Here is a 56,829-nt window from a genome sequence, read left to right as displayed (position 1 = left end):
CGTGGCTAAATGAGACTCCATCGTTATTACGATTCATCATATGTATAGCGCACGACATATTTATTTGTCTTTAATTTTCGTATCTCAACAAACGGTCCTACTTCATACCCGTTATGCCAATTGTCTTCTAACTTTGCTTTCAGGCAGCCTGCCTGGAACTTTGAGCGGAATGTCTGCTTCCAATAAATCCAGCGTGGTTTTCCTGCCATCAACCTGTCTCGACTCCTTTTCGTATCATTTTTTCTTATCTTATCTTACTCTCCTCCTTACTCGCAAGTGGTCGCTACGGTTGCCATGAATCCAAAAACCAAACTTTATATGAGGAGCACGCATGATAGCCACAAAGATGGAAGAACTGTCGGAGTCTTGCTTCTGTATAGCCGCTAGTAGCCATTATGCCGTGCAGCTAACTTTCGAAAACGCCAAATCTATACTTTCTTTCTAACCAAGAAAAGCGCAACGTCGAACTGACCCACGTCGTGTGGGCCTGAGGAGGTATAGCAGCCAGGAGAAGGGTTGAAGCGACCTCGAGCCGATGGCGCCTGAAGCTAGACATCACTCCATGAATACTTTCTTGTCTTTCCATACAAAAGACCCCTCTGACAAGGAGCCTTTCTGTCGTCCTATATCCCATGTGTGCCAATCAGCCAATGAGTTCTTCGTCTTCTCGTTCTTTTATTTTTGATTTATCCCGATGCTCTTCCCGATCTCTGAGACGGTGAGCAAGACGGGCCGAGGCACTAGACGCGATACTTGCTACGAGATCGTCTAAGAAGGTGTGTACTTCCTTTTTGTTTGTATCAAGCTCCTTGATGACTCCGTGCTTTTCTTTATCTAAATAACCGAATGTGGTAACGGCAATACTTCCGAAGCCGAACACGGAGCCCAATGCAATCGTTTCGTCCACCCCGAATAATCCTTCATCACTTTCTACGAGGGACTGTAACGGTTCGGACAATTGTTTTTTCTCAGCGAGTACGTCTAACTCGATTCCAACGAGCACCGCATGCTGAATTTCCCGCTTGCACAGGACCGCATCCGCGCTTTCATAACAATCATCCATGCTTAAATTAGAGACATATGGTGCTTGCATGTCATAGACAATTTGAGCGATGTCTTTTACTTCCACGCCGCGTTTTTTCAAAGCTTTACGCGCTGCTTCTTCCACCACATCACTAGGTACAGGTTTTTCCATGACGAACTCCTCCTCTTCTTATATTCTATCATATGCAAGGATATTTCGTTTCATTTCTGTCCTATTATTTGGAATGTTGTAAGAATGAAAAGAATGATTGGTTCATGACATTCATTCTGAATAGATGATCACGAGCTGGTCTCCTTATGGTAAAATATCGGTATCCTAGTTGCGAGATCCTTCCTATATCCTATGGAGAAAGGGTGTTCTCAGTGAAAGTAAGAGAAGTACGAAATGAGCCGGAACAGAAGGAAGCATTTCAAGTGAGACAACAGGTATTCGTCGAAGAACAGAACGTTCCACCGGGATTAGAAATTGACGAGCTGGAACAAGAAGCGTTCCATTTCGTCTTATATGACGAGGATCAAGCCGTTGGTGCTGCCCGTTTGCGTCTTGTCGATGACTACGGAAAAGCGGAACGTGTCTGTGTTCTTCCATCTCACCGCCAATCGGGCGCGGGACGTCTCTTAATGGAAGCGCTGGAACAAAAAGCTTTAGAAAAAGGGGCTTCCGCCATGAAACTTAACGCCCAGCACACAGCCGTTCCTTTTTACAAGAAATTGAAGTATGAAGTAACATCGGATGAATTCATGGATGCCGGTATTCCTCATTTTGAAATGAAAAAAGCGCTCCCTGTCAAAGGCGGACTTTAACAAAAGCCGCCGGGGGCGCTGATTTTCGTTCCCTCTCTGACATTCGTCCTCTCGTCCCTACGTCCATGCGTCAAACTGGCGACCTTTCCCATACAGTCGTTGCTCGATCTTTCTTCTTTTCTTCATCAGCGCTGTTTCTTCTTCCCGTTTGTATGGGTTCTTTCCTCCCCGGTTCATCCGTTGAATCACAGATTGTTGTATTCGTTCTACCCGCTCGATCGCAGGTCCTTTTTCAAGCATTCGTTCCCCATACTTTAAAGCTGTCTCATTCACGTGCGGAGGAATATATCCCATCTCTCTCACCTCACCTGTTCATTACTACCCTTTTTTTCTATGTTTTAATCCTCCTTTCTTTTCTCTAAATAGCACATTCGCCCAATTCTCTTTTTTTCCCGGTATAGGTAACACCTTTTTAGGTTTCTGTATATATGATGATAAGGAACAGATCACAAAGGAGTGAAAGATATGGGTTGCAAAAAACATGGTTGCGATACAGGGAGCTGCGTGTGCGATGCACTGGCTAACATCAAAAAAGCCCAAGATAAAGTAGAAAGAAGAGATGACGGCTGCAGCAACAGCTGTTACTCGGACCTTCTAAGTCCAAGAGGAAGAGACAATCGCCGCGATGCACGCGACACTGTACCTTTCTTGCTGCAAGGCAAAGACGGGAAATACTTCTATGCTACAGGCGGCATTGGCACAAGAGATTGCTTTCAAACCGTGTTCTTCCGGGTAGAGAGTATTGATGAAGATAAATGCTGTGCCACACTGTCTTTGTTAGAGCCGGATATGGATATCGAATTTGATAAATGTTGCGTAGATCCTACTTCATTATGTGATGTGGATGAAGTGGAGCGTACTCGCGAATGCATTGAGGTTGATCTCAATTGCTTCTGCGCCGTACAATGCTTAGATCCGGACCTTGTTGGAGATATCGATAAAAAACGTCATCATCATCACCATCACGGAAAATAATAGGAAGCCTTAGCCGATGGAGTGCTATCCATCGGCTTGTATGCTTCCTTTTGTTCTATATAAAATTATATTCTCTATTTTGATACATAACTCCTTCTATTTATAAACTAATTATTCTAATATTCAAAATCTCTTTCAATTTTATACTCACTGGTTCGACTTGGTGATCTTCTTGAATGGTAATCGTTTCATTCGTCGTTTCTAGAATGCTTCCTTCCACGAACTCTTCTTCTGTTTCACAGGTAATAACAGGGTGTATATAATGGGGAACATCTTCCAAATAATCGAGTGTATCTAAGACATCTTGCTTTATGTCATGCTGTTCTCTTTTCGTCTCATGTGTCGCTTCTGGTTCTTCTTTTCCTACAGTCTCTGTTTGGGAATCCTTCTCGAGTTCCACTGTTTTTTCCCGTATTTTTCTCCTATCTCTTTCGCGCTTTTTTTTCCGTTTGTTTTCTGTGTCGCTTGTTTTTTTCTTCACTGACACGGTCTGTCCTGTTTGCGGCGGACGTTTCCACTCCGGCTGTTCGATGTAAAATAACGGCTGGCCGTCCTCCATGTACTCTTTCTCCACCGTCCCACCTCCCAGAAACAATCTTTTCTCCTTCCACTATATGCAACATTCCATGGTTCATTCCTTTCACTTTCTAGTCAATTTCACGGAAGATTTGCATATATTTTAGTAAAGAGGAAAGTGCCTGCCTATGAGCGACAAACACGGAGAGCTTTCAGGAAAGACTTCTGTTGCTAAGGTTGGTTTCTATAACTCTATCTTAAACACATCTACTTTTGTAACCACTCATATCAGTGTAAACAGGCAGGAGGGACTCGGATGCTTTGGTTTTTGTTTGCAGGTAATTTTGGACTTATTATCATGTTGTACCTTTATTTAGCTGAGAAATCATTACGGCACAGCCCGTCGTTTATTATCTTGAATATTGCGGGGACTCCGCCTATTTTCTTCGCTCTCTGCAGTGGGTTTTTATTGACATCTATGTATCCTGGCTTTCTGTTAGAGACAAGCATGGCAGCCGGAGTACTTGGTATGGGGGCGGGACTTTTATTTGGAAGTCTTTTTCATTTCCACGCAGCTATGGCAGGAGCTGCTTATGGTTTAATCGCTGGAATGCTTTCTCCTGTCCTTGGTGAGCTTGCAGGTCGCTCTCCTATGTTTTTAGTGTTTTGCCAGCTGCTCTTTTTTATCGTTCTGTTTTTCCTTCGTTTCCATCCTCGACTCTATTGAACCTCCACCACCGGAAGGACGCGACCTTCGGGTATTTGGCCTAATCTTTTCTAGATAAATCACCGTTTTATTGGTTTCCCATAAGCTGTATAAGGGCTTATGCCTTATGACTCAAATACATTTTCAATGGACGGTGATTTATTTGTATTTCCATGACCAATACCCTCATCCTCCTCACGATGAGAGACAACAACCATCTGTTCAATATATACCCCCGACTGTGATCGAACGTTATGTAAATCAATGGATCCGCACCAGTATTCCAGGATATGGCCAGGTTATTGCGTATGTGCTGGATTATAATAATCGGACCGGCATGGTATCGATGTTTATGTATGCTCCTCCACGTTACCGCCGGCAGTATATACAAGTTCATTACAGTGACTTAGTAGGCATCCAGCCTTACTTTGGACCAACCCCGCCACGCCCTGGCGGAGGGCAGCCACAGCCGCCAAGACCGCCTCGTCCGCCGCGGCCACGCCCGCGTCCTCCGTATTATTACGGGCCTGGTAGCGACTATGGCCCGGGTGGTCCGGGTGGGCCTGGAGGACCGAGTGGCGGAGGCGGGGTTCTTCCGTGGCTTATGCACCATCTGTTTTAAATAAAAAAAGCGCAAGTACCCTGGCTTGCACAGGACGTGCTGACATCTGCGTTGGCTTACGCAGGAGGCGTTGACTTTTGCGTTTGCTAGTACACGATGTACTGACTTCTGCGATAAGAAAAAGAGACCGCATGATCATGTAACGAGTTCACTTGTTAGATGCAAACTGATGAATCACAAGGGTAAAAGCTGGCTAAATCACAAAAATATCATATGCAATTCTCAGTATGATTCAAACAAAAAGAGCTTGGAATCTTTATTTTCCAAGCTCTTTTTTATTCTTCAATAATCGTACCTGCTAGCTGGATTTCAGTTAGGGCATGGAAGTGACTGTCAAATATATCAAACCCGTTACTATAAGCAAAAACACCATAAAGGAACTTGAAAGCAATATAAGCTTTTTTATAACTTTTGGCTCACTTATTTGTCTAAAACCGACAAACCCTAATAAAATTGAAATCAACCAAATACTCATACCCCATAATGAAAATAAATACGGTGAATTTATAATCCAAAATACTGTAACAAGTAAATAAAAAAAACATCAAAGCCCAAGCAACTAATTCCTTCATATCTCTTCCCCTTAGCAAGACTTCTCCAATTAACGCCACCGTTAGTTGAATAACAATCAATTTCTTGTATAACAACAGTAAAACGCATGCGAATTTCAATGTGAAATCCCATACGTTTTGTTTGGTGAATGGCTTGTTTGCATCCTGGAGTGATCCCCTTAATGATCATGCAGCCTTTTTTTCACGGAAACCCGTCTCTATCTCTCCTTATCCGTCCATCCTGCCGTCGGTACTATATTTTCTCATTTGGTACAGCTTGATAGTGTAGGCAACGTAAGGCATACCGGTAAACACAAGAACCGGAATGAGTATCACACCTAGTGTGACTGAAATGTTAGCGAAAATCATTGAACTGCTTCGAAAAAGCATATCACACAGAAATAAGAGAATGGTCAAAATAAAAGCAGGATAAGCGATCGTTCCCATTTTTTTCTTTTCCGTTTCATACTTTTTTATATGGCTTGCATGATCAGTATAAAGAGGTATCGTTCCCTCCGGTGCAGTAAAGAAATGAATTTCTCCTAAAGATGCGACATGTGACCAGCCTGCCTCTTCAAAGTACGTGAAATACTCCTCTTCTGGATGTACTTGATAATCAATCGCATACTGAATATGCTGCTTCTCTCCTCTTCGCAGCTTATAACCAAACGCACCTATTTTTTCGAGGAGCCATCCTTTCTTTGCCAGTTTTGCAAGTTTTCTCATTTCGAAATCTTCCGCAAAAGCCAATCCCCAGCTACCAACATACTTTGTTTCTTTCATTCTGCCTCTTCTCCCTTTTCTTGTAATACTTGTTTTGCGTGGTTGATCATGTTTTCACGTCGCTTCATATCACTTTTTAACAGGTCCAGCCCTTTGGACGTAGTGATGTAGGTCTTTCTCTTCCCTTTCTCTTCATGATAGAGTTCGATGAGCCCCGCGGAAAGCAACTTTTTTATTGTCGTGTACATGGATGCCGGACCAATCGCAACGTCTCCGTCTGTGAAATCCTGAATATTTTTCATAATAAGATAGCCGTGTCTTGCCTCTAACAGGGAAAGCAAAATATAAAACGTTGTATCTGTCAATTCTCCTGTCTCTAATGAATCATTCCTCGCCATTTTAATCTCCCTTATTTTCATTGTATCAATTAATGATATATCGTTATATGTAATATATCATTAAACGATATAAAAAGAAACAATAAAAAAGTACTAAGTAACGAATGGGGCATGTTCCTTGCGTTCCGTTCGGTGTATAGTGATAAAAGAAAAGGAGGTGAACACTTTGACGTTCGCTATCATTCAACTGTTTCTCCTTCAAATTATATTGCCTGCTTTTTTATTATTTTTTCTATGGAAAGGTACCTTTCATAGTAAGCTGCAATGGTTGATAGAAGTACTTGCGGTATCCATGTATATGATATGGACGGTCCTGACAGGAAGGTGGGATTGGCTAGGATATTATCTCCGTTTTCTGTGGGTGGTTCTACCGATTCTCTTCTTTTATCTATCTTGGAAAAAGACACAGTCCCTTCCTTATTTCACGCCATTGACAAAAGAACAAAAATGGTCATTTGCCATTCATTTGTTTATTTTACTTATCTTTGGTTCTTATAATGTGATGGCATTCAGCAGTTACACAACAGAAGATACAGCCATCGAGCTGTCTTTTCCTTTGCAGGATGGAAAGTATTATGTAGGTCATGGTGGAAATCATGTCCAAATGAACTATCATAACAGCTATGAACCCCAACAGTATGCGCTCGATATCACCAAATTAAACGACCTCGGTTTGCGGACAGCAGGTCTCTATCCTAAAGAATTAGAATCGTATGCCATATACGAGGACACCCTGTATAGCCCATGTGACGGTAAAATTATCGAAGCTCGAGACGGATTGCCTGATCAGACTCCTCCTCATTCTGATCCAGACCACCCGAAAGGAAATTATGCGGCCTTACGCTGTGAGGGGACCGATGCTACCGTTTATATCGCTCACATGCAAAACGGCTCCGTTGCAATGGAAAAAGAAAGTCACGTGACACAAGGGGAGCCGATCGGGCGTGTCGGTAACTCAGGTAATACGAGTGAACCCCACCTTCATATACATGCGGAACTCGATGGGACAGGAGTTCCTATACATTTCGATGGCAAGTTTCTTGTTCGCAATTCCATCGTTTCTCGGTAAACAAAGAAAAAGAGGACCCGGGCAAGCCGCCATCCTCTTTGTTCATCCTCTTTTTCTGGCTTTTTACATATTTCTTCTGTACTGGCCTCCTACTTCATAAAGAGAGGTAGTGATTTGACCGAGAGACGCCTTTTTCACAGTTTCCATCAATGCTTCAAAGATATTGCCACCATTAAGAGCCACTTGTTGTAATCGTTTTAATGCAGCAGAACTTTCATTTTCATGCTGTTTTTGAAAGGGGCGCAGTTGTTCAATTTGAGTATCTTTTTCTTCTTTTGAAGATCGTGCGAGTTCCATGTTTTGGCTTTCAGCTTCTTCGGCATTCGGATTCATAAACGTATTTACTCCGACAATCGGCAGTGCTCCGGAATGTTTTTTCTGCTCGTAATACAGTGATTCTTCCTGAATTTTTCCGCGCTGATACTGGGTTTCCATCGCTCCAAGTACGCCGCCGCGGTCGTGAAGGCGCATCAGTTCTTTCAATACTGCCTCTTCTACCAAATCAGTCAGTTCTTCGATGATAAAGGCACCTTGAAGAGGGTTTTCGTTTTTGGTTAATCCGTATTCTTTATCAATAATCATTTGAATCGCCATCGCTCGTCGTACCGATTGTTCCGTTGGAGTCGTATACGCTTCATCGTACGCATTGGTGTGCAGGGAATTGCAATGATCATACATCGCGATCAATGCTTGCAGCGTCGTACGAATGTCATTAAAATCCATTTCCTGTGCATGAAGAGAGCGTCCCGACGTTTGAATATGGTATTTCAGCTTTTGGCTTCTTTCGTTTCCACCGTATTTATTTTTGATAACGATCGCCCATATTCTGCGCGCTACGCGGCCCATCACCGCATATTCAGGGTCGAGCCCGTTACTGAAAAAGAAAGATAAATTCGGAGCAAAGTCATCGATACTCATGCCGCGGCTCAAGTAATATTCCACGTACGTGAATCCATTCGCCAGTGTGAAAGCAAGCTGGGTGATCGGGTTGGCTCCTGCTTCTGCCATATGATAACCGCTTATGCTCACAGAGTAATAGTTACGAATGTGATGATCAATAAAATACTGTTGAATATCCCCCATCATTCGAAGTGCAAATTCCGTGGAGAAAATGCATGTATTTTGACCCTGGTCTTCTTTTAAAATATCTGCTTGCACCGTGCCTCTTACAGTTTGCATCGTTTGTTCTTTAAGTTGATTGTACTCTTCACGTGTCGGATCTTTTTTTCTTTCTTCTTTCCATTTTTTCACTTGTTGGTCAATCGCTGTATTCAAAAACATAGCAAGTATGATAGGCGCTGGACCATTAATCGTCATCGAAACACTGGTGGATGGGTCACACAGGTCAAAGCCGCTAAACAATTTTTTCATATCATCTAACGTACAAACGTTGACACCGCTATTGCCAATTTTTCCGTAAATATCGGGGCGTTCCTCCGGATCATGGCCATAAAGAGTAACACTGTCAAAAGCCGTCGATAATCGTTTGGCTGTTGTGCCTTCACATAAATAATGAAACCGTTTATTCGTCCGATCTGGCGTTCCTTCCCCCGCAAATTGACGGGTGGGATCTTCATTTTTTCGCTTCAATGGGAATACTCCTGCCGTATACGGAAAATATCCCGGAAGATTTTCTTTCATCCGCCAGCGCAAAATGTCTCCTGGATCCTTGTAGGTTGGAAGACTAATACGGGGAATTAACGTTCCAGACAGTGATTCTGTGTACAGTTCCATTTCTTTTTCTTTATTACGTATGCGGACGGTTAACGTTTTTTCTTGATAGGACTGTTTTAGCTCTCGCCATTCCTCTACTAATTTGTTCGCTAGGGGATCGATGTCTTGGTTTACATCGGCGATTTTTTTATCCAAAAACGTAACAAAGCTTTCTTCCTTATTTGTTTCATGTTTCTCTATCTGGATCAAGTCTTTCGTACACTCAAGCGCATAACGTTTTCTTACCCGTTCTACTTGTTCCTCTATCATGTGATGATAGTCTCGGACAGTGTGAACGATTTCTCCGAGATAAGACGTCCGTTCTGGCGGAAGGACGACATGCCTCTTGGTAGAAGAAACAAGATTGGTATCGGTCGACCAGTTTCCTCCCACTTTCTCTTCCAGCTTTTTCATCATGGCGGCAAACAGTTCGTTCGTCCCTTCATCATTAAATTGACTAGCGATTGTCCCGAAGACAGGTAACGATTCAACAGGCACATCAAATAACTGACGGGCACGCTGTACTTGTTTCCTCACATCCCGTAACGCATCCTCCGATCCCCGTCTCTCAAACTTATTAATGACGATAATATCAGCGACGTCAATCATCTCAATTTTTTCAAGCTGCATCGGCGTCCCATATTCACTTGTCATCACATACATGGATAGATCAGACACATCAGTGATTTCCGTGTCGCCTTGCCCTATCCCGCTCGTTTCGACAATAACTAAATCGTATCCCGCTTCCTTTACGATCTGGATGGCTTCTTTTATCGCGGTACTTAATTCTGATTTTGAGTGCCGGGTTGCCAAACTTCTCATATACACCCGTGGGCTATTCACCGCATTCATTCGTATGCGATCACCTAGCAAAGCTCCACCTGTCCTCTTCTTAGAAGGATCAATCGATAAAATGGCAATCGAACGATCTTGAAAGTGGTTCAAGTAACGTCGTACAAGCTCGTCGGTTAGTGAGCTTTTTCCTGCCCCTCCTGTGCCTGTAATTCCTAATACGGGAGTTTTCTGTGCTGTGGAAGACATCGCATGTACAGATGATTTCCCTTGCCTCTCCTCTGCTTTTGTAATGGAGGCGGCCACTGCTCCCCATTGCTCTTCGAGACGTTCTCCTTTCGCCAATATCTTTGTCGGTGCCGGAAAATCCGTCTCCTGGATCATATAATCAATCATGCCTTGTAATCCGAGCTTCCTGCCATCCTCTGGAGAAAACACTCGATTGATCCCATAGGCCATCAATTCTTCCCTTTCCCTCGAGGTGATCACGCCCCCTCCTCCCGCGAAGATTTGTATATGGCTGGCTTCTTTCCTCTGCAGCAAATCATACATATACTTTAAGAACTCCACGTGTCCGCCTTGATACGTACTAATCGCAATACCTTGAACATGCTCCTGAATCGCCGCGTTCACTACTTCCTCCACGGAACGGTTGTGACCAAGGTGGATCACTTCTACCCCGGAAGCTTGGAGAAGCCGTCTTATAATGTTAATGGAAGCGTCGTGTCCGTCAAACAGGGCAGCAGCGGTAATAAACCGAATAGGATGGTTTGCCCTTTTCCCTTTTGAAACCATCTCCCTCCCCCTTTCCTCTAAAGATGCATCGCATAGAGACCGTGTTTTAGAATATTCACCGGGACTCCCTCTTTATGTATGCCCTGCCTCCAAAGTTTTGTTCCTTCCTGGCGTCGAGATAGGATCTTGCCAATAAAAAGAGAGAGCAACCTCTCATGGCAGCTCTCTTTCCGTCTTTTTTTATTTTACGGACCCTGGATGCTTCGCTTGGTAGGTGACTCGTTGTTCTTGAGGATGGGCCGCGCGTTGCTTAGGACCCCTTCTCTCCAATCTTTTTCCAAACTGATTGGCAAGAAATGAACCGAACGATAGATTAATAATCGTGTTTATAATAGGAGGGGCCGCTCCGAGTTCTCCGATAAATTCAAAGGCTAATATAGCTGCTAACGCTGTATTACATAACCCTACATGGAACATGGTTGCTTTCGCGTCTTCTGCTTGGACTCCAATTTTATTCGCAATCACATAAGCGAGTCCCATTGGTAAGGTTACCTGTATAAAAATCACAGCGATTAATAACGGGAGCACTTCGATCCGTGAAGCAATCGCTTCTGATCCTTCCCCAACGATAATATGTACAATGAATAACAAAGAGAGTGAAGATCCTAATTTCGTTAAGCCCCTCGAGTATTGAACCGCCTGTGGATATATTCGCTGCACTAGAATTCCAACAGAAAGGGGAAGAATGACGATAAAAATAAACGACTGTAACAAGTCGATAAATGTGATTGTTACTGGATTTCCAGGTATATTCATCATGGCTAGAAGCGTAACGATTGGACTAATGCCAGTATCTATTAATGAACCGATAATGACGAGAGCTGTATTTCCCCCGGCTAAAAATGTGTAAAGTGTCGCAGCTGTCGCGCTCGGAACCGTACCGGATAAAATAAGGCCGGCCGCTATATCTGGTTCCTGTGAGAAAAAGAGATATGCTAACCCCAGGGACACAAACACAGTGATGGTCCACTTTAAAAAAGTCGCTAATACCAATACTCTTTTCTTTTTTCCAATTCCTCGAATAGCCTCCAGATTCATCGAAAGCCCTGTAAAAAAGATAACGACCCCTAATAAAAAACTAGGAAGCCATGAAACCGTTTGTATGTATACGGGGGAGAGATATGTCACTATCGCTGTAATGATAATAAGAGTCGGCAGATGTTTCGAAAGCCTTTCGATGTACTTCATTTCTACATGCCTCCCTCCCTTCTCTCATTATTATAACAAATAAGATGGTAATTTTTGATTTCGACTTTTAGTACATTTCCAAATATTAACTTGAACGGTTTCTTCAGAAATATGCCCCACAGTGACTATTTGAAATTAATTAATCAACTGTTATTTTAATAAATTCCCGGAAAATATTTATTTTTTAAAGAAAGAGTGAAACAGACAGAGGATTTCTCCTCTGTCTGTTCTATGGCTCATGCATTGTTGTTTAGGAATTTCATGGGGTCAGAAGAATTTTATACAACTTATCATCGTTTCCCTGCGGAGTTCCACGTCCATCCGTATTGTTACTGATGAAAAATAGATTGTTCTCTTCAATTAATACATCTCGAATTCTGCCATATTCCGTAATTACTTCTTTTTGTTTACCTGTTTCAAGATCGAATGCTAACACAGCAGTTCCTCTTAAAGCTGCTGTATATAATTGGTTGCCATTATTGTCTATACCCGAAGGTGCCCACGTGTTATTCTCTCCAGAAGTGAATAACGGAGAAACCATGTCTTCTCGTTCTTCCCTGCCTTCAATAACAGGCCATCCGTAGTTTTTACCAGCCTCTATCTTGTTAATCTCATCATTGGCATCGTTGCCATGTTCACTTGCATACATCGTGCCATCAGGCGTCCAGGTCATTCCTTGGGGATTACGGTGCCCATAACTGTATACATATGAATGAGAATAAGGGTTGTCCTCAGGTATTGAGCCATTTAGATTCATTCTCAATATTTTCCCTCCTAATGAGTCAAGGTCCTGAGCATTATCTGATTGATGAGCATCTCCTGTAGTGGCATACAGTTTCTCATCCGGTCCAATTTCAAGCCTGCCACCGTGATGAACGGCACCGCTGGGGATATGATCGAGTAGCAAACTTTCTTCTTTCCATATGTTATTTTCCAGACGAAGGGTCACGATCCGGTTAAACTGTCCGGTATTATCTTTATAGGTGTAGTAGGCATAAGCCGTTTTGGATTCAGAAAAATCAGGAGCAAGTTCAAAACCTAACAACCCTGCCTCTGCAGCTGTAGAGAGTTCTTTATCAAACATCACCTGCTGCCGTACCATCTCTCCATTATTTATTTTGACGATATTTCCCGGCCTTTCCGTTACAAAGAATGTATTTTCAAACTTCTCTATCGACCAAGGTACCTTCAGATTATCCGCAATCACTTCAGGTTCTTCCATTGGCATGGTCGTCGCTGCTTCTGGTTCACTTTCCTGCTTATTAGATGTATTTTCACCACTACTCTTATGCTGTTCATCGTTAGAACACCCCATAAGTAGACTAAGTAGAAGCAATGTATACAGCGTTTCTATTAAAACGACTTTCACTATGTCACCACCTCTAATACTTCCGCTAATTTATTTATTTCATAAGTGGGCTCTATTCCAGTATTATTTTCCTTTCGAGAAGGATTAAACCAGCAAGTATCTATTCCGTAATCATGTCCTCCCTTCATGTCAGAAGTTAAAGAATCACCAAGGATGAGCACTTCTTTCTTGTCGTCATTCGAAAGTCTAAGTTTCTTAAAGACATAGTCAAATATGCTTGCATCCGGTTTCTGGGCGCCAGCTTCTTCTGAGGTAATGATACACTCAAACATGTTTTGCAGAGGCGAGCGTTGGATCCGAGACAACTGCACGTCCTTAAATCCATTTGTAATTACAGCAAGACGATACTGACTTAGGTGTTGACACGCTTCTACTGCTCCTTCTACAAGATGGGCTTCTTTAGCTAAACAACTGAGATACGTTTGGTTAAATGGTTCAGCATCCAATTTCAACTCATGTTTGAGAAACAGTCTTCGAAACCGTTCGATACCTAGTTCACCAACCGACCAGTTCCCTTCTTCAAGTTCCCTCCACAGTCTTGAACTGATTTCCCGATAACTTTGATGATAAAGCTGCAATGCATCTGTGACTTCCATATCCAAAAAAGCTTGGTCAAATGCACTTTTTTCACACATGCTGAAATCGAATAACGTATCATCTACATCGAATAAAATCACTTTGTATGTCATGTCAAGAATACCTCCGTGTTTCTATAATTAAGTTGGTTTTGACAGTTTGAATTGTGGTGGTTCTTTGCCCTCACAGATACAAATATACTTGTTTCATATTGTAACAACTACAAAAACAGAGCGCTCTCCTCTTCAAGGAAAACGCTCTTCAAATCGGCACAGGGTGTTATGATTTATCTTAATCATCGTCTGGCTTTATTAGTATTTCTACCCGGCGATTCTTCTCACGATTTTCTTCATTGTCATTTGGAACAAGCGGCTGTTCTTCTCCAAAGCCTTTGGTCGTAAAATGAAACGGCTCCAGATCTCCCTGTTCGAGGAAAAAATTCTTCACAGCTTGAGCTCGTTCCTCTGATAATTTCTTATTGTAAGAAGCAGCACCCTGGTTATCGGTATGCCCGTGTATTTTCACATCAGCCATTTCATACTCTGTTAATTCTCCACTGATTTCTTCAAGCAAATTCACTGCATCTTCCCGCAGCGTGGACTTGTCGAAATCGAATAAGAGATGATCTGGCACTTCCATTGTAATTTCATCGTCTTCCACCGAGACGGTCACTTCCGGGGCACTGACTTCCGGAGCACTGACTTCTGGAGCGGACACATTCGGTGCGGACACATCGGGGGCCGATACTTCAAACGAGGAAGTTCCGGTTGAAGACTCCTCCTCATCGTTCTCTTGTTGCTCTTCCTCGTTCTCCTTTGGTTCCTCCTCTATTTCTTCTGCTTCACTGCTCTCCGGTATCTCCTCTTCTACAGGTGCAGCTTCTTCTGGCTCGGAGCAAGCAGTTAAAGCAAATATGACTGCAATAGACAACAGCCTCCCTTTCATGGACATGCTCGGACCCCCTTGTTCTCATGATTTCTATCCATCGGTCTTCTCTGTTTAGAGTAACGAACTGACGACAGGCCACCCATTTTTCCAATCGACGAGCAGCATTACGAAGATCGATACGAAAAAGGCATTTCGTACATGGACCCCTTTCGCTTGTTTATCCTTGCTTTGAATCCGAAAGAAATTCGTCATCGCCGCAATGAGCAGTACAAACATGAGGACTTTGAGAGGAATATTGATCCAAGGAATGGTAAGATATTGATCAGCCGCCGCAGGGCTTATCCCAACAAAGACAAAGGAGGCAATACCTATTCCAAAGAGTAATACTACACTTATATTCAATAACCGAACTACCATCTCAATGACCTTCCTCCTTCTTATGATGATCGATCGCTCGTGTTCTGGTCGATGTTGTTTTGAAGCTGATCGGTATCTAAATGATCGACGTTGCTTAAATTCCCGTCGAATAAGCGACTCCAGCTGTTAGAAATCAGCTCTCCCAGTTTATTAAACCCCTGAATAAACGTCCCTTTTGTAAAATGCGTAAAAGCGGTTTGTCTTACACCGTTTATGAAATCGAGAAAGTGATTCATGGCCGTTCTCTGGTTCGTATTGAGCGTTCTTCCTATCGTATGGTTCGCAAAAGAAATCATTTGAGCTCCTAATGGAAAAAAGACAGACGTGATGAGAGCTCCCGTGAAAAAGGATGACATGGAAAAACCGTTTCCACTTGCCCAGTCACCTAATGCAAAAATGCCCCCTCCGATTCCTGACGCAGATAATACTCGTTTCCATTTGTCTGCGCTAGACAAGGCAGCAAACCCGCTTCCGAATGGTGCTAATAAGCCACCGGCTAACGCACCGGTTGCAATATCGACAAGTGCTGTTCTCAGGTCAAACGCAGACGGATTTTCCATCAACGTAAACCAATGTTGGAGAAAGGCGGGCGTTCCCCCAATCAAAAAACCCATTTTATTCGCAGCCATAAACCCGGAGACGCTTGCCCAGCCAGCGGATAGCTTTGGAATCAACCAACTGGAAAAACGACCAAAAGCAATATATCCTTTTGCTCCTAGCATGAGTCCGGTGCGAGTACTTAATAAAAACCCTGCTATCTTACCTGATAGGGGAATAAAAACGGTGCCTAGTACAATTCCTCCGGCTACAAATGGGTTAAAGTTTTCTCCGCCGGCGATGGCGCCATAAATAGCAGCTCCCAAAGCGCCTAGTCCGGCTAAGACGGTAGCTGTAAGGAGTGTCCCGATAGCAATGACGCCTAACGCTGCCAGCAAGTAGGCACCTGCAATGATGGCTGCGGCGACCGCTAATCCAACCGCTAACCCTTTTAACAATCCTTGTGCCCAATCAGGCATCGCGTTCCAAGCATCTGTGAGACCACTCGCCAGAAGATCGCCGAGAATGGCTCCCCAGCCAACTGGTGTCATGACAAATATACCGGCTGCCAGTGTTTTTAGAAAGTCTCCTAAAGACTCAGGGTTTGTTAGTCCTTTTATCACGTTTTCCGCATGATTGCTGTATTCTTTTATTTTCTCGCCAAGATTCGGGGCAAACTCTGCAATCGCATCCCCTAGTGATTCACCAGCATCTCCAATAAATTCAGCAACGGTATGTCCCGCCTCTTGCACCACTTCTTTTCCCCAATTCCAAAGGCTTTCCCAAAAGCCGGGAGAGTCTCCATCAGACCCTCCGCCTGGAATATCTCCTCCACCGGGAAAGCTGCCAGAAGAACCAGTATCCCTGCCTTGGCTTTCTGTTTGGGTTAACTGTGGCTGCTCCTCCCCATAGTCGAAATCGACATCAGCAGCAAACCCGTCATTCAGAGGGGAAGATAGAGGAAAGACCATCATCAGGACTAGGAAGATGGTGATCATTTTATGTAAGCTTTTCAATACCGTTCCTCCTCTCTATTAATGGCATGCTCCTGGTACAAATGAAACGCCTTCTGGGAGAGGTATACTGGCTGACGCATCGGTGTGCATATCTCGTTGACCCTGGCCAAATGCCTCATCGGGTACCGTTATAAATGACGTTTCCGTTTTTACCGAAGCAAAGATTTCGAAGGATCCGTCATACGGAAACTCCAAATCTGTTATGTCCTCTGCTCCATTTTTTTGAGCAAAATAATTGGCTTTTTCCTCGATTCGAGACCAATCCCTTCTCATCGAGTCACAAATAAAACCTGTAATCTGCGCATCGGAAAAAAAGAAAAGGAGTGCTTCATTTGTCAACGGAGTGGACGCATCAATGATTCGATCGAGGACGACTTGAGGTGCATCGGTAAGATCAGGGTTATCTTCTAAGTCTTCTTCCGAAATATCATCGTCGTTCCCCACGTTCTGAGCACTCACCTCTCCCTCTTCTTCGTCTTCATCTCCCTCATCCTCTTCTAATGCGTCCCGAATCCCTGACGCGAAAGGGGCAAATGCCTGTTCCAGTCGATATGCTAATTCCTCTTCGTAAATATCTTTTGCTTCCAAGGCAGCGGCTATGGCTGCGGCATCAGTTGCCTTTTGACTGGCATTTTTATAGGCATACGTCGAAAAGACATCAAAAAACACGAAAGCGAGAAAAATAAAACAAAATACGACGATAAGAGAAATCATCATCGCGTTTCCTCGCTCATTGGCCGCATGAGATAACGATCCTTTAAGGATTTTCTTCATATTCGTAAGGCATCGTGGCAGTCCCGGTAATTTCATAATCTAACTCACCTACAAATGGTACATTAATTGTTTTTAGTGCAACTTCAATATCCACATGAACTTCCTCGCCATAGGAACCAGAAGATACACTAGGAGATATCCCTAACACATCCAACCCTCTCGCTGATTGCTGGACACTCGAAGCAATAGCTTCGGTATCGCCAATTCCAGACACCGAAGCTACTCTTGCTCCATCCCGTGCTGCCCCTTCTGCTACGACAAACGTATAAGCAGCCAGCGCCATTTGCCAAACAAATAAGAAAGCAAAAATGATTAAAGGGAAAATGGCTACGAATTCAATCAGCTGCGACCCGCGTTCATTTTTTACATATTTTAATAGGTGATTCATTCATTGTCGCCTCCGATTCGCTCTGAACCGCGTCTTAGTTTCCTCCGGAACCAATTCCGTTGATAAACTCCGCTATTTTGGAAGTAATCGCTGATGCGATCGTACTGCCGTCGGATTCTCCTAAAGCAGTAACAACAATACCGACCAAAGCGACACCTAACAGCCCTAACATAATCCATTCCATGGAAACAGAGCCTTTTTCATTATCTAAATACTTTCTTACCAATTCTCTTGCTTCTACATATGTTTTTAACATATTTCTTCACTCCTCTTTTTACTGTTTATCTTAGGAAAATATCAAGGCCAAATGCTTCTGGGTTGTACATGAAATTCAAGAAAAGTAAGCCAAGTACGAGAATGAACACCGAAGGTACAATGGTCATCGTTGTAATCACGGTTACTTTTGGACTGGCTTTTGCTGCTTTTTCTTTGGCACGAAAACCTCTTGTACTCCGTAAATCATCCGCCTGTACTCGGAATGTGCGGGATACCGGAACTCCCAACTCACCCCCCTGGATTAATGATTGAATGAGCATTTCCAGCTCAGGGGCATCGTTTCGATACAGCAAGTTTTCATACGCTGTCATACGAGGTACCCCTAAATTAATTTCTCGCCCGAGTCGTTCGATTTCCTCTCCGAGCGGTCCTCCCATTTGTTTGGCTACTTGTCCCATTGCACCGTCAAGTGAAGCACCGGCACGTAATGAAATGCTCACCACATCCAGAAAATCTGGAATTTCTAAACTGATCGTCTCTTGTCTTTCTTTTGCTTTCATACGAAGCCATACATCAGGAGCAAAGAAAGCAGCAACAGGCAGCAAAATCAGCATATACAATGCGAATGGCAATCCAAGAATAAAATAAATCCAGCCGAACACATATGCGGAAATCCCTAATATGTATCGCATTCCATAGAAATCTTGAAGTCGCAGTTGAAAAGGATTTCCCGCTTTCGCCAAGAGCCGTTCATAATGATCATGCTTGCCAAACAAAGGATACTTTTTCGCGGTAGGGCTTAAATAGACGGCCCCTTTAATAATCGGGACCATTAGTCTCTCATTCCATGGCTTCTTATTTTTCTTTTTCTTCTCCTTTGTCCCGATATACCCATAGAGCTGTTGCTTTCTGGCCACAGCCATCCAAATATAAATAAAAGCAATAAGCAGGAATAGCAATACTCCTGCGATAAGGAAAATAGCTACACTTAACATCACATCATTCATTTGACTACACCCTTATATCCGTGACCTTTTTAATGGCATAAGAACTAATCGCCAGCACGACGGCAAACACAAGTAATAACAGAAGACCCAGCGGTGTAAAGAGAGGGTTTAAAAAGCCTGGGATAAACAGATTAAGCATGATTGCCGTGGCAATCGGCAAAATCGGCAGGATAAATGCCACATATTTCGACTCAGCTGTGACAGCGCTCATCTCTTTATGAACTCTGCCTCTTTCTTCTAAGGTCTGGGCCATCATCTCCATCACTTCTGCCAAATTCCCCCCGATACGTCGTTGGATGAGTACTGTGTTCATCATTACTTTTACTTCACGGCTGTCAACTTGCTCGATAAATCGATGAATCACACGTTCAAAGCTATCTCCCATGCTTAACTGTCTCGACATTTTCGCAAATTCAGGGCCGGCAGGAGCTTTCAACTCTTTTCCTGCCATCGCAATGCCTTGCTGCATCGTGAGTCCGGCTTTCACTGTATTACTGAGCATCCGGCAAATATCCGGTAATTGTTGATTAAATGCTTCGGAGCGCTTTTCGCGTTTCGTCTTTATATAGATGCTTGATCCTGCTTTCACGATGAGAAAGGAGATGACAAAATCGATTGGAAACATCAATTCCAAAATAGCGCGGCTAATGACCCAAAGAACAACAAATAGCACGATACACACTGCTGCATATTCGGAAGGTTTAACAGGGACTGCTGCCTGCTTTAGCTTCTTTTCCAATTCTTTGGCCATCACGGATTCATCGAAACGGTCTCCGAGCACAAATAGAAAACTTCTACGTTTCTCTTCGTCGTTAGCGTCAAACCAGGATTGTATTCTTTTTCTCGACTTCCCGGCTTTGTACACTTTTGCCATATAATAGAGAAAGAACATAAATGATAAAATAGCGGCCCCCATCACGATGTAGAGAAGCATCATACCAGCTCTCCTTCCCTAAAAAAGAGGTCCGGTAAGGCTTGACCGTATGCTCGAAGTCGCTCGGAAATGTTCGGCACATAACCGGTAGCCTCAAAGTAACCGGACACTTCACCGTGATCGGTAAGCCCTTCTTGACGGAAACGGAAAATATCCTCCATTCGAATATCTCCATTTTCTTCAGACACTTCCGAAATGGCTACTATCCGGCGTTTTCCGTCCATGAGTCTTTCTGTCTGAACGATGATATCGAGTGCACCTACAAAGTAGTCACGAATAATATCAACGGTTAAAGGAAGACCGGACATGATGACCATGGCTTCTAGACGTCCAAGCGCATCCTTCGGTGAATTTGCGTGAACAGTCGTTAACGAACCTTCATGGCCTGTGTTCATCGCCTGCAGCATATCCAATGCTTCTGATCCTCTCACCTCACCGACAATCACACGGTCTGGGCGCATCCTCAGGGCATTTTTCACCAAGTGATTGATCGTAATCGCCCCTTCTCCTTCCATGTTCGCCGGTCTTGCTTCCATACGGACGAGATTGTCGTAACTAAACCGCAGTTCCGCCATATCCTCAATCGTCACAATACGCTCCCCTTGTGGGATTGAAGCAGACAATACGTTTAGGAGCGTCGTTTTTCCGCTGCCTGTTCCTCCGGATACAAGAATGTTTGTTTTCGCCTTCACTAACGCTTGTAAAAATTCGCCCATTGTCTCTGTAAGTGTTCCGAATTGAATCAAGTCATATAACGAAAAGGGATCTTTATTAAATTTACGAATCGAGATAATAGGGCCGTCAATACTAACCGGAGGGATGGCTGCGTTGACCCGGCTCCCATCCGGTAAGCGGGCGTCTACCATGGGTGAGCTTTCATCAATTCGCCGCCCAATCGGTGCGATAATGCGGTCGATGATATGGCGAATATGCTCCTCATCTTTGAAACGGACAGAAGTCTTTTCTAATTTCCCGTGACGTTCGATGTAGATATCATCCGGACTATTTACCATAATTTCTGTAATATCGTCTCTTTCTAAAAGAGATTCCAATGGCCCGAAACCGACCGAATCATGAATGAGCTGTTGAATAATTTCGTTCATATCCCTACTTGGAATGATGACTTTTTCCTCGTCGATCATTTGCGATATGAGACGTTGAATAGTCTCTTTTTTCTCATAGGGAGGGAGTGTAATGATTTCTTCTAAGTTTGCCTCTTTGATCAGCCTGTCTTTGTAGTGCCTGACCCAGCGGTCGAGATCGGTGTCTCGGATCGTTTCTTTGTCTCTTCCTGTCCAGGAGGTCGAAGAAGATGGTTGTTGAATTTTTTCCAGCCAAGACACAACAATCACTTCCCTTTCTTCTTCTTCACAAGATTCTTTTGAACAAACCGGTTTATATCCACTGTTTGCTTCGTAAGGCTGACCTTTCCTTTTTTCGTATAAAAAGGGAGTCCCATATTGATCAGCGGCTGCACCCCGAGAAAGTCTTCTCTCACTTTTCCGGCAGGCTCCATACTAACAATGTTTTTTATGTCTTTTTCGGAGATCTCACTTTTCGGTTGCACGCGATTTAATATTAATTGAAACTTCTCATTGGACGTCAATTGGAGACGATCAAGCAATGTTTTTGTTTGCTTTAACACACGAATCGCCATCGTATCGAGTGTCAGCGGGTAATAGATGGTCGTTGCCTCTTGAAGTGCGGTATATGTAATGGATTGAAAAGCAGAAGGCACATCCACGATGACATAGTCATAATGCTCTTTGCATATCTGTATCACTTTTTTCACGAGCTCTTCTGTGACTTCCTCGGCCCTTTCCGGATGGGAAGGCCCTGTCAACACATCGAGTTCTATCTGTTCTTGTTGAGTTGTTACATTCTGAATGTGATGCATCGACAATTCATTTAAGACGGGAAGCAGATCGCAATAATTTCGAATTGGCTCTAATGCCATTAACCCTTCCACGCCGCCGAACTGGGCATTTAAATCAATATACATTACCCTTTTGTCGTACTGCGTTTTCAGACATTGAGCCAGCATGGCTGACAGCAGCGTTTTCCCACTTCCTCCTTTTGGGCTGTAAAATACGAGGACGTTTCCACCCTGAAGAGAGTCTGGGGAAATGGTCGCCGCTTGTTCCATTTTCTTCAATCCGTATTCGATTAATTCATCGATTCTCTCCCATTCATCCGGGATGAGAATCACATCGTCGATCCCTTGTTTCATCCAGTTTCTCACGTTCTCAAATGAACCATCTTGAAGAAGACCGATACAGACGGAGGCTCGTTGTAACGTATCCGGGCCTAACTGATCATACACGTCCTCCCCAATAAATAAAAAATGGTACAACGCAGATTCATCGGGAAGTGCCTCTACTACTTCCACTTCCATGTCGTTATGTATTAAACGCTCTCGCACCTCTTCTTGTATGTGTTGATGAGTTGTCAGGACTGCGGCTTTATATGTACTCACGATTCTGTCTTCCTTTCTATCTACTGCTCGCTATCGGCTTCTTCGTCATTCTCCTTCTTTTCTTTTTCTTCTTTCGGGGCTTCTTCCTTCTCTGGCTTGCTTTCTTCCTCTGTCTCCTCTTCTTCTAATTTTTTAGGAGCTTGAGGGGCCTGGCTGCCTTCAGATTGCACTTGATTCACTAGCAATACGCGAATTTGGTCGGCTGTATTCTGGTAGTGAATGAGATCTTCCGCGTCTTCAATCGGCAAAGATACATTGAGGCTCGCAGGGATATCTTCTTCTTCCTCAGGCTCAGCTCTCTGCACCACATCAACGGACTTAAACAACCGCCTGGTCCGTGTATCAGAGCTCGATGATGAATACGTCACAACAATATCTACTTGATCACCTTCTGCAATGGCTTGATCCATGACGACGTTATCGGTAGCATTCAGCCAAACGACTCGATGATCTTGGGGGATTTCCAAACTGGACCGCACGATATTTTTTGTTAACAAGTCGCCCTTTTTCACAGGAACAATACTTATCGATCCTTCAAGTTCCGAAGCCTCTCTCACATATGAAGAAATACTGCTTGATGCAGGTACTTCTTCCCAGGAAACCATATCTTCCTTTAACTCGGTGTAGGTTGGGATATCTTCATCCGCGACCGCCACCTTGATCGTCTCTCCGATAGAAGCCTGCGCATTTCTGATTTCATTTAAAATGAGAGCGGTGGCGAGCACAGCAAAAATAAATGCGGCAGCAAGAAAAATCATTGCTTTTCTTTTAGCATCTAGCATGTTCGTCATCTCCAATTGTGGTTGATTGTTCTTCGACAGGAGGTTCAAATACATGAACGTAAGGGACATTTACTGGAAACGCCTCTTCTCTTAAGTCGCATACCTTCCCAGGAGAATTCGGTAATTCTGTTCCTTTCGTCACGACCCAAGTCTCCTTGCCAGCGAGCTTCTCACTCAATTCTTTCCATATCTCATCTAGCGCCGCTTTTTTCTGAGATTCCAATTTCCCATAAGGGTTGATTCGAACTTGCGTATAGGTGTGCTTCTTTTTTCTTCGATACACGCGATGGGCGATCCGGCGCTTGAAAATGGACTTCACGTTTGTCGTTACTACCCACCCCGAAGCACCGGCGACCCACGACTTAATATGTTTTCTAAGCTGTTGATAGGTTAGCACGGGAGACGAAGATGTTCCCTCTCTCTTCAACAACTGTGTCACAATAAAAAATGTTTCTGCACGATTAATCGCAGCGGGAAGCGGGTATAGTCGTTTATCGGGAAGAAACATATTTTGTAATCTGCGAATCATCGGGTGATCGGTATACATAGGATCATAGAAATAGATAATCGGGTCTGCTGCCTTATGACGAGAAAACAGGTCAGAAAAAAATTCTATTTCATCCTCCAGCGTGTAAGTCGAAAGATGGAGATTTTTTGATCGCAAGGAAGAAGATTCAGATTCAATATATTCTTGATAGGTGTGATCCTTCTTTTTCGTTTTTGCTGGTTTGATAACAGGGAGAGTCTGTTCCCCAAACGGAAAAGAAGAAGAGTGAAACCCTATGGTCTCATCTAATACAACAAGCATGGTCCTCCTCCTTCATTCGATGGGCATAAAGGTTGCCCCTTATGTCTTACATAGTACGTTTTATCACAGCCTATTCCTTTCCACAAGCTTACATAGAATGGTAGATGGCTGGTTAATCAGGGCAAGATGATCGCTTTAATGAGTTTGTCCTACGAAAAACAAACCACTTTTTGTTATTTTATGTCATGGAAGAAAAATGGAAGGGAACCTTCGTCCTGATTTGTTCGCCCCCCTTTTCTACCCTTTTGATCATTTTTACGACTCGTTACGTGAATGAAAATGACAGTTATCCTTCATAAAACGATTCCATATTTCACTTCCATCTCCACTCTCTTCAATCTTTCGTCCTATCTTTTTACACATCATCTTTTTTCCGTCAATCTATCGTTGCACTACTCACTTCATACTTTTATTAAGCCTGCATAGAGAGGGCCTCTATTATTCACGTTGACCCAGACGACTTACGAAAGATGTTCCTTTGAGTTTCCAAACATGAACATACACAACAGGGCATGGTATAATAAGAGTAAAAAAGAATACAATAGGAGTCAGCCATGAAAGAACCCAACAAGGAAGTCTCTGCCTATTTCTTAGCCAAATTGTCTGAGGAAGATATAAAGATATTAGAAGATATGTTAGCCGCTCATTATGAACGTGGATTTCAAGAGGGATACAAATTAGGGAAAATGGAATCGGGGCAAAAAAATTAAGCTTCTAAAGCACCAACTGCCTAAACTTTCATAGATAGTTTTTCATTCCTAGTTACGTCCGTGATATAGACAACTTACTTACCGAGCAAAACAAAACACCTTCCCATCATCACCGATCGTGACAATGAGAGGGTGTTAGTTGTTGGCTTGAGCCTCTTCCTGTTCGATATTCCAATCCAATTGTAAAATCTCTTTAAGCGTATTGAATTGTTCTTCCCCTATTTTTTCGGCTAGTTTGTTCTCTAATTGAGCTTTGAGCGCCTCATTTTTTTCATAGCATGCGTTCCCTAGCGCTGTTAGCTGAACACACTTCTCTTTTTTGTTATGGGCTGCATTGTGAACTTCTACTAATTCTTTGTCTGCTAATTTTTTAATAAATTTATGGATCGCTTGGCGGGAAATATTTACGCTTTTGGTGATAGAAGATATCGATGGCTGTTTGTTATATATTCTTGCCAGGATGTACCACTCGGAGCTCGATATATATATGTCGCTGTTATCGTTCCACGAACTTTCAGTAATTCTGCGGAGCATATGATGACGCTCACTTAACATATCAATCAGATCCATCTCATGTATTTCTGAACGCGAGTCCAACGGATTTCCCCCTCTCCGAAACATCGCTCCATACTATACAAAATCCTTTTTTGACTGTCAACTTAGATGAAATATAGAGCACAAAAAGGGGGATAACAAAGATCGCTCAAAGAACGAAAAGGTAATGGGAGACTCTGTTCCTATTCGTTTGACGTTCGTTCGAAATATAGCAAAGCGACATGCTGATTCGTATCCAGCCACACCTTGTCTCTCGTAAAACCGCACTTCGCTGCCAAGACGGTGAAGTCATGGACTGTGAATTTATACGAGTTTTCAGTGTGAATGCTTTCTCCTTCTTTGAACGGAATGCTTGCAGGTCCGACTTGCACCGTTTGTTCGACTTGGCTGATTAAGTGCATTTCTATTCGTTTTTCGATAGGCTGGTAAAAGGCGTAATGTTCAAACGAAGCGAGATCGAAGTCAGCATCCATTTCTCGATTAATTCGCTCCAAAATATTTTTATTGAAGGCTGCCGTATAGCCTTGTGTGTCATTGTAAGCAGCATGGAGAATATCCGGATTTTTGACTAAGTCAATTCCGATCAACAACCCATCGCCTTTTTCTAACATGGCAGCTGTTCGTTTTAAAAACAACTCCCCTTCCATCGGCTCAAAATTCCCAAATGAAGAACCTGGAAAAAACACTACCTTCTTTTCATGTCCTGCTGATTCAGGAAGGGAAATCGGGGTTGTGAAATCCGCACACATTCCCTCGATCGTTAACGTTGGATAATCTTGCTTTAGCTCTTTAATCGATTGAGACAAATACGGTGCTGAAATATCAATAGGAACATAGCTGTGCAGATTATACGCTTCATCCAACACATATTTAGTTTTCATACCGCTTCCGCTCCCAAATTCAATGAAACGGCAGTGTTCTCCTAATTTCTCCGCAATATCGCCTCCGTGATGTTGTAAGATTTCTAATTCAGCAGAAGTTAAATAATAGTCATCTGTTTCCGTAATTTGATCGAACAAATAAGCTCCCTGAGCGTCGTAAAAATGCTTTGGGGACAACCTTTTTTTTCGCTCCTGTAAGCCAGTAATCACTTCTTCTTGAAAGGTTGCAGCTGCTGATTGTATATTTTCTACGCTCGCTTCTTTTGTCATGATTGTTCCACTCCCTCTGCCAATCGAAATCCACTAAACTGCCAGCGCTTTTCCGGATGGAAAAAGTTACGATACGTCAGGCGAATGTGATCTGCCGCGCTTACACACGAACCGCCGCGCAGCACTAATTGATTAGACATAAACTTCGCATTGTATTCACCAAGTGAGCCTTCGAGCGGTCGGTGGCCGGGATAGGAAGCATAGGGACTCCCTGTCCACTCCCACACATCCCCAAACGCTTGGGAAAATCGCGTGTCTCGCGGAGGGGCTGCGACTGGATGAAATATTCGCTCTTCTGCGAAATTTCCAGTGACCGCTTCGGTTTTCATGGCGTGCTCCCACTCAGCTTCCGTTGGCAGACGTTTCCCCGCCCATCTGGCAAAGGCATCTGCTTCGTAAAAGCTAACATGACAAACCGGCTCGTCCCATGCTATCTCCCTTTTTCCGGACAAGGTAAAGCTATACCAGGTCTCGTTTTCTTTTTCCCAATATAAGGGGGCATGCCACGATGCTTCTTTCACCACGCTCCAACCATCGGACAGCCAATACTCCGGCTTTTCATACCCCCCGTCTTCTATAAATTCGAGAAATTCACCGTTTGTGACGGGATGGGAAGCTAGACAGTAAGGCTCAAGCCACACTTTATGAACAGGCCTTTCATTATCAAAAGAAAATCCCTTTTCATCATGTCCTATCTCCACCAAACCTCCCTCGATTTCATGGAAATCGGTTTTCGGTTGAAGCAAAGCCTTCTCCTCTTTCCTTTGTTGGTCGTACACAGGCTGTAATGGGTTGATGGAAAAATTATATTTGATATCGGTCAACAGCAATTCCTGATGCTGGCGTTCATGATGGAGGCCTAACTCCACCAGTTCTCCTATGTGTCTTAGCTCCTCACCCTCAGCTGTTTCCAATAGCTCTATCATCTGGCGATCGACATGCTCCCTGTATGTTTGGATGTCTAACACGGTAGGCCGAGATAAGAGGCCACGCTGAGGACGCGGGTAAAAAGAACCTACTGTTTCATAATAAGAGTTAAATAAATAATGATAATCTGGGTGAAAGTCTTCATACTTGTCTTTGTACTTTTTCAAGATAAATGTTTCAAAAAACCAAGTCGTATGCGCCATATGCCACTTAGGAGGACTAACATCCGGCGAAGCTTGTACGACGTAATCTTCTGTACATAAAGGCTCCACCAATTCCATCGTAAACTCTCTCACCTTTTGAAAGTGTGACAACGTATGGTTCGTGACAGTCATTGACACCCTCCTCTTCGTTTTCTTCCTATAAATATACTTTCCTTTATCCTAAGACATGATTGGATAAACCTAATTCCTATTCACAAAAAGATACGCATCAGCGGCGTCCTTGGCGTTTTCTATGTCTAAAAAAAGTTGATGGCTGCAAGCCACCAACTCGTGTTCGTTAGTATCCTTCATCTTCAGCGGCGAGAGCGTCTGCTTTCGTTTGGTGTACTGTCCCAAATGGATGCTCGGGTGGAGCATAAATCGTGTACAGTTTAATCGGTTTGTCTCCTGTGTTTGTTAAGTTATGCCATTTACCAGCCGGTACCATAATGGCGTTATCGTCGGACACTCTTCTCCTGAAGTCCAGCTGATCTTCCGAGTCCCCCATTTGGACGAGGCCCGTTCCTTCTTCAATACGCAAAAATTGATCGACGTTTGGGTGTACCTCCAGTCCGATGTCATCTCCTACATCGATGCTCATGAGAGTCACTTGCAAATGTTCTCCCGTCCAAATAGCCGTACGGAATGTGTTATTTTGTTTTGAGGCATCCTCTATATTTACCACATAAGGCTGACCGCCCTCATCTTTTCCATGCATATTCTCCTGACCATACGAGGTTAAGGAGCTAAATCGCTGCGCGTGCGTTGCTTCACTCGTTCCTGCTTTCCACAACAGATCCCGAACCGGATGCTCAGGTGTAAGTAAATACTGTTGTTGATACGCCTCATAGCTTCTCATCGCAGCGTCATACGCTTTTCGAAGTCCTTCCTCATACGTATCAAAGGAAATAGGATCAACTTCATACGAAGGCTCCCTCCCTGTCCATGATCTGTAAACGTTCGCTAGTTCCTGTAAATGATGCTTTTCTTCTTCGATCATGGAAAGAATCATTGTTTTATGATCTTCGTTCGGAGCAGACTCCGCTAAACGGCTATACAAGTCGATAGCTTCTGCCTCTCCTTTGATTTTGTCAGAAATGGTGTGAATGATAGAGGTCCCGATGGCTTGAGGATGTCTCGCCATCGAATGAGGGGACACCGGGGAAGGAACATAGTATGGATAGTGATACATAGGAGGAACATAATACATATAACATCATCCTTTCAATCATGATGATTCCATCCTATGTAAGTTAGGCAGATCACGTACATCCTATTTCTTCTCACCCCTCTTGTATAGTCATTGTTACGAACAAAAAAAGACCCAGCTTTTCACTGGGCCTTCCCGTTCTCCATCGGTGTTACCGCAATTGCATATCAGTAATGCACGTACGATCTCCTTCAGACGTGGAAATTTTAGACTCTGCAGATTTTCCGTCATGCGTAATAGTTACATGATAAGAATCATCCCGCGGCAGCCACAGATCCACAAATCCATTGTCAAACGATGTCATCGTTTCATTTATAACTACGTTGCCGCTCGTATCCTCCACATAGACCTGAAACTCTTCCTTTATCATCTCTCCTTGACAACCTGTCAAGCTGTGAATTTGTCAGGTGTGTGTTTCTTTCTCATAAGGAGCAATCGAAACAAAAAATTCGTCTTCCGGTAAGTCATACGTTGCCTCCCCTTCACTCGACTGTATGATAAGTTCGTGGGAGGTAATAGAAGCGGACGCAGTTTGTGCCTCCCCCGTACTATAGTCATTAACGATGTTTTTTATGTCATCTGCTAATTCTTCGCCTGCTTGTCCGTCGTCATTCGAACAAGCGGCCAAACTAGCAAACACCAAACCAATAAGGAGGGCTGCTAATCTTTTTTTCATTGCACTCACCTCATCACATAAGGTTTCACTTCCCTTATTATAACGGAGGAAGGAAACGTAAAGACACCTGCTTTATGAAAATGAGGTGACGGTTGTTATATTAATCAAGGTTCCTTAGAGCGTGAAACAATTAAGCCGGTGGTCATGCTTAACTGGTTCTTTTAGATGCCCTATCGAAAATTTACGTTCCACAATACGTAACATACGGGATGTTTGAAGGCTTGGGAAGTTGGGTGTACTCTTCTTGTTCTGAAGAGTAGGCGTAAGGGTCAGACAATACAGTCATCAACTGTTTGAAAACCGAGTAATCCCCTTCCTCAACAGCAGCCTCCAAGGCTTCTTCTACTCGATGGTTCCGTGGAATCACAGAAGGATTGGACGTTCTCATCGTTTCATACACATCGGAGGAAGTTCGGTTCTCTTTTTCTACTCTTTCTTGCCATGTCTTGTACCACGCCTTGAATTCTTCGGTATGATGCATGGCTGTATCTTCTGGCTGTCCTAACGTCAGCGCCCGGAATGTGTTCGTAAAGTCGGCTTTGTGTTCTTTCATTAACTCAAGAAGACGGACAATGAGGTCTTTGTCTTGCTCCTGTTCTTGCTGGAGCCCCAGTTTACGACGCATTCCCTCTAACCAATACTGGTGATAAAAGTCCGCATATTTGGAAAGTACTTCTTTTGCGGTTTCAATTGCTTGATCTTGGTCCTCATGAATAAGAGGAAGCAAGGTTTCTGCAAAACGAGCTAAATTCCACTGCCCGATTGCCGGCTGATTTTGGTAAGCGTAGCGGCCTTGTTTGTCAATCGAACTGAAGACGGTAGCTGGATCATACTCATCCATAAAAGCGCAAGGGCCATAATCAATGGTTTCTCCGCTAATGGTCATATTGTCTGTGTTCATCACCCCATGAATAAACCCGATACACTGCCACTTTGCAATCAGACTTGCCTGTTGATCGGCCACTTTTTCAAGCAACGATAAATAGCGGTTTTCCTTCTCCTTTAGTTCGGCATAATGACGGTCGATCGCGTAATCAGCAAGGGTTCGTACGTCTTCTGCCTCTCCCCAGCGGGCCGCATATTCAAATGTCCCGAACCGCAAATGACTAGCAGCTACTCTTGTTAGCACAGCACCAGATAGCATGTCTTCCCGTATGACTGTATCACCCGTTGTAGCAACGGACAAGCTGCGGGTAGTCGGCACTCCGAGATGATACATCGCTTCACTAATTAGATACTCCCGAATCATCGGTCCTAATGCTGCCCGACCATCTCCTCCTCTTGAGAATGGTGTTCGGCCTGAACCTTTAAGTTGGATGTCATAGCGTTCGTTCGAGGGAGTGACTTGTTCACCGAGCAGCACCGCCCGGCCATCCCCCAGCATGGTAAAATGCCCAAATTGATGACCCGCATAAGCTTGTGCGATCGGCTCCCCTCCTTCTGGCACGTGATTTCCTGCCAACACTTCTATACCTGCTTGGCTTTTGAGGTGGCTCGGATCAAGCCCAAGTGTTTGAGCCAACTCTTCGTTAAAAATAACCACTTCCGGTGAGCGAACAGACACTGGCTTTACTTTTCTATAAAACAACTCAGGCAAACGGGCATAGCTATTATCTAAATTCCAGGTTCTTTCTTTATTCGTTGTCATAAAATCTCCTTTTCTTCGATTTCTTCTCTTCTCCCACTTATTGTTCTACAATACGTGAAAATAATAATGGTTCTTTCGATTTTACGCCAACTAACCTAAGAAATACAAATATTCCCACCGGAAAATGAAAAAAGCAGCACGGGACAGAATATATCTGCTGCCATGCTGCCTTCTTATACATTGTTGTAAGGAAATAACTAAAGTTCTATTCCATATTAGCTATAATCTTTTACCATACGGACGAGCATATGAGATAACATGTGACGCTCGTCTTTTTCACCATTTTTCCATAGTTCACGGAGGAGCTGCTCTTCACGGTTCTTTGGTTCTTCGTGTTTCGCAAGATAATCTGCTACTTTTTCTGCGCTTTTCGCAATGGCTTCTTCACTCATACCTGCTTTTTCCGCTTTTGACACTTTGCTTCCTAAATAGCTGGCGAACCGGTTGAAGTTATCCATAATTTCTTCTTTCTTTTCTTCTCTCATATCTGCAGCTTGTTGTTCCATCTTGTTGAGTTCACTCATTCTAACATCCTCCTTTTGGTGAATCTATGGAGGTGTTTCCCGACTCGTGGAATATAAAACCATCGATTGTATAAAACTTAAAGGCCTGTAATATTAAACCCGCTGTCGACGTGAATAAGTTCTCCGGTAATTCCTCGGGACAAATCACTCATGAGGAAGAGAGCCGTATCTCCTACCTCTTCCTGATTCGTTAATCGACGTAACGGCGCCTTGGCTTCGATTTCTTTCAACACATCATTAAACCCGCCGATCCCTTTTGCGGAAAGTGTACGAATCGGTCCTGCTGAAATTGCGTTGACACGAATGTTATCTTTTCCTAAATCATTGGCTAGATAGCGGACACTGGCATCTAATGAAGCTTTTGCAACTCCCATGACGTTATAGTTTTTCACGACACGCTCTCCCCCAAGGTAGGTCATCGTTACGATCGATCCCCCTTCTTTCATTAAGTCGAGATCACGGACCACTTTCGCTACCGCTGTTAAGGAGTATGAGCTAATATTTTGAGCCAGTAAGAACCCGTCGCGAGATACGTTTAAATATTCTCCTTCGAGCTCTTCTTTGTTAGCAAACGCAATACAATGGGCCAAGCCATGAATCGCCCCTACTTCTTCTTTAATTTGTCCGAACGCTTCTTTAATCGCTTGATCATCTGTTATGTCACAAGGAAGGATGAGCGAATCCTCTCTGTCAAGCGTCTCCGCAAGCTGGCGGACATTTTTTTCCAATCTTTCGCCGGCATAAGTAAATACCAGTCGTGCCCCTGCTTTAGAAAGACTTTGAGCGATGCCCCAAGCGATGCTTCGTTTATTTGCGACTCCCATTACCACGTATGTACGACCTTCTAGTGAAAGATTCATTTTCAATCGCTCCTTTTCATTCATTCGTTCTACTTTTACATATGTTTTTGCTTCCATTGACTTTTCGTCTGCTTTTTTGGAAAGACGAATACCTTCACAATCGGCGAATGCTCCTGCAGGCATAAATCCGGCAACCATTCATTTTCACCGCCATTCAGCCTTCAGAGGATATTGTCGCCATTTTCTCATTATATCATGAATTCACGTCATCCCCCGCCATTCGGGAGAATGATGTTTAAAATCAAGAAAGGGAGAGAAAGTAATAAGTATAACATACACTTACAGAAGCAGCTGCGACAACTGCTACCGAGAAAATGTTTCGCCATATAGCGGACGGAAGCGGTCTCGCGTGCATGTCGCTTGAAGCTTTCCTTTCGAAAATAGCAACAAGCTGTTTTTGCCGACCTTCTAAGGAAAGGGGGAATTCTCTTGACTGCTCTTGATTTTATCGGTGATGTGCACGGATGTACGAGCGAGCTGCATGACTTGTTACAGTCATTAGGCTACTCGTGGAAGCATGATACTTACATTCATCGCGAAGGAAGAAAGCCGGTGTTTATTGGTGATATTACGGACCGCGGTCCTCAATCCATTGCCGCGATTGAGCTCGTTTCTCACATGGTAGGAAATAACTATGCCTACTACGTTCCGGGCAATCACTGTGACAAACTGTATCGTTTCTTTCTTGGCAGAAACGTAAAAATCGCACATGGATTGGAAACGACAGTGGCTGAGTTAGAGGGGTTATCCAACCGGGACTACAAGCGAATTCGAAAATCATTTATGGATTTGTTCGAAGCGGCTCCTTTATATCTAGCGCTTGATAACAACCGAGTGATAGCCGCCCATGCCGGAATTCGCGAAGACCTTATTGGGCACAGCGGGAAGAAAGTACGTACGTTTGTTTTATACGGTGACATTACGGGAGAGCAAAACTCGGACGGCACCCCTGTTAGAAGAGATTGGGCCGTTCATTACCAGGGAACACCTTTGATCGTCTATGGGCATACTCCCGTTCTCGAACCACGTAAAATAGGAAACACCGTAAATATTGATACCGGTTGTGTCTTCGGTGGGAAACTAACGGCTCTTCGCTACCCGGAAATGACATATAGCCAAGTCCCTTCCACTTTAGCTTTCTTCCCTGAGAAATTTCGTTCGTTTGAATAGAAGGCTTAGTCAGAAGGAGAGGAATTCATGAAGGCACACCACATATACCGACCACTCATACTCAGCATCTTATTATGTATTACTGCAAGCTGCAGCAATGACGTTTCTTTATCATTGGATGAAGAAGACAGCTATGTTCTTGTTGATTATGAAAGAGAGTTTTTAACGGTACATGCTACCCTTCGTAACGACGGGAGCCAAGACGCTAATGGTTTATATGCCGAATTCTCCGTGGACGATGAAAAAGCGGCAGAGGTTCTTGGTTTTGATCACTTACTATTTAACGAAAAAGCAGACGGGATGCCAGAGCGCTTTACTGTTTCAGAGAACAGTGGTTTTTTTATAAGCGAAGGCTTTGTATTACATGAAACTATCCCACCTGAACATTTTAACAGTACGATTACCGTGCAAATCTCCAACGACGAAGAAACATTGTTAGAGGCTTCCTTAGACAACTTGATCATCGAAGAAGTTAGGAATGACTCATGACCTTCATCCTCTTCTCATATCTACCGGGAGCTCTGCTTGAACGGTATGCCACGTTTCCGTCACCGGATGGCAAAATTGTAACTCATACGCGTGCAGAGCTTGACGGCTCATCTCCGCACTATTTCCTCCATACAAGTCATCTCCTAACAAAGGATGACCACAGTACGCGCTGTGTACGCGTATTTGATGGGTCCTCCCCGTCAACAGCTCAAATTGAACATATGAATAACCTTCCTGTTCTTCAAGAACTTGATACTCCGTAAGCGCATACTTTCCCTTCAGATCTACCTGATGTTCAATCAAGCTGTCAGGCTTTCTCCCAATTGGCGCTTCGATTCTTCCTCTCTTCTTCTCCCATATCCCTTCTGTGATGCCAATGTAGCGTTTATGTCCCCGGCCTTCTTGGAAAAATTGCGACAGCCGTTGATGGGCGTATGCATGTTTTGCGATTGTCACAAGGCCGCTTGTTTGTTTATCTAAACGTGACACAGCATGAAAAGAGGCAGAAAGCGATGATCGTTCGTAATAACTTTTTATTGCTCCTGCAAGGGTTTGGGCTTCGAGCCCCCGGCCAGGAAACATAGGCACTCCCGCAGGTTTGTTGACGAGGAGCAGGTGATCATCCTCCCAGCATATAGGAACCTTTTTATGCCAAACAGGGATATCTTCCGGGAACGAAGAGAGAGGTAAAATAACCGATAGGGTTTCTCCCCCGGTCAAGTGATGATAAAGTGCCATTTGCTTGCCATTTCCATACACGGCCCCTTCTTGTTTTATCCGTTTGATCAGTCGAGAAGAAAACCCTTTTTCCTCTTTCAAATATTGGGAGACCTTTGTTGACTTCGAAAGCCTGGAAACCTTCCAGTGTAACTTAGGTGGCGTCCTCATCATTACTCTCCTATGAAAGACTCTTTCACTCTCTTCCAAAATGGAAAAGGACGAAAGCGTGCAAAACGAATCTGTTCTTCTGCCACCCGGCACTGAATGGATTTTATGCGGCGATTCACTTCCGAGACATGATCGATCGTAATTTGTAAAGCCACATCGTTCATAGGCGTCAATAAGCATGTATGATGCTGCGGCAATACGAGCGGGGATCCTACCGTCCGATAAACCCTGTTATTGATCGATGCCATTTCAGACACTTGCATCGAGGCAAGAGACGGATGCAGTATTGCTCCTCCTAATGCTTTATTGTAGGCTGTGCTTCCGGAAGGTGTTGAAATACAGAGGCCGTCTCCACGAAACGTTTCAAACATATCTCCTTTAATATCCATTTGACATACAAGTGAACCTTCTGTTGTCTTCACCGTGCATTCATTTAACGCCAAATACCGTTCAGGATTCGGACGGTCCAGATGACGGACAATTACTTCCAATAGCGGGTATTCCACAACTTGGAACGGAGTTTTTGCAATGTGAATGACGAGCTTTTCCACTTCTTCCGGCTTCCAATCGGCGTAAAAACCAAGATGCCCTGTATGAATACCGACAAACGCTGTTTCATTCAGTCTGTTATGATAATGATGGAACGCATGGAGAAGGGTTCCATCTCCTCCTACCGTGATTACGATATCAGGCTCTTCTTCGTTATGCTCTAAGCCAAACTCCTGTAAGTACGTAACAATCTTCTTTTGCAGAGCATTCGAAGTGTCATCCCCTCTTGACGTGACGAAGAACTTCATGACAGGCTGCCTCCTTTATCCATCTTTAATCCGCGCGCCCTTCGCGATTGCGAATGATTATTTGCTGAGCTTCTCTTACTTCTCCTTGGATTTTTGACATTTCCTCATCGAGACGAAATGCTGCCTCGGCCGCCCGTTGCAGGCGGGATTTTATATCAGCTGGTATTTCACCGCTGTATTTGTAATTTAATGAATGTTCTATTGTAGCCCAAAAATTCATCGCCATCGTCCGTACTTGGATTTCTACCAACAAATCCTTCTTACCGTCGATAGTATGTACAGGATAAGTAACAACCATATGATACGACCGGTACCCGCTTTCTTTTTTCTCTTTAATGTAATCTCTTTCTTCGATAACATCAAAATCTATACGGGTGCGCACGAGATGGACGATTGTGTCAATATCAGTGACGAATTGACAAACAATTCGTATTCCTGCAATGTCCTGCATTTGATCCGCAAGTTGATCCAAGGGTATATTTTTCCTCTGGGCTTTTTCCAAAATACTCGTCACAGGCTTTACACGGCCTGTCACAAATTCTATCGGCGTATGCTTCGATGACATTTGATACTGTTCTCTCAGGCTTTTTAACTTAACTTTTAACTCTTCTACCGCCTGTTTGTAAGGTGACAAAAAAGTATCCCAACTGCTCATGTCGCCACCACCTGTTCATTATGTGCGATCCTTCTTTGTTTATGACACTTGGAAAACCTTCTCCACGGTCTCCACCATATCGGAGCCATAATTCCCGTTTCCAGGGATATTACTAAGTAAGTATTCCATTTCCTGATGAAACTGGCCAAGTTTCACAAGCGGCGGCCCTTGAACGAGAACCTCCCACCCTTGTTCATAGGCAGTCTTTAATGACGGCCACGTTTGTTTCGGCAGGCGAAGCTGAACAAACTCTCCGTCTAAGTCCAGGACATATACGAACGTGAGTGCATCCGAATCAGCAAGCATGCGCATGCCATCACTCAATTTATGCCATTCCTCTTCCGGCCATTCTTCAATGGGAATAAGGATTAATTCATTTTTTTCTTGTTTCGTTTCGGTTATTGTTAACACGTGATTCATTATGCCACCTCACTCCTTTTCTCCACAATTTTTCTCTGTTACCATTTTATCATTTCACTTACGAAGTCTCCATCTTCATTCCAACCACGACTGCGGTCCTTGTTGGCTATGCAGAATTCCTAGATGCGGAGAGACAGTCTTTCCATTCCCTCTCCACACTCCCGTTTCTTCCTTGCATTTCCTTAGGTATGGTACCATATAACAACAGAATCGTCTCTTGTTGAGGTGTGAAAATGTAAAAAGAGGTGGAAGAAGAATGTCTCAAGAAAAAGAAATAGAAATAAAGAATGTATTAACTCTCAGTGAGTTTGTCCGTCTACGTGATGCTTTCTCTCTCACAGGAGAAGATTTTCATTGGCAGGCAAATACATATTTTGATACACCCCGCTTTGATTTAAGGTCAAACCAATCAGCTTTACGGGTCCGGGCCAAAAAGGGACAGTATGAACTCACATTAAAACAGCCGGCTGAGGAAGGACTGTTGGAGACAAACCAATCGCTCACGAGAGAAGAAGCAGAGCGCGCTATTTCCTCTGGCATCTTGCCTCAAGGGGAAGTCACCCATGCTCTCTCCTCCTTTTTATCCGAGCTTACTACATTAACTTCTATTGGTACGTTAGAGACACGAAGAGCATCGCTTCCTTATCAAACGGGGACTCTTTTTTTGGATCACAGTGTCTATTTAGGTACAGAGGACTACGAAATAGAACTGGAAGGCAATCGGATGAAAGAGGTGGAGAATTGGCTAGAGGAGCTTATGAAACAGTATGGAATCCCTCGCAGAACCACGCCAAATAAAATACAGAGATTTTTCACAAGAAAACAGGAAATAGAGGACTAATCGTTTGTGAATGCTGCTCCCTTATATTGCCAAGCGAGCACTTTTCTGGTATATTTTTCTCATTATGATATATGAAATTTGAACTAATGAGGTGACAGGTGATGATTTCGCCTTTATTACAGATGTTGTACCCGACGAATAATCGTCAAGTAACGAACACCGGACAAAACAGTCCGTTATCCACGTTGACCTCTTCATTCCAAACATACTTACAAGAACAAATAAATACGGTCCCCTTTTCGGAAGGAAGCAAGACACCAGCTGCTGCTTTGCCCACTTCCTTGTTTTTAACTCCTGACATGGCGTCCCGATTTTACGCATCCGCAGCTTCTTCTCCGCGGCAGACTACACCTGTTCATTCTGTGTCTAATACAAATAAACTTGCGTCTGCGAGTGAGAATGCTGCATTTTCCTCGTTAATCGAAAGGACAGCTCAGCGTTATGGCGTTGATCCTAAACTAGTACAAGCAGTGATTAAGCAGGAATCCGGTTTCAATCCAAACGCCAAAAGTCACGCTGGCGCCATGGGGTTAATGCAGCTGATGCCCGGGACAGCACGTCATTTAAATGTAGACGATCCGTATGATCCAGCTCAAAATATTGACGGCGGCACCCGCTACCTCCGGGATATGTTGAAACGCTATGACGGTGATGTCCAACTTGCTTTAGCCGCATACAATGCAGGACCAGGGAATGTGGATCGCTACAATGGCATACCACCGTTTAAAGAGACCCAGGCCTATGTTCCAAAAGTGATGGCGAATTACCGCTCCTTTGCTTAATATACTAATACACACACCTTCTGGAAACGTTGCTGCCTGTCACTCGTTTCCAGTTTTTTTTCTATCGAGATGCCGCAGTTAGAATCCCGTCTATCTCCTATTGCCGTTTCCTATATATTCAGAACAAACTGGAAAACATTTTATTTGCTGAACGGGAGTGCCGTTGCTACAATAATAGGAAAGTGACAGCGATACATCAGATACAAACGGATTGTGTCATTCCGTTTGGACATCCTTGCGTCATTTCATATCACGCTGTAGACAGCGTTTTACGATATCATTTATGTAGCTCTCCTGCATGTGCAAGAAAGGAGCACAATCATGGAAAAACAACTGAAACCATTTGACTATATTGGTGGTTCCGAAGTGATTGAACAGTTAGTAGATACTTTTTACGGGAATGTAAAGCAACATCCGGACCTCTATCCTATATTCCCGGATGATTTAACGGAAACTGCTCGCAAACAAAAGCAGTTTCTCACTCAATTTTTGGGAGGCCCTCCTTTATATACGGAAGAACACGGTCATCCAATGCTTCGGGCGAGACACCTCCCATTCCCTATTACTCCGACACGAGCGGAAGCTTGGCTGGACTGTATGTCCCGGGCAATGGATGAGGTTGGTCTCGAAGGGCCCGCAAGAGAAGATTTCTTTCGTCGACTGACACTGGCAGCACATCATATGGTAAATACAACGGACGAATAAGTTAGAAGGGAGTCTGGACCATTGCGAAAATTAGATACGCAGCTATACTGCAATGACCAGCTGGGAATCTGCGGCCTTGCTCCTGATGAAATAGACGACAAACCTGTAAAACGAAAGAAAAAATTAGAACTCTACGTATTCACAGATCCACTGTGTCCTGAATGCTGGGCGTTTGAACCTGCTTTAAGAAAGCTAATGATTGAATATGGTCATTACTTCTCTGTACGTTTTTTCGTCACTTCTCATTTGGACGCTTGGAACGAATCAAGCGAACAAAAAAAGCGAAACTGGAAAAATTTAGCCCAACAATATGAAAAAACAGCAAGCCGCTCCGGTATGTCTTGTGATGGCGATATATGGAAGGAAAATCCGATTCATTCCGCACGCATACCGGCGCTAGCTATAAAAGCAGCAGAAATGCAAGGACGACAGCTCGGCATCGTGTTTTTCCGGCGTTTGCGTGAATTGCTGTTTATCCATAAACAAAACATTGGAGACGAAAATATTCTTCTTCGGTGCGCGGAAGACGTAGGACTCGATGTAGAAGAGTTTCAGAAGGATATTCATTCGGAGTGTTCGTTGCGAGCTCTGCAATGTGACATGAAAACTACGATGGAAATGGAAGTAGAGCGCGCACCCACCTTCATCTTTTTTAACGATCGCATCGAAGACGAAGGATTAAAAGTCTCTGGCTTGTACCCTTATGACGTCTATGTCGCTATTTTAAAAGAGATGCTTGGGGAAGATCCTTTGCCGGCTAAAACTATCAATCTTGTAGAATTTATGAGACGGTATCAATTCGTCGCGACGAAAGAGGTTGCGGTCGTGTTTGACTGGAGTGAACGAGAAGCCAAAGCTCAGTTGAAAAAATTAGTCCTCCAGCAAAAAATAGAACAAGTCCCTGTAAAGTACGGCACGTTTTGGCGCTACTTGCCGTCTTCCTCATAGAACAAGCAATCATATTTTTCAGGCCCCTCCATATAATTTGTGGTAAGACACCACATGTTGGAGGGGCCTCGTTATGAAAAAAGTATTAGTCGGTATACTCTTTATGGGGGTCAGTTTCCTAGTGTTCTTGTTAGGCTTGATGAAGTTCATCCCCGTATTAATTGGAAGCATACTCTTATTTCTCTCTATCTTCTTTACCGTGCTCTCCTTTAGCGAACGCAAGCGCTTTAAAGGGTTAAAAACGTGACGATGCAAAAAGCCGGTCTTCAGGGATCCCGAAGACCGGCTTTCTCTATTATTGCTTAAAGTTTCATCACTTCGTCTCTTAAGATTGAGGAAATTATCACATTGAATCTCCAATGTGTGCCGCCAATAAGCGAGCACAATGCGCGTTTATCTTTTTTTAAAGAGTATTATTGATCCAGTAATTCTTCCATTTCATGTAATGTTTGTTCAAATAATTTCATCGCTTCTCGGATCGGTTCTGGAGAAGTCATGTCGACGCCTGCTTTTTTGAGTACTTCAATCGGATAATCGGAGCTCCCGGATTGTAAGAAAGATAAATATTTCTCCACGGCAGGCTCTCCCTCTTCCAAAATCTGTCTTGTTAAAGCTGCAGCGGCACTGTACCCTGTCGCATATTGGTAGACGTAGAAATTCATATAGAAGTGAGGAATTCGCGACCACTCTAACGCGATATCTTCGTCTAAAGTCATATCTTCTCCAAAATATTTCTCATTCAAGGCGTAGTATTCTTTCTCCAACACATCAGGAGTTAACGCTTCCCCATTCGCTGCTTTTTCATGGATTAACTGCTCAAATTCTGCAAACATCGTTTGACGGAAGACCGTTCCACGAAATCCTTCGAGGAAGTGATTAAGAATGTACATTTTCTTTTTCTTGTCATCCATTGTTTTTAACAGATAATCATTTAATAATGCCTCGTTGACCGTAGAAGCCACTTCCGCTACGAAAATCGTATAGTTGGAATAATGGTAAGGCTGGTGCTTCCTGCTATAATAACTGTGCATCGAATGACCAAGCTCATGAGCTAAAGTAAACAAGTTGTTCACATTATCCTGCCAATTCATCAAAACATATGGCATGGTCCCATACGCACCGGACGAGTAGGCTCCGCTCCGTTTTCCTTCATTCTCATACACGTCAATCCACCGATTCTTATACCCTTCTTTTATTGTATTGACGTAGTCATCTCCAAGTGGCGCGAGCCCTTCTGTAACTAACTCTTGTGCTTTTTCATAAGGTATCTTCATTTCTACTTCTTTAACAAGCGGGGTATACAGATCATAGTTGTGAATTTCATCTAATTCAAGGACACGCTTTCGTAGACGAACATACCGGTGAAGAAGAGGCAAGTGTTCATTTACCGTATCGACTAACTGATCATACACGACTTCCGGTATGTGATTTGCATGAAGAGCAGCTTGACGGGCAGAGTCATAATTCCGAACACTCGCATTAAACAAATTCTTTTTCACTTGCCCGTTTAACGTGCTCGCAAAAGTATTGCGGTATTTTTTATACGTGGAATACACCGCTTCAAAAGCATCTTTTCGAACTCGTCGGTCATCGCTTTCAAAAAAGCGGAGAATTCGCCCATGTGTGACTTGCACACTGTTTCCCTCTTCATCTTTAATCTCAGGAAATTTTAAATCCGCATTATTTAACATGCCAAATGTATTTCCCGGGTTCGAGGTTACTTCTGATACTTGAGCTAAGATCGCTTCTTCTGATTCATTTAAAATGTGCGGACGCTGTTTATTAATTTCATCCAATGTGTGCTCGTACGTTTTTAGGTCATCATTCTCTTTTACAAATTGGCGAAGTTTCTCTTCCGGCAAAGACAAAATCTCTGGAACGACAAAAGCCATCGCCTGCCCTAATTTTGCTGCGAGTCCTGCCGCTCGGTCTTCTAGTCCCTGATAATAAGAATTGCCAGCATCCTGATCTGATCTCATATGAGCGTATGTATACAAACGCCCGAATCTCTCTGCAATATGATGCTCCGTAGCAAGTCCCTGATACAAAGAATCGGCGGAATCGCCCAGTTTTCCTTTGTAATCTTCCATCTTAGGCAAAAGATTATTTTTTATTTCCTCAAATTCTTTTTCCCAGTCTTCGTCTGTCGCAAAAATATCTTCCAAATTCCACTTCCACTTCTCAGGTATTTCTTCACGTTTTGGTAATGATGTAGTTGATTTATCACTCATACGATACACCTCCTGTATTCTGCTCCCCATTTTACCTAATTTAACCACTATATAAAAGAATAAACGTTTCCCTCACCCTTTCTACAATATGCGTCTCCCCCAGTATTTATCCTTTGCAAAACCTGCTTCCAATGAAAGAGGTATACGAACACCTCTTTTTTTCTTCCAGCCTCTGTTGGTTTTTTCAACGACTCCCATCAGAGATAGTAAGGATAAGTAGTGTTTTAATGTTTGTGTAAGAGGCTCATCGAGAAGAGGAAAACAGGTTGATTTCGAAAGCAGGCCGGACTTGGTTACCGCTATAGCAGCCTCTTGAGAAGTAAAAGAGTGAGAGGGGGAGAGAGACGGAAGAAAGACGAGAAGCAACCAGCTTTGCCAAAGATAGGCTGGAACAGAAATGACTTCCATCCCCAAATGAGGCCAACCTGCTTCTGCAGGGAAAAACGGAAGCCCTGCTCGTAATTTCTCGAAGAGCGGCCCCAACCGTCTTGGATCATGGAACGCCCGCCATTGATTTTTCCCAAAACGCCACTGTTTCTTCACACGGAGCCACTGGGACACTGATAAAGAAGGTCCATCTATTGTGTCGGGAAATGTTATCAATTCATGAAAAGAGAGTTGGGACGAAGGAAGAGTATAGTGGTCGGCGAGGATACGGGTTTGCGAAGTCATAGCTCGTGGAAACAAAAAGGAAAACGATTGGTCTCGAGAAGAAAAATACGAAAAAGCATACCTTGTATCTTTTGGACGTTCACGCAAGCTTACCCATTCAAACCCATGAATCTGATAATGACGAGGTGAACGAAGGCGGAGGCGTGACGAAGACAATAACCAAAGCGGGTGGATTCCGATGGAACGATAGTCAAGCGTTCGGGCGATCATTTCTTCCTCTGTGATAGAAGCACACTGGTATTCAATTGCTATGCTTTGCCCGGATTTTTCCACCAGGAGGTCCGCTTTTCTTTTAATCATCGGAAGAAAACGTTCTACATCCGGCTTATATCCTTGGTGGAGAAGCCATTGATATAATAGAGCCTTGCCGTTCAAATGTTCTTCTGATTCAGGGTGGTGATAAGGACAAGCTGATTTCCGATGGTGAGCGAAATGCCACCGTCGTTTCGTTCCCTTTTTAAGAATTACCGGTTTCAAGCAAGCGGGACAGAAGTAAGGAGGAGAAGGAATCGGAGAAAAAGTCGGCGCGGGAGATATCAAGGACACTCGTCTCCCTGATGAAGTTACAGCAACAAACATGGCATATTCCTTTCTGATTACATTCATTCTCCCTCTTTCTTTCTCTCTTTCATATGAAAATCCTTCTTTTTGTCTTTTTGAAAACATCGAGATTTCCCTTTACGTCCACTTAAAGACAACAAAAAACCCTTTACCGGCAAAAGATGAGCCAGGCATTACTGATAGTGCCTGGCTGATCGTATCGCCGGTAAAGGGATGGTATTTTGCGTCACGCACTTATGAAAAGTTGTCCTGTAATGTTTGCAATCCTTCAGAAGATGCGATGGTTTTTCCGTATTCGCGAATACGGTAGATGGACATGTCAGATTCTTCCCCGTACTCTAATACGTGGCTGATCATATCATCTTGTTCATCCTCAGCATAATGGTCGTCAAACATTAGGTACAAGTAGTATTTTCCTTCAAAATAGTATATTTCATTTTGAATATGATCGGCAGCAAATGCCTGACTCAAAGCGATCAAATCTTCTAGATCAGCAAAGGAAATAACAATTTCAAGCTCATCGGTATCGAGACTGCTGTTCGTCTGACGAGATTTCTGAGAGGAACGAAATTGTTCATCCAACATGTCAACGATATTGTCATCGACAGGAACTTCTTCATCTTTTCCTTGAGATACAGGAATCTCGAGCTTTACATTTCCATCTGTGATCTGTCCACGGGTAACTACAATTTCCATACCGTTATCCAACGCTTGGACTTGAATCCAAAGCGGGCCTTCGATTTCGAAATTCTCGCGGTCATGCGCTTCATTGATCATTTCAAAAAATAATTCTTCTCCCCGTTCGCGATTGTACCAGATTTCATCCCGGTCAAATCCTCGGTCCTCTATATCTTTATACGTAATAAAGAATTTGACCGTCGACTCATTAATTCTTTCGATTTCCACGATTTTCTCCCTCCTTTGAAGGTAGGTGGATACCGCTTCCATAGGTCTCTCTTTATTAAAGATGATACCCTAGGACGGGCAGCTAATTCCCTAGTCCTTAATGTCTTATTACCATTGTATACGAAATAAAACGTATTGTTAAGGACCAATGCTCATCCCGAAGATATTTTTGAGGGAGCGGAGCTCTAAAGAGATAACGCGGTCATTCCTCTACTATTAAATGTATATTCTCAATGATAATATGCAAGATGTCAAGAGAAAAAAACTGCTTCTTTCTTCTTTACAATGAACAATTTCAAGCTTCTTTATCCAAGATCTTTCTATATACAGAAAAACTTCTACTGTTCGAGAAAAAGTAGAAGTTTTTTTTCGGTCTCCAACTATCTAAATAAAAATGTTAATTCACCATTTTTTGCGCTTCCATCAAATTAAACGTACGAACTTTACGAGGTAGGAAACGACGTATTTCCGCTTCATTATAGCCTACTTGTAAACGTTTTTCATCAAAGATGATCGGGCGGCGCAACAGGCCCGGATTTTCACTGATTAACTTAAATAATTCTTGAAGCGGCAGACTCTCCAATTCAACGTCCAATTCTTGAAATACTTTTGAACGTGTAGAGATAATCTCATCCGTTCCATCTTCTGTCAAGCGTATGATTTCTTTTACCTCTTCTACACTAAGAGGAGATGCGAAAATATTACGCTCTTCAAATGGAATATTATTTTCCTCAAGCCACCCTTTTGCTTTCCGGCAAGAGGTACAGCTTGGAGACGTGAGTAACTTGACCATTCAATTGAACTCTCCCTTCCTGACTACGCAGAATGAATGTATGGAGAACATTTATTGCGGAATGCACCTTTTCTTACGTTACTTGTATTATACAATAATAATTCTAATTTGAAAAGGTTTTTCAATAAAGAATTACGTCTCAAATATGATTATGTATGCAGTTCTCTATACTTTAGCAATCATTCCACACAACGCCTTCTCCTTAATATTCGGCATTTGTATTCTCATTCCTTCTTTTGCGATTGATAAAACCTATAATTTTCAGAAAAACTGCTTAAAATGAAAAAAGCCCACCTCACAATTGAGAATGGGCTTGTGTAATATCCTATTTGCAATTCATTTTACAAGATAATTAAGCAGGTGGTTTGGAAGAAGATGTTGGAGTACCGCGTCCTTCTGGCTTTGGAAGTTTATTCCAGTCTTTCAAGTTTTTACGAAGCAGTTCCTTTAACACTTCACGCTTTTTCTTGCGTTTTTGCTTCTCCTTATTTCTCACTATCGATCCCTCCTTGAGATCTTTATCCAACCGCGGCATGCCATACCTTCTTCTACCCGTAAGAAATGATCATGTTATTCACTGTTTTCATCAAACGTTAGGACATCTTCTGCTTTCTGATATGCTTTACCATACAATTCTTCATCTTTATACGTATGAATATGATTATACGTGTGCTTCATTTTATCAAAAATACTTTCCTCGCTCTCATCCTCCGGAGACCAATACAGGATTTCGAGTGTGTTGTCTTCATCGGTTGCCAGCGATTTTCTTGTATACCCGATAGATGATGCATGTTTAAAACCTGCTCGCTGATAGAAACGAAACCGTTTCTCTGTATCGGAATCTTCGTAATCGAGCGGCTCCACTTCTAATATAATTGGTTTATTTTTTTTCTTCATTTCCTCGATAATCTTTTTTCCAAGTCCCTGGCCGCGAGCTTCTTTTGCTACAAGCAAGTAGTCAATAAAGATAAAATCGTCCGTTTCCACATACATAACAACATGATGGGCTCCCTCATCTTTGTGGTAAATGTCACTTTTCTCTTTAAGAAGAAGCTCCATATGCTCTTGTGACTTCATTTCTTCGATGGGAAAATATTGACTCAGTTTTTCATACCAATGTGCTTCCTTCATAGGAGCCTCCTATCCTGTTTCCTCTATTATAAAATATCTTTGCTTATATTATAACTCCCAATAAAGAATGCAACACCCAACATATCATGATCATCTGCGTCATTGTAGCATTAGCTTTTTATTTCTACATTATGGTGTATAATCTACACCCTTTGTATAGCTATTCGAAGCATCCCATAATAAAAATTCATCAATACCGGAGTCATTTAACGCACGAATTTGAGCTTCTACTTCTTCTACTCCATATGTTTGATAATTTCCAGAACCGAGCCAGCTGGCTGTGAAATCTTGAATCCAAGGGCGGGAAACTGGAGGTTGGTCTAGTTGGTCAAGTACCTCATTTTCTACCTTTGCATATTCTCTCGTCAATTCGTAAGGGTGCAGGTCGGGCTTATCGATACCAAAATATGGAGTCCAATGACTAGGATAAATCATGGAAGAAATAACATCGACATTATTCGCTATTTTTGAGAAGTTCTGCCCGATCCCCGGGGCTTCCTCCAAGGTTGCGGAGTAGCCGAATATGTCTACGGATACATCTACATCAAATTCTTGCTGAAGCTCTTTCCTTGCATATTCCACGAAGGAAGTGACCGCTGTTACCCGCTGGTCGATGTTATTCCCTTCCTCGCCGAAGTCCCCGCGAGAATAATCGAGTTTTTCGTCCCGCGTTTCAAAGCCCTCTGGAAAACGTACGTAATCAAATTGGATTTCCTTAAAACCCATCTTTGCTGCTTCCTTTGCGATATTGACGTTATAATCCCATACCTCTTTCACATACGGGTTTACAAATGCCTCGCTCGCTCCGTTTTTCCAAACCTTTCCGTTATCTTGAAACGACCATTCAGGCTTATTTTCAGCCAATACCGTATCTTTAAATACTACAATCCGGGCAATCGGATAAACATCATGTTCGTCCAACTTGTCCATCATCGCTTTAGGATCACCAATCATATTGGTTCCAATGTCCGGCACATCCATATCCTCCGTTGGTTGGAATGTTAAATTCCCATGGTCTTCCTTAATGTCGATAACCATTGAATTTAAATCCGTGTTATCCATCAAATTCAATAATTCTTCAAACCTCGCTCCACCTGCAGAATGACCTGTCACATATACCCCTTTTACGCCATCCTCAGGGTAGGTGAAATCATACCCAGTATCATAATAAAAGCGCGGCATCGTCGTATCAATTTCTTTATGTACTTCTGTAGTTTCTTTGAATGAATGAAACGCAATCGTTTTCTCTTCTTCTCCATGAACTTCTTGACTTACCATAAATGTAGCAGCTGCTGCACAAGCTGCAGTGATTCCTCTCCATCGTTTGGTCATTATTCTTCCCCAGCCTTCTCTTCAATCTATCATTCCATTAAAAATTATACAGAGAATAACATATTTCTCCAATAGAAAACATGGAGGTTTTGCATATAAATTTACCTTGCAAATGATATGCTCCCTCGTTATAATAGTAAAAATATCTTCATACCATTACAGTACCATGCAGGAGGGATAAGGATGAGACACGTTACATTGCTCGATATTTATGAACACCCGGTCACGCAAAAGTTTGTAAAACGTTCAGGGCTCGCCCATGCAATTGCTGTGGCATATCATGCATTTGATCTTGCGAAAGAACACGGCGTCCATCCGGATCTTGCCGTAAAGGCAGCCTTTTTGCATGATATTGGCCACTATACGTGGTATCGGAACGGACAATGGGATTACAATCTTTATAAAGAAAATGATATACACGCCATTAAAGGAGCGGAAAGAGCTCATAAGCTTTTAATCCGGCTGGGAGAAGAACGAAGGAATGCGAAAGAAATAGCTTTAGCCATTCTTCTTCATACTGATTCTTATCTTCCCGACGGAACCATCCATCGTACTAATTTACAAGAAGTCGTTGCAAAAGCGGATGAACGAGACGAAGAACCATCCGGAAACCATCATTACCGCTCTATCACTGATGTGGAAGCAAGAAACAAAATCATTCGGCTCGATCAAATGGTTTACGAATCATTGCACGACGTGGCATTTCAAAAAACGGGGGAGGCCTGAAAACGGGTCCGCCTCGTTTTTTTATTTTATTTTTTCGTCTTTCCTCCTCCTTTCGTCGCAATTGACAAGGAAGGACAAAAGGTCTAAAATTCAATTATCAATTGAGTCTTTATTCCCTTTAATATGCATTTTAAATACATAAAAAATGATGAAAGAAACGAGGAGAACCGGATGAACAGGAAAAATCAAATCACTTGGAAACTTGGATTCATTATTATGGGTATCTTATGTGTGTCACTCGCTATCATTTTCCTATCGATGTACCGTACTAATTATCAGGAAATCAAAAAAGCCGCAGGTATTGAACTGTATGGCTGCGCTAATATTACAACAGCATTAGTAAGTCCGTCAGACATTAACCAAGCAAAAGCGGGCGATGATCAAATCGCGGCTGATTTAGGAGAGCAAATCAGCTGGACTGTCCATCATAAAGACATTTTCGAAGGACAGTATCTCCTTGACTTTGATGGGACTCTGCTTGCAACGGATGAAAATTTACAGAAGCAAGGGTTTCGTCCCGGTGATTCGTTTTATGTCGACGAAGATATCATGAAAGAGCTTCAGGAAACAAAATCCCCTGTCTATTCAGATGTATACGAATTCGGAGGAATGGAACGCCTGACTGGCTATGCCCCAATTTTTGAAGATCACGATCCGTCTAAAAATATCGTTGCTGTAAGCGCCATTGATTTTGAAAGTAGTATTCTTCATGAACGTACATGGAATATGGTAAAAGGCAGCTTTTTGTTCGCTATCTTTCCTATATTACTTGCAGGCGTCTTTACCATTATACTAATTAAACGCACAACGGATCCATTGTCCGACGTCATCCGGTTTGCTAGTCGGGTAGCAGACGGAGACCTCTCTGTTTCTCATCTGAAGATAAAGAGGAAAGATGAGATTGGCGAATTGTCTTCTGATTTAAATACGATGCGTGATAATTTAGTATCTATTATCGGGGAAGTCTCGGAAAATTCGTCCCACGTCGCAACAGCTTCTGAGCAGTTGTCTGCTAGTGCGGAAGAAATTTCTGCTACCGCTGAACAAAATGTTTCAGCTACCCAAGAAGTCAAAGAAAGAACCCACAAGCAATCTGACATCGTTCTTCGGACAAATCAAATTTTGGCGAACCTCTCTTCCAAAAATGAAGGAATGAGTGAAAAAGCGCAAGAATTAAATCAGAAATCCTTTCATACGAAGGAAAGCGCAGAAGTTGGCTATGAGATGATCCAAGAATCGATGGGACAAATGAGAGTCGTCAATGAAAAAGCAAACAATTTAAAGGAATCGATGAGCACTTTAACACATAAATCAAATGAAATTGAAGAGATTATCGCGATGATTACGCAAATCTCTAATCAAACGAACTTACTTGCTTTAAATGCGGCCATTGAGGCTTCTCACGCAGGGGAACATGGAAAGGGGTTTGCAGTGGTAGCAGATGAGGTCCGACATTTAGCTGAACAATCGGCAAAAGCGACCCAACAAATCAGCCAGCTGATACACGACATTCAAGCCGATACATCACAAGCGATGGCAGAAACGCAGGAAAGTACGACTGCTATGGAAGAGGGCACGACTATGATTGATAAAGCTGGCAATACTTTTTATGAAATAAATACGTCCGTACAAGACGTCACTCAAGAAATCCATGATATATACCAAGATATCACGAACGTTACCGAAGGAATTAAAGAAGTAGTAGAGGCGATGGATACGATAGAGCACCTTTCCACCACGAACAATGAAAGCACGCTCCGCGTCTTATCTCAAACAGAAGACCAAGCAGCTGCAATTGAGGAAATCACTTCGTTAATGGAGACATTATCCTTGCAAGCAGAAGAATTAGATAACAAAACGAAACGGTTTAAACTTGCTTGATTCACGTATTAAAATAGCTGTCCTACAAGATTTACTAATGTCAGCGAATACAAAAGAGGCCTTCCGGAGACAAGTTATTACACTTTTCCTGTCTCTGAAGGCCTCTACTTATAAGAGGAGAACTTCGTAGGAAAATACATTCTTTATCGGTCATTTGTCTCACAGGAAGCCAATGAGGCAACTCTCATCCGTGCTCCTGAAACATTCGATCTTTCTCAGAAGCCTTCCTACCTTTCACATTCTCTATGACCATTGTTCAGAATTCATGACCCATTCGTGTATTTCATACGTACGAGCTTCCTTTTCTACGTAAGGGTCTTGTTTTACTAGAGCTTCCGCGTCCTCAAGCGTTTCCGCACGGTAAATAATTAACCCTCCAGCCCCATCCGCAAATTTTCCATACGCGGTAACGTTATCTTTCTTATGCTGCTCTTCTAAAAATGCAAGATGATCAGGCCGGTATTTTTGACTAAGTTCCGGGCTTTTCATATGTAGTAAACAAGCAAACAATTTCATATGTCACTCTCTCCTTTTTTTCATTTCCCTTCCTTTATACCACTTTTCTTCGTCTATTGTCGACGTTTCTCTTGTGTCTGAATTTTTTATCAATTATAATGAGGGCTAACTATACTTAAGTGAGGGTTCTTATATGGACAAGCGCGTGTACTTATTCATGATGGTCGCTTTCGTGACCGGAATGGTTGAACTGATTATAGGGGGGATTTTAGACTTAGTTGCAGAGGATTTACATGTCAGCATAGGTCAGGCTGGTTTACTAATCACTGTCTTTTCTATTTCCTTTGCCCTCTCCGCTCCCATTTTATTAGTGGCTACGTCTAAAATGGAACGAAAGCGTCTGACGTTATTATCATTGCTTGTATTTCTCTTAGGCAACTTGGCTGTGGTGATGAGCTCCTCTTACGCCATGCTTATCCTAGCCCGTATTCTTTCTGCAGCGAGCGGATCTTTACTTCTCGTCTTGTGTGTTACGATGGCATCTCGTATTGTCACAGAGCCATACCGCGGCCGTGCGATTGGTATCGTATTTATGGGCGTGAGCGGTTCCCTTGTTTTCGGTATCCCATTCGGTGTTTTTCTCGGAAATGCTTTTGGATGGAGGACTCCATTCCTTCTCATTATGATATTAACAGCTATTTCTATGGCTTGTGTGTATGTTCTCATGGAAAAAATGGAACCGCGGCCGCAAGTATCACTGCGTCAACAACTCGCCACGTTGAGAATGCGTCCCGTATTGTTTGCCCAACTCACTTCTTTTATATTTTTTGTCGGTCATTACACGTTGTATGGATATTTAACCCCGTTTTCTAAAATGACGATGGGACTTGATGGGACGTGGGTCAGTATTGTCTATTTAGTTTTCGGCGTTGCTGCCGTGACTGGAGGCGGGCTAGGCGGGATGCTTTCTGACCGGCTTGGTTCCAGGCGGACGATTCTTTTTGTCGTTGCTATGTTCGCTATATCTTTATTCGTCATTCCGTACACCACCTTTGCTCTCCCTGTTTTTCTTATTCTGTTAATCATATGGAGTGCGTTAAGTTGGGCGCTCACTCCAGCCATGCAAAGTCATTTAATTGAGACGTCCCCTGAGACAGCGGATATACAGCAAAGTTTAAACAATTCATCTCTTCATTTAGGCATTGCATTTGGTTCATTAAGCGGCAGTATTGTGATTGAACAGAGTTCTGTTGATATGAATCCCACGGTTGGCGGTGTGTTTGTTCTCCTTGCTCTCGGGGCTGCGATCATCTCCATAAAAGCAGCTCAGCGTCGACATATAGACATGGAGAACACATATGAAAAGACGAGGGCTTGAATACAAGTCATTCAACAGTCATCGATACAGGCGCTCAGCATCCATACAAAAATCCGATAGGGAACGGTTCATGACGTCATCATGGACCGTTTGAGTCCTTTCACCCTATAGATCGGCTGTTTCCTTACCCGTCATTCAATGGAAACACTCACTTCCCATGAAAAAACAGCGGTTTTCATCATCCACCATCACTATACGCAGCAAACTTGTTGTTCCTCCTCTGTTTGGTGTTATGATGAGTATTGAAGGTAAAGGAAAGGATTATTGTTATGGATAAACGTGTTTATTTATTGATGTTGGTATCTTTCGTTGCCGGCTTGGCAGAGCTTATCATCGTTGGCCTCCTGGATCTTATCGCAGCTGATTTACATGTCAGTATTCGTCAAGCCGGACTGCTCATCACTGCTTTTTCAGTAACTTTCGCCATATCAGCACCTATTCTGCTTTTTGTTACGTCAAAAATGGAGAGAAAACGTCTTACTCTTATATCACTCGGTGTTTTTCTTGTTGGGAATGTGGCAGCCGCATTCAGTCCTTCTTTTTCTCTCTTAATGTTAGCAAGAATTCTATCCGCGGCAAGCGGTTCTCTTCTCGTTGTCTTGAGTATAACGATTGCTTCTAATATATCGACAAAACCGTACAGAGGACGGGCTATCGGCCTGATTTATATAGGAATTAGCGGTTCCCTCGTATTAGGGGTGCCTATCGGTTTAATGATCGGTAATTATTTCGGATGGCAAGCACCATTTCTCGCGATTAGTGCACTAAGCGCCATCATTGCCATCGGGATCTTTTTTCTAATGCAGCCGATTGAAGTTCAACCGTCTCCCGGATTAAAAAAACAGTGGCAGAGCCTGAAAAATAGAAAACTCCTTTCTGCCCACGTTACAACGTTATTATTTTTGGCGGGACATTATCATTTATATGGGTACCTCAGTCCGTATTTAAAACAAGTCATGGGATTTAGTGAGGGCTGGGTGACGATAGTATATTGGTTATTCGGCTTCGCGGCAGTAACGGGGGGAGCGATTGGCGGCGGGCTGTCTGACCGTCTCGGATATCGAACAACATTATATGTTGTTATTATTTTATTTTCTTCCTCTATGTTTATTTTACCGTACACTACCGCATGGATACCGTTATTTTTCCTGCTCGTTGTAATATGGGGAGCCATGAGCTGGGCTCTCTCCCCTCCTATGCAATCGTATTTAGTAGAATCCGCTTCAGAGACGTCTGATGTTCAACAAAGCTTAAATAATTCAGCACTTCATTTAGGAATCGCTTTAGGATCCTTTAGTGGAGGATTCGTCGTTGAAAATAGTTCAATTGCTCTTACTCCGACCGTTGGCGCGGTGTTTGTCCTCCTCTCTTTCGGAACAGCGTATTACTCGTTAACAAAGCGCCGGCAGCATAGCGTGCGACCTGAGGTAGAATAAGGGCATAAAAGCAAAAAGCTTTACACAAGCTGAGGATAAGACAATCTCAAATAATAGGACCTTTGTTTCAACCCGTGCACGAGAATTCCCCTATTTAATCATCAAACCCCCCTTAGTTATAAACCAAGGGGGGGATTTATTGTATTATGCTTTCACCCAATGAGCAGCTTCGTTTTCTCCTGGAGATGGAGGAAATTGATCTCCTTCATTGATCTCTATTTCTGTGTTATCTTGACTAGCATTTCCACCGCTCACTAATGTGTCTACTTTGTACGTTCCGCTTTCTGGTGCTTTTTCGCCTGTCTTGTAACGATCTTGTGCCATCATAATAACCTCCTTCAAGCGTTTCACAGGAACATTTCCCGGGAGGTTATTCATGTAAACATGGCTTTCTAATCTTGTTTTTTATACGGGTTATAGTTCTCTGACTCCTTCATTTCATTACGGAGCGAGGTATCATGCATAATCCGTAGTACAGGACGACTCCCAAGAAGCAGACTTCCACATAAATATAAAATACTCCCTACTATGGATAGTGACTGAAAGAAATTTAGAATACTTCCTGTCACGAAAAATAAACCTATCAATAAATCATTTACTGTCGTGATAAGACGGTACCGTTTTCTGAAATATAATCGGAAACGACCGGCTTTGACGTCAAGATAGTCTTTATCGTCGAATATATCGGGCATACTCTTTCTCCCTCCGTTCTACATACCCTTACTATTAATACGTACCACCGGAGGAGAAAAATTAATCTACTTTTTTATGCAGGAACAGATATGACATCCGTTAAATGAAAAAATAAGTAAGAACGGATAAACAAATCGAAGTGATACCCATGGCAAATAACGGACGTAATGCTTTCGTGCGCACTTCTCGCAAACTAACATTTAGTCCGAGACCAACCATCGCTGCTGTTAAAAGCCAGGTCGAGAACGTAGATACTCCCTCCATAAATCCGTCGGAAACAGGAATAGACACGCCAAGCACGAAGCTTCCAAGCACACTCATCGCAATAAATCCGAGTAAGAAATAAGGAAAGGCTACTTTGGTTTTCTCTCCACCTTTGTCTTTGTCTTTCCGTTTCATCCAATACACGAGAACAAAACATAATGGGACAAGTAAAAATACTCTTCCTAATTTAGCTAAAAGTCCCATGGCCAATGCGTCGTCTCCAGCAGGCGCTGCGGCAAGGGCGACATGCGCTAATTCATGAAGGCTGACTCCTGCCCACATTCCGTACTCCACCCCATCTAATGGCAGAATGGGACGTATAATCGTATAAAAAATCGCGAAAATGGTACCAACTAAAGCAATGATTCCCACTCCGATCGCTGTGTCTTCATCTTTTGCTTTCACGATAGGTGCAACGGCAGCAATGGCTGCTGCTCCGCACACTCCTGTCCCTACGCCAAGCAGCATAGACAGCTTTTCGTCTGCTTTAAACCGTTTCGCAAGCCACACTGTCAGGACAATCGCAAAAACAATCACCGCGGCATCCCGTATTAAGAGGCCGAGCCCATCCTGGAGTACTGTCCCTATATTCAGCTTTAATCCGTACAATATAATAGCAAATCGTAAAATCTTTTTTGAAGAAAACTCGATCCCCGGCCGAAATGTTTCCGGATAATCGAAAACTTGTCGATATAAAATCGCAATGAGAATAGCTGAAGCTAACAAGCCAACTTGTTGAAAGCCAGGAAGTTTGGCGAGAAAAAACCCTAAAGCAGCGATAAAAAATGTAAATGCAACCCCACCTGTCCAACGTATCCACTGCGCTGGCTGTTGATTTCCTTTATTATTGTGATCCGGTTCCTGTTGACGATCCGTTGATAATTTTTTGGCTTCATGTGCCGACATGGTCATTCCCTCCCGATTGTTTTCCTTAATTTCAGCTTACTGGCTACTAAATCATAAGAAAAATAATTATTTATGATACTTATCATAAGTAAACTTGTATAATAGAGAAAAAGAAGGCAGGTGCAATGGATGGATCAACAATTGGAAGTATTCGTTACCGTAGCTGAAAAAGAGAATTTTTCCCGCGCAGCGGAAGAACTCCACATGACACAACCAGCTGTCAGCCAATACATTCGTTCGTTCGAACGTATCATGGGAACAAAGCTGTTAGAGCGCACCAATAAATACGTTCGTTTGAACAAAGCAGGAGAAATTGTTTATCACCATGCGAAGGAGATACTAGGTCTGTATACAAAAATGCATTATTTAATTGACGACCTTACGAATAATACGAGCGGTCCTCTTTCTATTGGTGCGAGTTACACATTTGGAGAATACGTCCTTCCTCATGTGCTCGCAAAAATGAAAGAATCCTTTCCTTTCATTACACCGAGCGTAACGATAGGGAATACGAAAGACATTGCGGAATTAGTACTTGGGCATCAGTTAGATGTGGGTATTGTGGAAGGACAATATGAGGACAAAAACTTAGTCATCCATGCATTTTCGGAGGATTCTATGTGTGTCGTTGCTTCTCCACAACATCCTCTATCCGAGAAAGAAGAGGTGTCTTTGGAAGATTTAGCAAACGAAACGTGGATTATTCGAGAGAAAGGGTCAGGTACAAGAGAAGCGGCGGAGAGAATGTTTCACACGTATCACATAAAGCCGAAGAAGAGTCTTGAATTCGGGAGTACACAATTGATTAAAGAATCAGTGGAGGCTGGTTTGGGAATTGCCCTTCTTTCTGATTGGACCATTCATAAAGAAAATGCCAATGGTACGTTAACGATATTGCCCGCTTCGGCTATTTCTATAAAACGCCAATTTTCAACCGTATTACAATCGCCTTTCCAAACAAAAGCATTACAAGTATTTCTTGATACGGTAACAAATAAAGAAACATTATCCGAAGTAAAGAATGATTTTTATAATAGGAAATGACATAGTTTCTGTTTCCTATCTAAGAGAAGACACCGACAACTTATCGACTTCCCCTAACGAAAGAGTCTGATTTTAACCAAAACAGGGGTGCCAATGGATCTTTTTTTATGACCCTTGGCACCCCCTTTACAAGAAAAGCGAAAGCGCCTTGCTCACGAGCGTCAAGTCCTGGAGGA

Annotated in this window: 63 protein-coding genes; 18 read left to right on the top strand and 45 right to left on the bottom strand. The window is 43.0% G+C overall.

The window, feature by feature from the left end; genetic code table 11:
- Nucleotides 1–26: 26 nt before the first annotated feature.
- Both BM095_RS09430 and BM095_RS09425 read right to left on the bottom strand, forming a co-directional pair.
- Entirely contained in the window at nucleotides 27–209 is a 183-nt protein-coding gene (locus tag BM095_RS09430; protein WP_091660721.1) for a hypothetical protein, read from the bottom strand.
- A 434-nt stretch (nucleotides 210–643) separates the two neighbouring features.
- Entirely contained in the window at nucleotides 644–1,195 is a 552-nt protein-coding gene (locus BM095_RS09425) for a phosphatidylglycerophosphatase A family protein (RefSeq protein ID WP_091660718.1), read from the bottom strand.
- A gap of 212 nt (nucleotides 1,196–1,407) precedes the next feature.
- On the opposite strand from BM095_RS09425, the gene BM095_RS09420 reads away from it, so the two are divergent.
- Nucleotides 1,408–1,848, top strand: coding sequence for a GNAT family N-acetyltransferase (locus BM095_RS09420; RefSeq protein WP_091660715.1), 441 nt, complete (start codon nucleotides 1,408–1,410; stop codon nucleotides 1,846–1,848).
- Between the two features lie 57 nt (nucleotides 1,849–1,905).
- Here BM095_RS09420 and BM095_RS09415 read toward each other — a convergent pair whose 3' ends face one another.
- Nucleotides 1,906–2,142, bottom strand: coding sequence for a hypothetical protein (locus BM095_RS09415; RefSeq protein ID WP_091660712.1), 237 nt, complete (start codon nucleotides 2,140–2,142; stop codon nucleotides 1,906–1,908).
- A 171-nt stretch (nucleotides 2,143–2,313) separates the two neighbouring features.
- On the opposite strand from BM095_RS09415, the gene BM095_RS09410 reads away from it, so the two are divergent.
- Nucleotides 2,314–2,823 (top strand): CotY/CotZ family spore coat protein, encoded by a 510-nt coding sequence (locus tag BM095_RS09410; RefSeq protein ID WP_091660709.1) that lies wholly within the window; start codon nucleotides 2,314–2,316, stop codon nucleotides 2,821–2,823.
- Nucleotides 2,824–2,923: 100 nt separating this feature from the next.
- Here BM095_RS09410 and BM095_RS09405 read toward each other — a convergent pair whose 3' ends face one another.
- Nucleotides 2,924–3,397 (bottom strand): hypothetical protein, encoded by a 474-nt coding sequence (locus tag BM095_RS09405; RefSeq protein WP_143083209.1) that lies wholly within the window; start codon nucleotides 3,395–3,397, stop codon nucleotides 2,924–2,926.
- A 258-nt stretch (nucleotides 3,398–3,655) separates the two neighbouring features.
- On the opposite strand from BM095_RS09405, the gene BM095_RS09400 reads away from it, so the two are divergent.
- Nucleotides 3,656–4,066 carry a hypothetical protein gene (locus BM095_RS09400; protein ID WP_091660702.1) on the top strand — a complete coding sequence of 137 codons (411 nt, stop codon included), beginning with the start codon at nucleotides 3,656–3,658 and terminating at the stop codon, nucleotides 4,064–4,066.
- A 106-nt stretch (nucleotides 4,067–4,172) separates the two neighbouring features.
- The gene (locus tag BM095_RS16385; RefSeq protein ID WP_143083208.1) at nucleotides 4,173–4,667 is read left to right on the top strand and encodes a hypothetical protein; all 495 of its coding nucleotides are present in this window, start codon (nucleotides 4,173–4,175) and stop codon (nucleotides 4,665–4,667) included.
- Between the two features lie 779 nt (nucleotides 4,668–5,446).
- Here the strand turns inward: BM095_RS16385 and BM095_RS09390 are convergent.
- Both BM095_RS09390 and BM095_RS09385 read right to left on the bottom strand, forming a co-directional pair.
- Entirely contained in the window at nucleotides 5,447–6,001 is a 555-nt protein-coding gene (locus tag BM095_RS09390; protein WP_091660697.1) for a DUF2812 domain-containing protein, read from the bottom strand.
- The gene (locus BM095_RS09385; RefSeq protein ID WP_091660695.1) at nucleotides 5,998–6,339 is read right to left on the bottom strand and encodes a PadR family transcriptional regulator; all 342 of its coding nucleotides are present in this window, start codon (nucleotides 6,337–6,339) and stop codon (nucleotides 5,998–6,000) included. The genes BM095_RS09390 and BM095_RS09385 overlap by 4 nt, the downstream gene beginning before the upstream one ends.
- Nucleotides 6,340–6,505: 166 nt before the next feature.
- Between BM095_RS09385 and BM095_RS09380 the strand changes: the two genes are divergently transcribed.
- Nucleotides 6,506–7,408: a M23 family metallopeptidase gene (locus BM095_RS09380; RefSeq protein WP_091660692.1), complete on the top strand. Its 903-nt coding sequence runs from the start codon at nucleotides 6,506–6,508 to the stop codon at nucleotides 7,406–7,408.
- Nucleotides 7,409–7,471: 63 nt separating this feature from the next.
- On the opposite strand, the gene icmF is transcribed toward BM095_RS09380, so the two are convergent.
- The 16 genes from icmF to BM095_RS16380 all read right to left on the bottom strand — a co-directional run bounded on the left by icmF (nucleotide 7,472) and on the right by BM095_RS16380 (nucleotide 24,084).
- On the bottom strand, nucleotides 7,472–10,708 hold the full coding sequence (gene icmF / locus BM095_RS09375) for a fused isobutyryl-CoA mutase/GTPase IcmF (RefSeq protein WP_091660690.1): 3,237 nt from the start codon (nucleotides 10,706–10,708) through the stop codon (nucleotides 7,472–7,474).
- Nucleotides 10,709–10,888: 180 nt separating this feature from the next.
- Entirely contained in the window at nucleotides 10,889–11,896 is a 1,008-nt protein-coding gene (locus BM095_RS09370) for a bile acid:sodium symporter family protein (RefSeq protein ID WP_091660687.1), read from the bottom strand.
- 259 nt (nucleotides 11,897–12,155) lie between these two features.
- The gene (locus BM095_RS09365; protein ID WP_091661002.1) at nucleotides 12,156–13,211 is read right to left on the bottom strand and encodes a PQQ-dependent sugar dehydrogenase; all 1,056 of its coding nucleotides are present in this window, start codon (nucleotides 13,209–13,211) and stop codon (nucleotides 12,156–12,158) included.
- Between the two features lie 53 nt (nucleotides 13,212–13,264).
- Nucleotides 13,265–13,954: a YjjG family noncanonical pyrimidine nucleotidase gene (locus tag BM095_RS09360; protein WP_091660684.1), complete on the bottom strand. Its 690-nt coding sequence runs from the start codon at nucleotides 13,952–13,954 to the stop codon at nucleotides 13,265–13,267.
- 178 nt (nucleotides 13,955–14,132) lie between these two features.
- A complete protein-coding gene (locus BM095_RS09355; protein ID WP_091660682.1) occupies nucleotides 14,133–14,792 on the bottom strand; it encodes an OmpA family protein in 660 nt (219 codons plus the stop codon).
- A 48-nt stretch (nucleotides 14,793–14,840) separates the two neighbouring features.
- Nucleotides 14,841–15,146, bottom strand: a complete 306-nt coding sequence (locus BM095_RS09350) for a hypothetical protein (RefSeq protein WP_091660679.1) — start codon at nucleotides 15,144–15,146, stop codon at nucleotides 14,841–14,843.
- Between the two features lie 20 nt (nucleotides 15,147–15,166).
- Nucleotides 15,167–16,699: a hypothetical protein gene (locus tag BM095_RS09345; RefSeq protein WP_091660676.1), complete on the bottom strand. Its 1,533-nt coding sequence runs from the start codon at nucleotides 16,697–16,699 to the stop codon at nucleotides 15,167–15,169.
- An 18-nt stretch (nucleotides 16,700–16,717) separates the two neighbouring features.
- Nucleotides 16,718–17,473, bottom strand: a complete 756-nt coding sequence (locus BM095_RS09340; RefSeq protein WP_218151624.1) for a pilus assembly protein TadG-related protein — start codon at nucleotides 17,471–17,473, stop codon at nucleotides 16,718–16,720.
- Entirely contained in the window at nucleotides 17,457–17,861 is a 405-nt protein-coding gene (locus BM095_RS09335; protein WP_091660670.1) for a TadE/TadG family type IV pilus assembly protein, read from the bottom strand. The genes BM095_RS09340 and BM095_RS09335 overlap by 17 nt, the downstream gene beginning before the upstream one ends.
- A 34-nt stretch (nucleotides 17,862–17,895) precedes the next feature.
- Nucleotides 17,896–18,117, bottom strand: coding sequence for a hypothetical protein (locus tag BM095_RS09330; RefSeq protein ID WP_091660667.1), 222 nt, complete (start codon nucleotides 18,115–18,117; stop codon nucleotides 17,896–17,898).
- Between the two features lie 25 nt (nucleotides 18,118–18,142).
- The gene (locus BM095_RS09325; protein ID WP_091660665.1) at nucleotides 18,143–19,084 is read right to left on the bottom strand and encodes a type II secretion system F family protein; all 942 of its coding nucleotides are present in this window, start codon (nucleotides 19,082–19,084) and stop codon (nucleotides 18,143–18,145) included.
- Between the two features lie 4 nt (nucleotides 19,085–19,088).
- Nucleotides 19,089–20,021, bottom strand: a complete 933-nt coding sequence (locus tag BM095_RS09320; protein ID WP_091660662.1) for a type II secretion system F family protein — start codon at nucleotides 20,019–20,021, stop codon at nucleotides 19,089–19,091.
- Nucleotides 20,018–21,370: a CpaF family protein gene (locus BM095_RS09315; RefSeq protein ID WP_245757861.1), complete on the bottom strand. Its 1,353-nt coding sequence runs from the start codon at nucleotides 21,368–21,370 to the stop codon at nucleotides 20,018–20,020. The genes BM095_RS09320 and BM095_RS09315 overlap by 4 nt, the downstream gene beginning before the upstream one ends.
- The gene (locus BM095_RS09310; RefSeq protein ID WP_091660660.1) at nucleotides 21,367–22,494 is read right to left on the bottom strand and encodes an AAA family ATPase; all 1,128 of its coding nucleotides are present in this window, start codon (nucleotides 22,492–22,494) and stop codon (nucleotides 21,367–21,369) included. The genes BM095_RS09315 and BM095_RS09310 overlap by 4 nt, the downstream gene beginning before the upstream one ends.
- A 20-nt stretch (nucleotides 22,495–22,514) precedes the next feature.
- The gene (gene cpaB, locus BM095_RS09305) at nucleotides 22,515–23,276 is read right to left on the bottom strand and encodes a Flp pilus assembly protein CpaB (RefSeq protein ID WP_177194769.1); all 762 of its coding nucleotides are present in this window, start codon (nucleotides 23,274–23,276) and stop codon (nucleotides 22,515–22,517) included.
- Nucleotides 23,263–24,084, bottom strand: coding sequence for a hypothetical protein (locus BM095_RS16380; RefSeq protein ID WP_143083207.1), 822 nt, complete (start codon nucleotides 24,082–24,084; stop codon nucleotides 23,263–23,265). Before BM095_RS16380 ends, cpaB begins: the two co-directional genes overlap by 14 nt.
- A gap of 554 nt (nucleotides 24,085–24,638) precedes the next feature.
- On the opposite strand from BM095_RS16380, the gene BM095_RS16570 reads away from it, so the two are divergent.
- Nucleotides 24,639–24,794 (top strand): hypothetical protein, encoded by a 156-nt coding sequence (locus BM095_RS16570; protein WP_177194768.1) that lies wholly within the window; start codon nucleotides 24,639–24,641, stop codon nucleotides 24,792–24,794.
- Between the two features lie 135 nt (nucleotides 24,795–24,929).
- Here the strand turns inward: BM095_RS16570 and BM095_RS09300 are convergent, their stop codons facing one another.
- The 8 genes from BM095_RS09300 to fabI all read right to left on the bottom strand — a co-directional run bounded on the left by BM095_RS09300 (nucleotide 24,930) and on the right by fabI (nucleotide 32,548).
- Complete coding sequence (locus BM095_RS09300; RefSeq protein ID WP_091660654.1) at nucleotides 24,930–25,415, bottom strand: MarR family winged helix-turn-helix transcriptional regulator; 486 nt, start codon at nucleotides 25,413–25,415, stop codon at nucleotides 24,930–24,932.
- A 116-nt stretch (nucleotides 25,416–25,531) separates the two neighbouring features.
- Nucleotides 25,532–26,500, bottom strand: a complete 969-nt coding sequence (egtD, locus tag BM095_RS09295) for an L-histidine N(alpha)-methyltransferase (RefSeq protein WP_091660652.1) — start codon at nucleotides 26,498–26,500, stop codon at nucleotides 25,532–25,534.
- Nucleotides 26,497–27,762, bottom strand: coding sequence for an ergothioneine biosynthesis protein EgtB (gene egtB / locus BM095_RS09290; protein WP_091660649.1), 1,266 nt, complete (start codon nucleotides 27,760–27,762; stop codon nucleotides 26,497–26,499). The genes egtD and egtB overlap by 4 nt, the downstream gene beginning before the upstream one ends.
- Before the next feature lie 166 nt (nucleotides 27,763–27,928).
- Nucleotides 27,929–28,840, bottom strand: coding sequence for a cupin domain-containing protein (locus BM095_RS09285; protein ID WP_091660646.1), 912 nt, complete (start codon nucleotides 28,838–28,840; stop codon nucleotides 27,929–27,931).
- Nucleotides 28,841–28,991: 151 nt separating this feature from the next.
- A complete protein-coding gene (locus BM095_RS09280) occupies nucleotides 28,992–29,516 on the bottom strand; it encodes a CueP family metal-binding protein (RefSeq protein WP_177194767.1) in 525 nt (174 codons plus the stop codon).
- Between the two features lie 181 nt (nucleotides 29,517–29,697).
- Entirely contained in the window at nucleotides 29,698–31,164 is a 1,467-nt protein-coding gene (locus BM095_RS09275) for a protein adenylyltransferase SelO (protein WP_091660644.1), read from the bottom strand.
- 215 nt (nucleotides 31,165–31,379) lie between these two features.
- Nucleotides 31,380–31,688, bottom strand: coding sequence for a DUF3243 domain-containing protein (locus tag BM095_RS09270; protein ID WP_091660641.1), 309 nt, complete (start codon nucleotides 31,686–31,688; stop codon nucleotides 31,380–31,382).
- Between the two features lie 77 nt (nucleotides 31,689–31,765).
- On the bottom strand, nucleotides 31,766–32,548 hold the full coding sequence (gene fabI / locus BM095_RS09265) for an enoyl-ACP reductase FabI (RefSeq protein ID WP_091660995.1): 783 nt from the start codon (nucleotides 32,546–32,548) through the stop codon (nucleotides 31,766–31,768).
- 429 nt (nucleotides 32,549–32,977) lie between these two features.
- Here fabI and prpE point away from each other — a divergent pair, with 429 nt between their 5' ends.
- Both prpE and BM095_RS09255 read left to right on the top strand, forming a co-directional pair.
- Nucleotides 32,978–33,718: a bis(5'-nucleosyl)-tetraphosphatase PrpE gene (gene prpE, locus BM095_RS09260; RefSeq protein WP_091660638.1), complete on the top strand. Its 741-nt coding sequence runs from the start codon at nucleotides 32,978–32,980 to the stop codon at nucleotides 33,716–33,718.
- A 27-nt stretch (nucleotides 33,719–33,745) separates the two neighbouring features.
- Nucleotides 33,746–34,207 (top strand): hypothetical protein, encoded by a 462-nt coding sequence (locus tag BM095_RS09255; protein WP_091660635.1) that lies wholly within the window; start codon nucleotides 33,746–33,748, stop codon nucleotides 34,205–34,207.
- Between the two features lie 3 nt (nucleotides 34,208–34,210).
- Here BM095_RS09255 and BM095_RS09250 read toward each other — a convergent pair whose 3' ends face one another.
- From BM095_RS09250 to BM095_RS09235, 4 genes are read right to left on the bottom strand one after another with little or no spacing between them, the layout of a single operon-like run.
- Nucleotides 34,211–35,095 carry an RluA family pseudouridine synthase gene (locus BM095_RS09250; RefSeq protein WP_177194766.1) on the bottom strand — a complete coding sequence of 295 codons (885 nt, stop codon included), beginning with the start codon at nucleotides 35,093–35,095 and terminating at the stop codon, nucleotides 34,211–34,213.
- A 2-nt stretch (nucleotides 35,096–35,097) separates the two neighbouring features.
- Nucleotides 35,098–35,892 (bottom strand): NAD kinase, encoded by a 795-nt coding sequence (locus BM095_RS09245; protein ID WP_091660630.1) that lies wholly within the window; start codon nucleotides 35,890–35,892, stop codon nucleotides 35,098–35,100.
- A gap of 25 nt (nucleotides 35,893–35,917) precedes the next feature.
- Complete coding sequence (locus BM095_RS09240; protein ID WP_091660627.1) at nucleotides 35,918–36,547, bottom strand: GTP pyrophosphokinase; 630 nt, start codon at nucleotides 36,545–36,547, stop codon at nucleotides 35,918–35,920.
- A gap of 39 nt (nucleotides 36,548–36,586) precedes the next feature.
- Entirely contained in the window at nucleotides 36,587–36,967 is a 381-nt protein-coding gene (locus BM095_RS09235; protein ID WP_091660624.1) for a UPF0738 family protein, read from the bottom strand.
- Between the two features lie 256 nt (nucleotides 36,968–37,223).
- Here BM095_RS09235 and BM095_RS09230 point away from each other — a divergent pair, with 256 nt between their 5' ends.
- The 5 genes from BM095_RS09230 (at nucleotide 37,224) to BM095_RS16565 (ending at nucleotide 40,490) form a co-directional block, all read left to right on the top strand.
- Nucleotides 37,224–37,808 carry a CYTH domain-containing protein gene (locus BM095_RS09230; RefSeq protein WP_091660621.1) on the top strand — a complete coding sequence of 195 codons (585 nt, stop codon included), beginning with the start codon at nucleotides 37,224–37,226 and terminating at the stop codon, nucleotides 37,806–37,808.
- 101 nt (nucleotides 37,809–37,909) lie between these two features.
- Nucleotides 37,910–38,590, top strand: coding sequence for a lytic transglycosylase domain-containing protein (locus tag BM095_RS09225; RefSeq protein ID WP_177194765.1), 681 nt, complete (start codon nucleotides 37,910–37,912; stop codon nucleotides 38,588–38,590).
- A gap of 321 nt (nucleotides 38,591–38,911) precedes the next feature.
- Nucleotides 38,912–39,295, top strand: coding sequence for a globin domain-containing protein (locus BM095_RS09220; protein ID WP_091660619.1), 384 nt, complete (start codon nucleotides 38,912–38,914; stop codon nucleotides 39,293–39,295).
- A 21-nt stretch (nucleotides 39,296–39,316) separates the two neighbouring features.
- Nucleotides 39,317–40,243: a ClpXP adapter SpxH family protein gene (locus tag BM095_RS09215; RefSeq protein WP_091660616.1), complete on the top strand. Its 927-nt coding sequence runs from the start codon at nucleotides 39,317–39,319 to the stop codon at nucleotides 40,241–40,243.
- A gap of 73 nt (nucleotides 40,244–40,316) precedes the next feature.
- Nucleotides 40,317–40,490, top strand: coding sequence for a hypothetical protein (locus BM095_RS16565; RefSeq protein ID WP_177194764.1), 174 nt, complete (start codon nucleotides 40,317–40,319; stop codon nucleotides 40,488–40,490).
- Between the two features lie 166 nt (nucleotides 40,491–40,656).
- Here the strand turns inward: BM095_RS16565 and pepF are convergent, their stop codons facing one another.
- From pepF to BM095_RS09185, 7 genes are all read right to left on the bottom strand, one after another.
- A complete protein-coding gene (gene pepF / locus BM095_RS09210; RefSeq protein WP_091660614.1) occupies nucleotides 40,657–42,474 on the bottom strand; it encodes an oligoendopeptidase F in 1,818 nt (605 codons plus the stop codon).
- A gap of 81 nt (nucleotides 42,475–42,555) precedes the next feature.
- Nucleotides 42,556–43,752 carry a competence protein CoiA gene (locus BM095_RS09205; RefSeq protein ID WP_177194763.1) on the bottom strand — a complete coding sequence of 399 codons (1,197 nt, stop codon included), beginning with the start codon at nucleotides 43,750–43,752 and terminating at the stop codon, nucleotides 42,556–42,558.
- Between the two features lie 189 nt (nucleotides 43,753–43,941).
- On the bottom strand, nucleotides 43,942–44,613 hold the full coding sequence (gene mecA / locus BM095_RS09200; RefSeq protein ID WP_091660608.1) for an adaptor protein MecA: 672 nt from the start codon (nucleotides 44,611–44,613) through the stop codon (nucleotides 43,942–43,944).
- A 397-nt stretch (nucleotides 44,614–45,010) separates the two neighbouring features.
- Entirely contained in the window at nucleotides 45,011–45,406 is a 396-nt protein-coding gene (gene spxA, locus BM095_RS09195; protein ID WP_091660605.1) for a transcriptional regulator SpxA, read from the bottom strand.
- A gap of 352 nt (nucleotides 45,407–45,758) precedes the next feature.
- On the bottom strand, nucleotides 45,759–45,902 hold the full coding sequence (locus BM095_RS16560) for a hypothetical protein (protein WP_177194762.1): 144 nt from the start codon (nucleotides 45,900–45,902) through the stop codon (nucleotides 45,759–45,761).
- A 74-nt stretch (nucleotides 45,903–45,976) separates the two neighbouring features.
- On the bottom strand, nucleotides 45,977–46,537 hold the full coding sequence (locus tag BM095_RS09190; RefSeq protein ID WP_091660603.1) for a GNAT family N-acetyltransferase: 561 nt from the start codon (nucleotides 46,535–46,537) through the stop codon (nucleotides 45,977–45,979).
- 129 nt (nucleotides 46,538–46,666) lie between these two features.
- Nucleotides 46,667–47,869, bottom strand: a complete 1,203-nt coding sequence (locus BM095_RS09185; RefSeq protein ID WP_091660600.1) for a putative glycoside hydrolase — start codon at nucleotides 47,867–47,869, stop codon at nucleotides 46,667–46,669.
- Nucleotides 47,870–48,052: 183 nt separating this feature from the next.
- Between BM095_RS09185 and BM095_RS09180 the strand changes: the two genes are divergently transcribed.
- A complete protein-coding gene (locus BM095_RS09180) occupies nucleotides 48,053–48,595 on the top strand; it encodes an HD domain-containing protein (protein ID WP_091660597.1) in 543 nt (180 codons plus the stop codon).
- Between the two features lie 171 nt (nucleotides 48,596–48,766).
- Nucleotides 48,767–50,476 (top strand): methyl-accepting chemotaxis protein, encoded by a 1,710-nt coding sequence (locus BM095_RS09175; protein WP_177194761.1) that lies wholly within the window; start codon nucleotides 48,767–48,769, stop codon nucleotides 50,474–50,476.
- Between the two features lie 243 nt (nucleotides 50,477–50,719).
- Here the strand turns inward: BM095_RS09175 and BM095_RS09170 are convergent, their stop codons facing one another.
- Entirely contained in the window at nucleotides 50,720–50,992 is a 273-nt protein-coding gene (locus BM095_RS09170; RefSeq protein ID WP_091660592.1) for a YciI family protein, read from the bottom strand.
- A 133-nt stretch (nucleotides 50,993–51,125) separates the two neighbouring features.
- Between BM095_RS09170 and BM095_RS09165 the strand changes: the two genes are divergently transcribed.
- Nucleotides 51,126–52,310 (top strand): MFS transporter, encoded by a 1,185-nt coding sequence (locus tag BM095_RS09165; protein WP_091660589.1) that lies wholly within the window; start codon nucleotides 51,126–51,128, stop codon nucleotides 52,308–52,310.
- A 269-nt stretch (nucleotides 52,311–52,579) separates the two neighbouring features.
- Nucleotides 52,580–53,746, top strand: coding sequence for an MFS transporter (locus tag BM095_RS09160; RefSeq protein WP_091660587.1), 1,167 nt, complete (start codon nucleotides 52,580–52,582; stop codon nucleotides 53,744–53,746).
- 144 nt (nucleotides 53,747–53,890) lie between these two features.
- Here BM095_RS09160 and BM095_RS09155 read toward each other — a convergent pair whose 3' ends face one another.
- The 3 genes from BM095_RS09155 to BM095_RS09145 form a co-directional block, all read right to left on the bottom strand.
- Entirely contained in the window at nucleotides 53,891–54,070 is a 180-nt protein-coding gene (locus tag BM095_RS09155) for a YjzC family protein (RefSeq protein ID WP_091660584.1), read from the bottom strand.
- 68 nt (nucleotides 54,071–54,138) lie between these two features.
- Entirely contained in the window at nucleotides 54,139–54,438 is a 300-nt protein-coding gene (locus BM095_RS09150) for a YrhK family protein (RefSeq protein ID WP_091660581.1), read from the bottom strand.
- A gap of 100 nt (nucleotides 54,439–54,538) precedes the next feature.
- Nucleotides 54,539–55,609, bottom strand: a complete 1,071-nt coding sequence (locus tag BM095_RS09145; RefSeq protein WP_091660578.1) for a YeiH family protein — start codon at nucleotides 55,607–55,609, stop codon at nucleotides 54,539–54,541.
- 129 nt (nucleotides 55,610–55,738) lie between these two features.
- On the opposite strand from BM095_RS09145, the gene BM095_RS09140 reads away from it, so the two are divergent.
- A complete protein-coding gene (locus BM095_RS09140) occupies nucleotides 55,739–56,653 on the top strand; it encodes a LysR family transcriptional regulator (RefSeq protein ID WP_091660576.1) in 915 nt (304 codons plus the stop codon).
- Nucleotides 56,654–56,829: the final 176 nt, after the last annotated feature.

The sequence above is a fragment of the Alteribacillus iranensis genome, from assembly GCF_900113025.1.
Lineage (GTDB): Bacteria > Bacillota > Bacilli > Bacillales > Marinococcaceae > Alteribacillus_A > Alteribacillus_A iranensis.
This window is presented reverse-complemented; position numbering and strand designations above follow the sequence as displayed.

Excerpts from the sequence above, each read along its gene's own strand:
- BM095_RS09255 (WP_091660635.1), top strand. The coding sequence starts at position 33,746 with ATGAAGGCACACCACATATACCGACCACTCATACTCAGCATCTTATTA.
- BM095_RS09360 (WP_091660684.1), bottom strand. The coding sequence starts at position 13,954 with ATGACATACAAAGTGATTTTATTCGATGTAGATGATACGTTATTCGAT.
- BM095_RS09320 (WP_091660662.1), bottom strand. The coding sequence starts at position 20,021 with ATGATGCTTCTCTACATCGTGATGGGGGCCGCTATTTTATCATTTATG.
- BM095_RS09170 (WP_091660592.1), bottom strand. The coding sequence starts at position 50,992 with ATGAAATTGTTTGCTTGTTTACTACATATGAAAAGCCCGGAACTTAGT.
- spxA (WP_091660605.1), bottom strand. The coding sequence starts at position 45,406 with ATGGTCAAGTTACTCACGTCTCCAAGCTGTACCTCTTGCCGGAAAGCA.
- BM095_RS16385 (WP_143083208.1), top strand. The coding sequence starts at position 4,173 with ATGACTCAAATACATTTTCAATGGACGGTGATTTATTTGTATTTCCAT.
- BM095_RS09285 (WP_091660646.1), bottom strand. The coding sequence starts at position 28,840 with ATGTATTATGTTCCTCCTATGTATCACTATCCATACTATGTTCCTTCC.
- BM095_RS09160 (WP_091660587.1), top strand. The coding sequence starts at position 52,580 with ATGGATAAACGTGTTTATTTATTGATGTTGGTATCTTTCGTTGCCGGC.
- BM095_RS09330 (WP_091660667.1), bottom strand. The coding sequence starts at position 18,117 with ATGTTAAAAACATATGTAGAAGCAAGAGAATTGGTAAGAAAGTATTTA.
- BM095_RS16570 (WP_177194768.1), top strand. The coding sequence starts at position 24,639 with ATGAAAGAACCCAACAAGGAAGTCTCTGCCTATTTCTTAGCCAAATTG.
- BM095_RS09300 (WP_091660654.1), bottom strand. The coding sequence starts at position 25,415 with ATGTTTCGGAGAGGGGGAAATCCGTTGGACTCGCGTTCAGAAATACAT.
- BM095_RS09145 (WP_091660578.1), bottom strand. The coding sequence starts at position 55,609 with ATGTCGGCACATGAAGCCAAAAAATTATCAACGGATCGTCAACAGGAA.
- BM095_RS09185 (WP_091660600.1), bottom strand. The coding sequence starts at position 47,869 with ATGACCAAACGATGGAGAGGAATCACTGCAGCTTGTGCAGCAGCTGCT.
- BM095_RS09235 (WP_091660624.1), bottom strand. The coding sequence starts at position 36,967 with ATGAATCACGTGTTAACAATAACCGAAACGAAACAAGAAAAAAATGAA.
- BM095_RS09230 (WP_091660621.1), top strand. The coding sequence starts at position 37,224 with ATGTCTCAAGAAAAAGAAATAGAAATAAAGAATGTATTAACTCTCAGT.
- BM095_RS09385 (WP_091660695.1), bottom strand. The coding sequence starts at position 6,339 with ATGGCGAGGAATGATTCATTAGAGACAGGAGAATTGACAGATACAACG.
- BM095_RS09365 (WP_091661002.1), bottom strand. The coding sequence starts at position 13,211 with ATGGGGTGTTCTAACGATGAACAGCATAAGAGTAGTGGTGAAAATACA.
- BM095_RS09155 (WP_091660584.1), bottom strand. The coding sequence starts at position 54,070 with ATGGCACAAGATCGTTACAAGACAGGCGAAAAAGCACCAGAAAGCGGA.
- BM095_RS09350 (WP_091660679.1), bottom strand. The coding sequence starts at position 15,146 with ATGGTAGTTCGGTTATTGAATATAAGTGTAGTATTACTCTTTGGAATA.
- pepF (WP_091660614.1), bottom strand. The coding sequence starts at position 42,474 with ATGAGTGATAAATCAACTACATCATTACCAAAACGTGAAGAAATACCT.
- BM095_RS09355 (WP_091660682.1), bottom strand. The coding sequence starts at position 14,792 with ATGTCCATGAAAGGGAGGCTGTTGTCTATTGCAGTCATATTTGCTTTA.
- BM095_RS16565 (WP_177194764.1), top strand. The coding sequence starts at position 40,317 with ATGAAAAAAGTATTAGTCGGTATACTCTTTATGGGGGTCAGTTTCCTA.
- fabI (WP_091660995.1), bottom strand. The coding sequence starts at position 32,548 with ATGAATCTTTCACTAGAAGGTCGTACATACGTGGTAATGGGAGTCGCA.
- BM095_RS09205 (WP_177194763.1), bottom strand. The coding sequence starts at position 43,752 with ATGAATGTAATCAGAAAGGAATATGCCATGTTTGTTGCTGTAACTTCA.
- BM095_RS09165 (WP_091660589.1), top strand. The coding sequence starts at position 51,126 with ATGGACAAGCGCGTGTACTTATTCATGATGGTCGCTTTCGTGACCGGA.
- BM095_RS09430 (WP_091660721.1), bottom strand. The coding sequence starts at position 209 with ATGGCAGGAAAACCACGCTGGATTTATTGGAAGCAGACATTCCGCTCA.
- BM095_RS16380 (WP_143083207.1), bottom strand. The coding sequence starts at position 24,084 with ATGCTTGTTGTATTAGATGAGACCATAGGGTTTCACTCTTCTTCTTTT.
- egtD (WP_091660652.1), bottom strand. The coding sequence starts at position 26,500 with ATGACAAAAGAAGCGAGCGTAGAAAATATACAATCAGCAGCTGCAACC.
- icmF (WP_091660690.1), bottom strand. The coding sequence starts at position 10,708 with ATGGTTTCAAAAGGGAAAAGGGCAAACCATCCTATTCGGTTTATTACC.
- BM095_RS09220 (WP_091660619.1), top strand. The coding sequence starts at position 38,912 with ATGGAAAAACAACTGAAACCATTTGACTATATTGGTGGTTCCGAAGTG.
- BM095_RS09400 (WP_091660702.1), top strand. The coding sequence starts at position 3,656 with ATGCTTTGGTTTTTGTTTGCAGGTAATTTTGGACTTATTATCATGTTG.
- BM095_RS09425 (WP_091660718.1), bottom strand. The coding sequence starts at position 1,195 with ATGGAAAAACCTGTACCTAGTGATGTGGTGGAAGAAGCAGCGCGTAAA.
- BM095_RS09340 (WP_218151624.1), bottom strand. The coding sequence starts at position 17,473 with ATGAAGAAAATCCTTAAAGGATCGTTATCTCATGCGGCCAATGAGCGA.
- BM095_RS09190 (WP_091660603.1), bottom strand. The coding sequence starts at position 46,537 with ATGAAGGAAGCACATTGGTATGAAAAACTGAGTCAATATTTTCCCATC.
- BM095_RS09245 (WP_091660630.1), bottom strand. The coding sequence starts at position 35,892 with ATGAAGTTCTTCGTCACGTCAAGAGGGGATGACACTTCGAATGCTCTG.
- BM095_RS09180 (WP_091660597.1), top strand. The coding sequence starts at position 48,053 with ATGAGACACGTTACATTGCTCGATATTTATGAACACCCGGTCACGCAA.
- BM095_RS09410 (WP_091660709.1), top strand. The coding sequence starts at position 2,314 with ATGGGTTGCAAAAAACATGGTTGCGATACAGGGAGCTGCGTGTGCGAT.
- BM095_RS09335 (WP_091660670.1), bottom strand. The coding sequence starts at position 17,861 with ATGAATCACCTATTAAAATATGTAAAAAATGAACGCGGGTCGCAGCTG.
- BM095_RS09250 (WP_177194766.1), bottom strand. The coding sequence starts at position 35,095 with ATGAGGACGCCACCTAAGTTACACTGGAAGGTTTCCAGGCTTTCGAAG.
- BM095_RS09240 (WP_091660627.1), bottom strand. The coding sequence starts at position 36,547 with ATGAGCAGTTGGGATACTTTTTTGTCACCTTACAAACAGGCGGTAGAA.
- BM095_RS09370 (WP_091660687.1), bottom strand. The coding sequence starts at position 11,896 with ATGAAGTACATCGAAAGGCTTTCGAAACATCTGCCGACTCTTATTATC.
- BM095_RS09225 (WP_177194765.1), top strand. The coding sequence starts at position 37,910 with ATGATTTCGCCTTTATTACAGATGTTGTACCCGACGAATAATCGTCAA.
- BM095_RS09415 (WP_091660712.1), bottom strand. The coding sequence starts at position 2,142 with ATGGGATATATTCCTCCGCACGTGAATGAGACAGCTTTAAAGTATGGG.
- BM095_RS09325 (WP_091660665.1), bottom strand. The coding sequence starts at position 19,084 with ATGAATGATGTGATGTTAAGTGTAGCTATTTTCCTTATCGCAGGAGTA.
- BM095_RS09175 (WP_177194761.1), top strand. The coding sequence starts at position 48,767 with ATGAACAGGAAAAATCAAATCACTTGGAAACTTGGATTCATTATTATG.
- cpaB (WP_177194769.1), bottom strand. The coding sequence starts at position 23,276 with ATGCTAGATGCTAAAAGAAAAGCAATGATTTTTCTTGCTGCCGCATTT.
- egtB (WP_091660649.1), bottom strand. The coding sequence starts at position 27,762 with ATGACTGTCACGAACCATACGTTGTCACACTTTCAAAAGGTGAGAGAG.
- BM095_RS09390 (WP_091660697.1), bottom strand. The coding sequence starts at position 6,001 with ATGAAAGAAACAAAGTATGTTGGTAGCTGGGGATTGGCTTTTGCGGAA.
- BM095_RS09275 (WP_091660644.1), bottom strand. The coding sequence starts at position 31,164 with ATGACAACGAATAAAGAAAGAACCTGGAATTTAGATAATAGCTATGCC.
- BM095_RS09270 (WP_091660641.1), bottom strand. The coding sequence starts at position 31,688 with ATGAGTGAACTCAACAAGATGGAACAACAAGCTGCAGATATGAGAGAA.
- BM095_RS09150 (WP_091660581.1), bottom strand. The coding sequence starts at position 54,438 with ATGCCCGATATATTCGACGATAAAGACTATCTTGACGTCAAAGCCGGT.
- BM095_RS09140 (WP_091660576.1), top strand. The coding sequence starts at position 55,739 with ATGGATCAACAATTGGAAGTATTCGTTACCGTAGCTGAAAAAGAGAAT.